This window comes from Enterococcus saigonensis (assembly GCF_011397115.1).
In the GTDB taxonomy this organism is placed as follows: Bacteria; Bacillota; Bacilli; order Lactobacillales; family Enterococcaceae; genus Enterococcus_C; species Enterococcus_C saigonensis.
In genome coordinates this window covers 1,953,166-2,010,836 of sequence record NZ_AP022822.1, presented here as the reverse complement: position 1 = coordinate 2,010,836, position 57,671 = coordinate 1,953,166, and the positions used below count along the sequence as shown (strand labels likewise).

Genomic DNA, 57,671 nt, shown 5'->3' with positions numbered 1-57,671 from the left:
TTTACAATGGGAACAATGGTCTTATGTACCTATTTATTGCAAATTCAAGCAGTTGCACCATATGTGAAATATTTATGGCTAGTTGCAATTTTAATTCACTATTACTTAGTTACTTATTTTACCTATCACTTTTTAATTAAACCTAGCGTGAAAATGGATCATTTGTATCCTAGTTGGTTTATAGTTTATGTTGGAATTGGGGTTATTTCCGTCACCAGTAGCAATTTCTTTCCTTTGATTGGACAGATAAACTTTTGGGTAGGCTTGTTGTTTTACTTGGTTTTATTGCCACTTATTATTCACCGCGTCTTTTTATTTAAGAACATGGCAGAAGCAACATTGCCGCTGATTACGATTATCGCCGCACCAGGTTCTTTGGAATTAACGGGCTATTTAAAAGCATTTTCAAAACCTAACATGATTTTAGTTATTGGTCTATTGATTTTATCACAGATTTTGTATTGGTTCATCATTTTCCACGTTTTAAAAATGATACGATTACCATTTTATCCTAGTTATGCGGCCTTTACCTTTCCTTTGGCAATCTCAGCTTTTGCTAGTCGTAGTGTCAGTATCTTTTTAGCGGCTAATGGTTATCCAGTAGTTGCAATTGAATATTTAGCAAAACTTGAAACTGCGATTGCTGTGGTCATGGTTTTATACGTTTTAGGTCATTACATGTGTTTTTTGGCTAAAGAAGCTCAGGACTTATATTTCAAACATCAAAGGCAAAAAATATAAAACTAAAAAATCAGAAATCTTATAAAGCCAAGGTGGTTTTAATAAGATTTCTGATTTTTTTAGCTTAGCTTACGTAGTAGATTAAGTGAACATTTTGGTTCTGATTTTATTTTTTTGCATTTAACAAAATGTGATAAATACGCTCCACATCTTTAGGGGTTCCCCGTAACTCATAATCCGCTAAAAAAGGACTGTTAAATTGCGTTGCGTATTGCTTAGCAGTTAAACAGTATTGACGATTGAAATTCTTATTACCACTACCCACAATTCCTAAACAATTTTGAGCATTATCCTCATAGGCAATGTATTCTCGCAGAGCTTCAGTTAAAATTTCCTGATCACCATTGTCAACGCCGTTACCGCCTTCTAGATATGTTGGGACAAAAACAAAAAAGTCTTCTTGAATCGTGTTTGGTAACGTATTGTCATCAATTGCATGAAGGCTGATAGTGGGATTAGTAGAATCTATTTCATTTTGCGCAGCTGCATATTTTTGTAAGTTGGTAACAAAAGCACGGGTATTGCCAGAAATGGACATATAGTAGATATTCATGGAAATCGCTCCTTTATAAAAACACTTCGTATAGAATTATAACATGCTTTTTTTAGAAAATTACACTACTACTCTTGGTAAAATAAATTTCACATGTTAAGCTTATTGTTGGAGGTTGATAACATGATACGTTATGCAAAGAAGTCTGATGCAGCTGCGATTGCACCATTAGTCTTAGTAATTTTAGAAGATATGGAGTTGCCTTTTGTCAAAAAATACGGAGTGAAAAAAACATTAGCCCTTTTAGAAGAAAGTGTGGCTATTCCTGATTATCGCTATGGCTATGAACGAGCGTTAGTAAAAGAGGTTGATGGGAAGGTTGCCGGTGTGGCCTATGGATATCCCGCTAGTGCGGAAAAAAATATTGACGACCCGTTAATTCCATTACTAGCTAAATTTGATATTCCAAATGAAACGCGTCTTTTTACCGATTCTGAAACAATTGATCCGGAATGGTACTTGGATTCTATTTCTGTTTCATCAGAATTTCGGGGACAGGGAATTGGCGGAGAATTACTGAATGCATTACCAATGATTGCCAAAAGAGATGGTGAAAATATTATTGGGTTAAGTGTAGATGTGAATAACCCAGGAGCCAAACGCTTATATGAACGTAATGGCTTTAAAACCATCACACAGACGATGATTGCTGGGCATCACTATGATCATATGCAAAAACTAATTGGTTAAAAAAGATTGTCTTTCAGGACAATCTTTTTTTATTGACGAATTCTTCAAATTTCGTTATTGTTTAGTAAACAATTGAGGTGATAAAGATGGTAGGAATACGTGATGTGGCCAGACGTGCAAATGTAAGTCCGGGAACAGTATCACGAGTCTTAAACAATGATCCCACGCTTTCTGTTGCACAAGCGACCAAAGAACGAATTTATTCAGCAATAAAAGAACTAAATTATGATGTTGAGAAAAGAAAATATGTCAAGCGTCGTCTACCTTCTATTGGTGTGATCTCCTCTACTAGTCGACAAAAAGAATTAGATGATCCATACTTTAATGCACTTAGAATGGGTTTGGAACAAGAGGCTAGACGGTTACACATTGGGATGAATCGTGTTTATAATTTAGAAGACAATCCAAAGACATGGCAAGATTTTGATAAATTAGGTGCTATTATTGTGGTGGGAACAGTCTCACAAGAGTCCGTAAAACGGTTATTAAAACAAAATCCTAACATTGTAATAATCGACAATCCAGACATTAATCAAGAAGTTGACTTAGTTTATGCTGATTTTGAACGGATGACCAAGCGCGTTCTCCAGCTTTTTTATGATAAAGGACATCGACGTATTGCTTATATCGGTGGTTTTAATATTACAATTGATGAGAAAGGTGAAAAAGTTTACAGTGAAAATGAAAAGCGTTTACGCGCCTATCAAGCGTTCATGTCTGAATATAATCTTTCTCAGCAAAGTAAGTTAGGCTTATGGGAACCATTAGAAGGAAAACGGATAATGGATGAGTGGTTGCAAACCCAACAGACCTTACCAACGGCTATCTTAGTGGGGAGTGACCCACTTGCTGTGGGGGTGTACCGCTCTTTACAGTCTGCTGGAATAATTGTGGGAAAAGAAATTGAAATTGCAAGTTTTGATGATATAGAGATTGCGGAATTTTTAACACCAAGTTTAACAACTGTGCATATTAGTGCTCAAGAGATTGCTAAATCTGCCGTGCGTCTAGCTAAAGAACGAATTGATGGTAATAGGCAAGAACCAGTTGTTATGACTTTTCCATCTAAACTTGTCATTCGTGAAAGTTTTATTCCAAATAAAGAGTAAGAGGAAAAATAAAAATTTTCCTCTTTTTTTATTTTTCTCTTGACATTTTTGTTTAGTAAACATTATAAGGTAAACAACGAGTTAAGAGGAGGAAAAACTATGAAACAGAAATATATTGAATTTAACGAAACGACACAAACTTTTCATTTACACAATAATGAAATCTCTTACATTATTAAAATTGAAGAGGACGGTATTTTGAATCACCTATACTTTGGTAAAAAGACTGATCACTATAGTGGGCATAAGACCTATCCTCGTCGTGATCGTGGTTTTTCAGGGAATGTACCGGGAAACATTGAAAGGGCTTACTCCAAAGATACATTACCACAAGAGTACTCAACCCATGGTAGTATGGACTTTCGCTTGCCAGCAACAATTATAAAACGAAACAACGGTTCTAACTTACACGATTTTCGTTATTTCGATTATCAAATTAAAAGTGGAAAACCTAAACTTAGTGGCTTACCTCAAACATATATTTTAACAAAAGAAGAAGCAAGTACATTGATAATTCGTCTAAAAGATAAAGAACAAGAAATTTATTTGGAACTTGCTTACACGCTTTTTCACACCCGGCCAGTGATAACACGTTCTGTCAAAGCCATAAATAAAACTAAGGAAAATATTTGTTTGGAAAAAATTGCATCCATGCAATTAGATTTACGAAATAGTGGTGTTTATGATGAAGTAATTTCTTTGCCAGGTGCACATTTACGGGAGCGTCAAATTCAACGAGAAAAAATCCATACCGGGATACAAAGCTTTGAAAGCCGTCGCGGGGCGTCTAGCCATCACATGAATAGTTTTATCGCTTTGGTTAACCAAAATACTACAGAATTTAGTGGTCCGGCGATGGGAGTACATTTTGTTTATTCTGGCAACCATGCTTTTCAACTAGAAAAAGATCAAATTAATCAAATACGTTTACTTGTTGGAATTAATGAATACAATTTTTCTTGGACACTAGCGAGTGATGAAGTTTTCCAGACTCCAGAAGTAATCTTGACATATTCAGATCAAGGGTTAAACAAGATGAGTAGTACCTTGCACCATTTATTGCGGGAACGTGTAGCTCGTGGTGAGCATCAATATAAAGAACGTCCAATTTTGGTAAATAATTGGGAAGCTACCTATTTTGATTTTGATAGTAAAAAAATTGAACAAATCGTCGATGAAGCAGCAAACTTAGGTATTGAAATGTTCGTATTAGATGATGGTTGGTTCGGTCACCGTGATTCTGATAATTCTTCTTTAGGAGATTGGTTTGAATATGAAGGTAAGTTAAAACATGGATTAAAAGGGATTGCAGATTATGTTCACAAGAAGGGACTACAGTTTGGCTTATGGTTTGAGCCTGAAATGATTTCCTTTGATTCTAACCTATATCAAAATCATCCAGATTATGTAATGCAAGAACCTAATCGCACACCGGCTGCATCTCGTGATCAACATTTATTAGATATGGGTCGCAAAGAGATTCGTCAAAATATTGAAGAACAAATTTGTAATATTTTAGATGAAGTGCCAATTGATTATATCAAATGGGATATGAATCGCAGTTTATCTGATGTTTATTCACTTGCATTACCGCCAGAAAAACAAGGTGAAACTGCCCATCGTCATATCCTTGGCGTATACGAGCTCATTGAAAATTTGATTTCTCGTTACCCTAATATTTTATGGGAAGGCTGCTCTGGTGGGGGTGGACGTTTTGATGCTGGCTTTTTGTATTATATGCCACAATCTTGGCCAACAGATAATACAGATGCAATAGAGCGATTAAAAATTCAATACGGTACCAGTTTAGCTTACCCTATTTCTTCTATGACAGCGCATGTTTCAGCTGTGCCCAATCATCAGACTGGGCGTATAACTTCCTTGAAGACCCGAGGAGATGTTGCGATGAGTGGCGTATTTGGCTATGAATTGGATTTAACTGAGATGTCAGAAGAAGAAAAAATAATCGTAAAAGAACAAGTAAAACAATATCAAAAAATTCGTCCGCTTGTTCAATATGGGGATTTCTATCGCCTTAAAAGTCCTTTTGAAGGTGATTTAACTGCATGGATGTTTGTTTCATCAACTAAAGACGAGGCTGTTGTTTTAATGGCTAGAACGTTAGCAGCAGCACAACCTGTCTTTCATGATATTGTGTTGGCCGGTTTAGATGAAGATGCTTGTTATGAAGAACAAACTTCTCAAAAGCAATATTTTGGGGATGAATTAATGAATATTGGCGTTAACGTTCCGGATTTTTATGGTGATTTTCAAACGGCCATTATGCATTTAAAAAAAATATAGCGGGAGCGAATAATGATGAATAAAAATAGTTTGTTGACACGGTTATCTATTTTATCAATTTCACTTTTATTAACGAGTGCACTATCTATTAATGGTGCACTACCTCAAATGCAAGCTTCTCTATCAATGACAACTACCCAAGTTGAGTTGGTGGCAACATTACCTGCGTTAGCTGTTGTAATTTTTGTTGTTTTATCTAGTTTAATTGTTGAAAAACTTGGCACAAAGCGCACAGTTCAATTGGGACTCCTTCTAGTAGGGATTGGTGGAGGAGTAGCGCCACTATTTTTGAATAGCTATGTTCCGATTTTGTTGAGTCGTTTTGTTTTAGGGGCTGGATTTGGTTTATTTAATTCACTTGCTGTTTCAATTATTAATCTGCTCTTTCAAGATGAACCTCAAAAGCGTGCTAGTCTTTTGGGGTATCGTGGAGCTGCTGAAAATATAGGAAATGCAGGTTTAACGTTGTTAGCAGGTGCATTACTTACTTTTGGCTGGAGAGCATCTTTTGGTATCTATTTGTTAGCGTTTCCTATTTTAATCTTATTTACAATTTTTGTCCCTGAAATTTCAGAAGAAAAAAAAGAAGTAGGTCCGCAAAAGGGAGAATTGAAGCTTGCTGTTTATTTACTTGCCCTTTTTGCTTTATTTTTGGTAATGACATTTGTAGCTATCGGTGTCCGCTTTCCAACAATGGTTACAAACATCAAAGGAGCCGATTATAATGCCTCTGCATTTTTAGCGGTAATGCCGATAATCGGAATTGTTACGGGTTCTTTGTTTGGTTTTTTCAATCGTTTTTTAGGTGATAAATGTTTATATCTAGGATTAGCTTTATTGGCGGTTGCAACATTTTTAATCGCGCTTTCTGAAAATAACTTTACATTACTATTAGTTGGCTATTTTATTAGTGGAATACCGGGTAGTTTAATTTTTCCATTTATTTATAACTCATTAAATTTATATGCTTCTCCAACTAAGATGACAGTAGCAACTTCGATTATTTTAATTGGTTGTAATCTAGGTAATTTTATGGCTCCTTTTGGTTTAAGCATATTACAGATTATTTCAGGAACTTCAGATCTATTTGTTCCCTTTAAATTATTAAGTATTTTATTACTTGTTATCTTAGTAGGAATTATTTTTCATAAAAAAAGTTCATTATCCCAGAAAACGTTAGTTCACGAAAAAGAAAAGATGTAACGTTCACAGCAAAAAAGGAATGAAGGCATACTATATGTCTTCATTCCTTTTTGTATTTTATCAGAGGGAAATTTCAGTAAAAAAGGCATAATAATTTTTTAGCAACTAGCAATTTGGCGTTAACCGATAATCAAATTTTTGTGCTTTATTGCGATTATAAAGCCAGTAATCCATAATAGCGGCAATGCAAATACAAACAGGTGCATCTTCATCTTGGGTGACATCAAGAACATAGTAATCACCAGAAAATAAAGTAGCTTTATTCATTTTCATAATAAGGTGATTAAAGTGACGAATACTGTATTGATGTTGATAAATATTGCCTTGTACTGTCCAGTGAAGTTGTTGGATATAATAAAAATCACCTGGCCAACGGAAAATTTTCTGTAAAGTACCGACTTTTTCAAAATTTTTATAAATTTCAAAACGCGTACCAAAAGTAAAACTGATTTGTTTGATGCTAGCAACTAGTTCACCATTCATTTTATAAAGAGAGAGCGCATCACCTTTTGTTCCCCAACGGCCCACAAGTAAAAACAAAGAGTTTCCTTTTTCGTCTTTAACAATGGTCCGGGTGATAGAACTCAATTGTTTGTCTTGAATGAAAAATTCAGACATTCTAGCGCCTCCTTAATAAAGTAGCTGAAACATATACCAATCATCTTAATTTTACGCCAAATTTTCGTCGATTGCTCGCATAATGGCTTTGCCGACACCAGAATCAATATTGGTTTCAGTCAAATATTTGGCGTATTCTTTTAACTCGATTTTAGCATTTCCCATGGCAAAACTTACACCTGCCAGTTGAATCATGCTCAAATCATTCATATTATCCCCGATAGTCATCACTTGTTCTAATGGAATATTTCGCTCTTTTGCCACGTGGGCTACGGCAATTCCTTTTTGGGCATCGCGATGATTAATTTCAATATTATTTTGACCAGAAGAGGTAACGTGAAGCTGCTCGTTTGTATCTAATTTTTTTGCGACTGGACCTAAAACGGCCGGACCATCTTTGTGAAAACAAATAATTTTTAAAACTTCAAAGTTTGGTTTTACTAACAAGTCTTTAATATCTGTAACATAGTGTACAGGTAAAAATTCTAACTGAGCAGAGGTCATGGCAATTGCCATTTTGTGCGTTAAATGCGGCATCAGTTCTGACATATGTTCAGAAAAATTCTCAATTCGACGCGCCTGACTTTCAGAATATAAGCCTTCATTTGTCGCTACTTCATAATAAATATCCGCTGCTCGTAAAAGATTCAAAATTTCTTTTACTGTTTCCAATGCAATCGGTACAGTAAACAAAGAATTTCCTTCAGCATCAAATACTTGTGCACCATTTAAATTGATCATGGCGCATTTAATGCCTGCTTGTTCTAATGCAGGTAAGGCTTCTTCTCGGTTTCGACCTGTTGCCACCATGAATTCAATTCCATGCTCTTTTGCATATTGAATAGCTGCTATATTTTCTACTGAAATCTGCATACGGGAATCTAACAAAGTTCCGTCCATGTCAGAAGCAATTAGTTTAATCATAAAAAAATGGGCACCATCCTTTAAAATCTGACGCAAATCTTGCGTTAGTGGTTTTCTTGCTTTTAGTTTAACACAGAATTAAGGGGAAATGTGGCGGTTTCAAAGACAATTCGTGACATTTACGCTACAATAACTAGGAGCTGTTTTGTGTTGTAGCATAAAAACAATACACTCATTTATCAGAAAAATATTGCATCTATCAAATAAATAGGAGGCAGTAATGAAAACAATTATTCATAATAGTTGGCAAGATCTTTTAGCTTCTGAGTTCAACAAACCTTATTATCAACAACTGCGGAAATTTTTAAAGCAAGAATATCAAACCCAAAAAATTTATCCAGATATGTACCACATTTTTGAAGCATTGGAATTAACCCCTTATGAAGATGTTAAAGTAGTAATTCTAGGGCAAGATCCATATCATGGCGCAAATCAAGCACATGGACTATCTTTTTCTGTTCAACCAGGAGTCAAAATACCGCCCTCTTTACAAAATATTTATAAGGAATTACAAAGTGATTTAAATGTCACTCCGGTAAATCATGGTTATTTAACCAGTTGGGCCCAACAAGGGGTGTTACTTTTAAACACAGTTTTAACTGTGCGAGAAGGCCAGGCATACTCACATCGTGGTATGGGATGGGAGCGGTTAACGGATGAAATTATTGCAAAATTAAACGAACGGCAAAAACCAGTTGTCTTTATTTTGTGGGGAAAAGGTGCACAAGAGAAAATAAAAATGATTGACCAAAATCACCACCTTGTCATTGCTTCACCGCATCCTAGTCCTTTATCGGCGCATCGTGGCTTTTTTGGTTCACGTCCTTTTTCAAAAGCCAACAGTGCTTTAGTTGAGTTTGGAGAAACACCAATTAATTGGCAATTACCACAAGATCCTACTGCTGTATGATACAGTGTCGTAATAAAGCGGTTGCTGTTGTATAATAATAATGTAACTATGTGAAAAAAAGAACAAAGAACAGTCTCTTTTTACTGTAACAGCAAAAAGAACTGTTCTTTTTTTTGTGAATAGTGTATGATGAGGAGGATAAAAAATACAGGAGGTAATTCCGGTGGAATTATTTGATAGTTTAAAATTTAAAATTGTACGTCGTGGCATTAAAATTGCTTTTCCAGAGGCAACTGATTCACGCATTTTAGGTGCAGCAGCTCGCTTGAAGGCAGAAGAATTAATTACGCCTGTCTTAATTGGCAACAAAGAAGAAGTAAAAAAAGCAGCAGCAGCCCGTGGTATCACAATTGATCAATTTGAAATTCTTGATCCTGATGCTTATCCTGATTGGGATAAAATGGTAGCAGCTTTTGTTGAACGCCGTAAAGGTAAAGCAACAAAAGAACAAGCAGAAGAAATTTTAAAAGATGTAAATTACTTTGGGACCATGTTAACGTACATGGGTGTAACGGACGGAATGGTCTCTGGCGCCATTCACTCTACGGGTGATACTGTGCGCCCAGCGTTACAAATCATTAAAACTAAACCAGGTGTTAGCCGAACGAGTGGCGCCTTTTTAATGGTACGTGGACGCGACCAAGAAAAATACTTATTCTCTGACTGTGCGATTAATGTAAATCCATCTTCACAAGAATTAGCTGAAATTGCAGTTGCATCAGCTGAGACAGCAGAATTATTTGATATTGATCCAAAAGTTGCACTACTAAGCTTTTCAACAAAAGGTTCAGCGAAAGCTCCAGAAGTAGATAAAGTGGTGGAAGCAACAAAAATTGCAAAAGAAATGGCACCAGATATTATTTTAGATGGTGAATTACAATTTGATGCTGCGTATGTTTCAGCAGTTGGACAATTAAAAGCACCAGATTCAGAAGTTGCCGGTAAAGCAACGGTCTTTGTTTTCCCTGAATTACAATCTGGTAATATTGGTTACAAAATTGCGCAACGTTTTGGTAACTTTGAAGCAATCGGACCAATCTTACAAGGTTTAAATAAACCTGTATCTGACTTATCTCGTGGCGCTAATGAAGAAGATGTTTACAAACTATCTATTATTACTGCGGCACAAACATTAAATACGGCGAAATAAAGCTAACCCTGATAAAAAATCCGTTCTTTTTAGAGCGGTTTTTTTGTTTCTATTCAAATAGACGAAGGTTTGTTATGAACCTACTTTTGCAATCTAACTTTTTGCCAGTTATACTAAGCACAGCTTATACTAAAAATTAGAAACATTTATTGGTAGGAGGGGTAGTTATGATTGCTTTACCGAATCTTTTAACAACAGAAAAATTAGGAAAAGTTATTGGTGAAAGTGCGACTGGTGGCGATGTTATTATTTTGACTGGAGAATTAGGGGCAGGTAAAACGACTATTACTAAAGGAATTGCACAAGGTTTGGGGATAAGTCGAATGGTAAAAAGTCCAACTTATACGATTATTCGAGAATACGAAGATGGGCGTCTGCCACTTTATCACATGGACGTTTATCGTATTGGACAAGATGCTGACGAGTTGGGGCTTGAAGAATATTTTGAAGGCAATGGGTTGTCTATTGTAGAGTGGGGAAAGCTATTGGGCGAAGCTTTACCTGTCGATTATTTAGAATTAAGATTATCGAAAATCACTGAAAACGAATTTGCTCGTCAGGCAGATTTTAAGGCGGTAGGAAGTCAAAGTGAAAAATTTTTAGATCGTATTTTGAAAAATTGGACAATATAGCAATGGAGAATGTGGAAGTAAAAATTCGCCCGACACAACCCAGTGACGCTGCGCAACTCTTACAGGTAATGAGACAAATTGGTAGTGAAACTGATTTTTTGATTATGGATGAGAATGGACTTTCTCTTACCGAAGAACAATTGTCTATGCAACTCGCAGCTTTTTTTAAAAGTCCTAATAATTTATCATTAGTTGCGCTGGTAGATGATGAAATTATTGGCATAGCTTCTGTTTTAGCTGAAGAAAATCCTCGTGTGGCCCATATTGGAGAAGTAGGAATTTCTATTCTAAAAGAATTTTGGGGAATGGGTTTAGGCGCTGCGCTAATGGAAGAAATTATTTTGTGGGCGGAAAGCTCTGGAATCATTCGACGTTTAGAATTAACTGTTCAAACGCGCAACCAAAGAGCGTTGCATCTTTATCAAAAATTTGGTTTTATTATTGAAGGTGAAATAAAAAGAAGTTTTTTAACACCGCAAAATGAGTTTATTCCTGCCTATCTAATGGCATTGTTAATTGATTGAAAACGTTAAAGGAAGCTGTTTGTAAAAGAGACTTCTCCAAGATTAAAGGAAAATCTTGGAGAAGTCTCTTTTTTGTTAATAGCTCATATCTGAATCAATTTCTTTATCTAGTTCATCCAAAGAATCGTATTTTTTTATGCTGGTTTGTTCATCCGTTTGGACCGTTATATCAAGTGTTGCAGTTGCATCTTGACCGATAAGGCGCAGTTTATTTTCACCTGCTTTTATTTTACCCGTAAAGGTGTCGTTTTTTGTTCCATCAAAAATCGTGGTAACGGTCTGTTTTGCATCGACTAAAACCAGTTTTAGTTTACCAGCGGTTGTTTTTACATTGTAAGAAATGGTGATAGTGTCATCTTTTGTAGCAGTTAAAAGCCATAATGTATTAATACCTTCAAATTTTGTTTGCGTTTTTAACGTATGATCATTAAATAGTTCTTCTTTAGTATCATAGAAGTATCATAGAATTTAAAAGAATCTTCTGTTGTAGCAATCTTTTTTTCGTCATTAAAAATATTCGTACTATTTTCTTTAGTATTTTGGCAACCAGCAATAAAAACAAGTGTGAATAAAAGAAACATGACCCCGATAATTTTTTTCATAAATACTCCTCCTAATCCTGGTAAGTATGCGCTACCATTTGTTAGCTGTATCATAGTCGATTTTGCCTAAATATGCTATTTAAAAGTCTTATTAGGATAGTAAAGTGGTATGGTAATAAAATTCGAATTAGTTGTCTTTGAATTTTGAATAAGAGATAATTGGAAAAAATGAGTGGAGGTAGGTTGAGGGGATGAAAAAAAAGAAAATTTTTATTGGATTGTTTGCAATAGTGATTTTTTTAGGACTTCTGTGGGGATTCTTTACAGACAAAGCTAAATATCAACAGATGGTACCAAATCAAAGTAGTATTAAAAAATGGGAAGCTAGTACAGATTCGCTCGTCCAAGAGAAAATGGTGCTCAACGATTTACAAAAACGAAATAAAAGTTTAAAGGGAATACCAATTAAAACTTTTGTTATTCCTGGGATACGGGGAGCTTGGTCATTAGATTACCAAACTAAAAAAGCTTCATTTGGTACAAATTGGGTACCACAAGGATTAACACAATCACAAACTCATTACTACATTAGTGCTTATGACGGTGATCATAAGCGAAATTCGCTAATATTTGTCGTTAATAAGCATTCAATGAAATACTTTAAGACATTAATTTTAAATTCAAAATCTCATGTTGGAGGAATTGTCTATGATGCGCAGTTTAAACGACTGTGGTTTTCTGATGACAAGAAGATTGGTGGCCTATCTTATATTCAAGAGAATGCTGTAAGAAATTATCATGCAAAAGATGTACAAAAACCGATTACATCCAAGCATATTAAACTACCTTGGGCCTCACGAACATCTGGTATTGCAATTCATGACAATCAATTAACAATTGTAAAATACGGACGTGAAGAGTCAGATCGTTCAGTGGTCAGTATAGATCTCAATGCCCAGACTGGTTTACCAGATAAATTTACAAAACAAATGGAAGTAGAGCTAAACGCAGCCAAAAGCTACAAGGAGTTTGTAAATAGAATGATTGAAGAAAAAATAATTAGTTCTATCGCTCCAGGGTGGGATAGAATGCAAGGTATTGCAATTGATAAGACGGGATTAACGGTCTTTTCTCAGTCAAATGGTAATCGTAGTTCAAAAGTAATGATTAAAATGCCAAATGATAAGACTGGAACAAAATTTAACTTCTATTCACCAGAAGAGGGGACAAAAAACTTTGATGCACCACCAGCCATTGAACAAGTATCGCTTAATATTCCACGCAGTGATGAATTTGGAATGATTTTTGAAAGTGGGGCAAAAAAATACCGCGAAAAAGGACTATTTCTTTATCGGCCGACTATCATTGATCGGGTTATCATTTTACCAATCAGTATTGAAGAAGACTAACAAAAAAGGAACTTTGCCAATTCTCTTGGCAAAGTTCCTTTTTTTATCGAATTTATTTTTATTTAATGGTGACTAATTTTTTTAAAGGATCAGTCCCAAAATCGGCTTCTTGGCGTAATAATATCTCCGCACAAGCACGGCTATCTTCAAGGGCATCGTGATGATTTTCTAAAGGAATATCTAGCATTTCACACATGGTGTTTAAACGATGATTGGTAAATTCGGGATATAGTTTTCGGCTTGAACGGGCCGTACATAAAGATAAATAAGGTTGTTTTTCTAAACCGTAGTAATCTAAGCAACCAGCTAAAACACCATTGTCAAAAGGGGCATTATGAGCCACAATCAGACTGTTTTGATTATAGTATTGCGAAATTTGTTCCCAGACAGCAGGAAATTTTGGGGCATCGGCAACGTCTTCAGGGTGAATTCCGTGAATTTGAATATTCCGCCAAAAAAAAGCTGTCTCTGGCTTAATTAACGAATAATACTCACCTACGATTTTACTGTTACGAACCATCACCAAAGCCAAAGAACAGGCACTGTGTTTTTCATGATTTGCTGTTTCAAAATCCATTGCAATAAAATTCATATTGACCGCCCTTTCTTTGTGTAATGTAGCACAAAAAAGACGACAATAGCAAACCTACCCCCGTCTTTTTAAAACAATTTAAAAATTTAAATCCAATTCAACTGGACAATGGTCACTACCAAAAATTTCGGTGTGAATTTTGGCATCGGCCATTTTATCTTTTAAATCAGTAGAGACTACAAAATAGTCAATACGCCAGCCAGCATTATTTTTGCGGGCGTTAAAACGATAACTCCACCAAGAATAAACACCTGTAAGATCAGGGTAGAAGTAACGGAAGCTATCAATAAATCCAGCGTTTAAAAGTTCCGTAAATTTACCGCGCTCTTCATTTGTAAAGCCGGCATTTTTATGATTGGTTTTCCAGTTTTTTAAATCAATATTTTCGTGCGCCACGTTTAAATCGCCGCATAAAATTACAGGTTTAGTTTTATTTAAATTTACTAAGTAGTTACGAAAATCATCTTCCCAGGTCATGCGATAATCTAACCGCTTTAATTCATTTTGAGAGTTAGGGGTATAACAATCTACCAAATAAAATTCGGGGTATTCTAAAGTAATTACGCGGCCTTCTAAATCATGATGATCAATGCCAATTCCATACCTAACATTCATAGCTTCTTTTTTAGCAAAAATAGCTGTACCGGAATAGCCTTTTTTTTCTGCATAATTCCAGTATTCATAATAATTAGGTAAGTCCATTTCAATTTGACCGGCTTGCAATTTGGTTTCTTGCAGACAGAAAAAATCAGCATCTAGTTCTGCGATAACATCCATAAAATTCTTCTTCATTACAGCGCGTAATCCGTTAACATTCCAAGAGACTAATTTCAACATTTGTCCTCCTTTATTAAACTAACATTCTTATTTATTTTAGCGAAAAATGGTGTAAGATGAAAGGAAAGGCAACTAAAGGAAGTGTTTTAATGAGAATTGGTGTAATTGGAATAGGTAATATTGCCCAGAAAGCTTATTTACCAACTTATTTACAAAAGCAAGATGAAGCGGACTTTTATTTTGCAACCCGTAACCAAGAAGTGCGGCGACTATTAAAAACACGTTATCGTTTTCAACATGTTTATCAAAATTTGGCGGAACTAATGACGGAAAAGATTGAGGCGTGTCTGATTCACAGTGCCACAAAAAGTCATTATGATTTGGTCAAAACTTGTTTAGAAAATGGCATTCATGTTTTTATTGACAAACCACTCACAGAAAGTTATCAACAAACCGAAGAATTATACCAGCTAGCAGCAGCTAAAAATTTAATTTTAATGCTCGGTTTCAATCGTCGTTATGCGCCACTTGTAAAACCGTTAAAAGAATTGTCTGATAAAAGGCAGCTGCATTTACAAAAAAATAGAATAGCTGGCAGTGGAACGCCAGAATTTTTAGTTTATGATTTGTTTTTACATTTAGTAGATACAGCAGTCTATTTAATGCCGGGAATACCAAAGCTGATTTATGGCAATTTACAGGTAAATCATAGTAATTTAGAATATGCTACCATGCTGTTAGCCACTGAAACAACTAGTGCCACCTTAACGATGGATTTAAGGAGTGGTGCAAACTACGAACGTTATGAAGTTACAAGCCCAAGTAAAACGTTGATTTTAGAAAATTTGACTGATTTAACAGAACGAAATCAACAAGGAATACACCAATTAAGTGGTAATGATTGGCAAACCACTTTGTCTAAGCGCGGGTTTGAGACGTTGGTAACACAATTTTTAAATGCTCTCACAAGCAAAAAAATCGTGCAGCAAGAAAAAACTTTATTGAGCCATCAATTATGTGCAGCACTTTTAGCAAACTACACCAATTCTGAAGCTTAGGTGGCAAGAATGATCTTGGCGTGCTAAAATAAGTGGGATGTTTTTAAAAGAGAGGAAAATTTTCATGAAAGACGCATTTAAACAGGCTTTTCCTGAAATTAGTATTTTGCTAGATGAACCTTTAATGAATTATACGTTTACCAAGACCGGTGGACCAGCAGATGTTTTAGCTTTTCCAAAAAGCACCGAAGAAACAAAAGCGTTAGTAGATTATTGCCGAGTAAATGACATTCCCTGGCTTGTATTAGGCAATGCGAGTAATTTAATTGTCAGAGATGGGGGAATTCGTGGGTTAGTCATCATGTTAAGTCAGATGACTACAGTTACCGTGTCAGGAACTGTAGTACAAGCACAAGCTGGTGCAAAATTGATTGATACAACCTATGCTGCTTTAAAGGAAAATCTAGCAGGTTTTGAATTTGCTAGTGGGATTCCCGGGAGTATTGGCGGAGCAGTATTTATGAATGCTGGAGCCTATGACGGAGAAATAAAAGACGTATTTGCTAGCTGTGATGTTTTATTTGGTGATGGGACAATCAAGACATTGCATCATGATGACATGAATTTCTCCTATCGTCACAGTGCCGTACAAGATTTGGGAGCAATTATTTTAACCGCGCGTTTTCAATTAGAAGAAGGAAACCATGACATTATTAAGGCTAGGATGGATGAATTGACTGCCTTACGACAAGCTAAGCAACCGTTGGAGTATCCCTCTTGTGGTAGTGTCTTCAAACGACCAGTGGGACATTTTACCGGTAAATTAATTCAAGATGCTGGTTTGCAGGGGATGAAATGGGGTGGTGCCCAAATTTCTGAAAAGCATGCGGGGTTTATCGTAAATATTAATAACGCCACAGCGACAGACTATGTTGAATTGATTGCACACATTCAAAAAACAATCAAAGAAAAATTTGATGTGACTTTGGAAACCGAAGTTCGCATTATTGGTGAAGAAAAATAACCAAAAAAACGTTTAGAATCAGAACAGATTGATTCTAGACGTTTTTTGTTTGGAGTTAGTTAGTTGAGGTTAAAAATTTTTAGTACATTTCAGTACGGTTCTTCTTTGTAAGACGCAATAAAATAGCACATACTGCTGCGGTTACTACACCAGCTACAATTGATTCGGGAATTCCTTGTGTAAAAATAACTGTTAAAATGGCTCCGTATAAAAATTCATGATTTTGACCACTTTGACTAACATAAGTCCCGTAACTTTCTTGGAATAGTAAATAGATAAAGTTCATTACCAATAAGGTATTGGTGAGTCCGCCACTGATACCTGCGATAAATAACGCTACACTGTCTGCTTTATTTTTTAACAATCGGCGCCCATATTTATAAACAAAGAAGGGAACGATACCAATTAAAATGCGAGGAATGATGGCGACAAGCAATGCTTTCCAATCGCCATGATTAGTGCCGATAACATTAATAAAAGGAGAGAAAACAAAGGACAATGGATTGGGTCTCGTAGTAGAGTTATAGACACTCATAAGCCCCATTGAAAAACCAAGAAAAGCTCCTAAACGTGGTCCTAAAATAATAGAACCAATAATAACTGGCACATGTAAAATCGTTGCGTTTAATGGGCCAATGGGAATAAATCCTAAAAAAGGCACGAGACTCATTAAAATCATGATGCCCAAAAAAAGTGCTGTTAAAACAAGATCGAAAGTTTTACTGTTTTTCATCATAGACTCCTTTGGCTTAGTGTAGCTTCTACCGCTTGAATAATGGTTGCATTGGTAGCCAATGCCCCACGACCAAAATCGCCGCAAGCTAGTAAAGCTTCACGAGGTTCTATTTCTTTATAGCCGAACTCTTTTAATCTAACAAGATTTTTTTGTGTTACAGGATTTTGATACATATACGTATTCATCGCCGGCGCAATTAATTTTGGTACGTCAGTTTTAAGGGCCATCGCAACGGTCGTCACCATGTCATCGGCGATACCACTAGCAAGTTTACCAATAATATTGGCTGTTGCCGGTGCAATTAACAATAAATCTGCCTGTTTAGCAAGTTCAATGTGATTGACTAAATCTGCTCGGTGCTCCACCATGACATCTATGTGAACCGGACGCTTTGATAAGGTTTGTAAAGTTAATGGGGTAATAAATTTAGTACTGTTTTGAGTCATTAAAACATCGACAGCATAACCACGTTTTGTTAATTCATTAGCTAAATCAGCAGCTTTATACGCGGATATGCTAGCTGAAACACCAAGTAAAATATGTTTTTGATGCATGATAGTGGCTCCTTTTTAAAATTTAGTTGCAGTTATAATAGTTGTTTTAATCAAGTCCGCAATTTCATTTTTAGTAGTGGCTTCTTTATAGCTACCATCTTTAGCAATTAAGTAGCCGTGATGCTTAGTCGTTCCAACTTCTATTAAATCGTTGGCGAGGATGAAATCGGCACTATTTTGCTTGATACTTTTCATTGCAACATCAAACAGTTCACTAAAGCTAACATCAACAAGTAATTTAAAACCAACTAGTAGTGTGGATGGCTGCAATTTTTTTATCAGGTGAATAATTTTTGGGTTTTTCTTTAGAACTAAAAATAAATGATCTGTATCAGAAGAAATCTTTTTGTCAGAGATTTCCTGTTTCTTAAGTTCTGATAACCAATTTTGCAATTCATCTAAAGAAAGTGTTTTAGCATCACTTTGTGTGATTAAATGATTGAAAGCTGTTTGTAATTGCGCTTCAGATAAGCTTGTAGCTGGAGTGAAATCACTAACTGCCATGCTATGAATAACAGCATCATAACGGTTTGTTGTTAGTAGGTGAGTTAAAGTTTCTGCCAAATCTTTTGTGTCAGAGATAAAATGCAGCGTAATATTTTCCCCTTCAGGTTTTTGGGCATTTTTGGTTGTAACATAGTCAATCGTTGCAAAGTTACTAGTAAAAGCATTGGCAATAGCAACTCCTAGACGACCACTTGAATGATTGGTAATAGAACGGACATCATCGATTTTTTCAGATGTTCCACCAGCAGTAATCAAAATGCGCATAATAAACTCCTTTACATCGAAATAATACTGCGACCTTCGTGGGTACCGGTCAACAATGATTGCGTAATAGTTTCTACATCTTTTAGCGGAGCTTCTTGAACTTTCAATTGGGAAGTGATTTTCCAGTCAGAAGCCAATAAGTTCCAAATTTTTTGTCGCATAGCCATTGGTTGATTGACTGAATCAATACCAAAAACTTGAATGCCTCGTAAGATAAAAGGTAAAACCGTTGTATTAAGTTTAATACCACTTGCATTACCACATAAAGCTGCGACACCCTCATAGTGAAGTTGTGGTAATAAAGCAGCCAGAAGTTCACCGCCAATGGTATCGATAATACCAGAAAATTGTTGTTTTGCTAAAGGACGTATTGTTTCAGGGATTAAAGTGTCAGGAGTGACAATTTCTGTGGCACCGAGCTCTTTTAACCATTTTGTTGCAGTGTTTTTTCTACTAACGGCAACAATTTTTTTGTAACCTAACTTGTGTAATAATGCAATTGCAATGCTACCGACACCACCAGATGCACCACTTACGAGTACTTGTTCATCTTTGGCGATATGTTCATGGATTTTGGCTACGGCTAATGCTGCTGTAAATCCCGCTGTACCATAAATCATGCTTTCTTTTAAAGTTAAACCAGCTGGCAGTGGAACTAACCAGTCTGCTGCGATGCTTTGATACTCGCTTAACCCACCAGGGCTAGATACACCTAAGCCATAACCAGTTGCAAGAACTTCATCCCCTTTTACAAAGCGAGGATCGTTACTTTTAACTACAGTTCCAGCTAAGTCAATACCTAAAGTGAGGGGATAACTACGGACAACACCAGTTTTGGCTTGGGTTGCAAGCGCATCTTTAAAATTTAAGGAAGAGTAAGCAACTTTAACGATAACCCCTTTTGTACTAAGGCTATCAAAATTCTGATCAACTAAAGTAGCGTGTACTTGCCCGTCTTTTTCACTAACGACAAATGCTTGAAATTTTTCTGTCATGATGACCTCCAATTTTATCTAATGTAAAAAGCAATTTGATTTAAAATTTGGAAAATAAATTAATCAAATTTGATTGTATAAAGAAGCGTTTGACTTCACCATTTTCATTATCATACCACAAATAAGTAAATTACTAGTTCAGTTTTTCTCGCTTTCTCTAATGAAACTATCTGTGCTTATTAAGGTGTAAAAAGCATTGCATTTTAAACAATAAAATAAACAAGAAGAGGATGATTGTGAATAGTTATTGTAATACATTTTGGCAAGTTTTTGCTATGATTTAATTAGGTCTTGTTTTTTGTCAATTTATCAGTATTCTTAATGAGTATGACCAAAAATTTTGCAGTGTAAAAGGGGGAGAAAAAGTGGCTAAATCCATCATCTCATTTAAAAATGTGACGAAACGTTACGACGATGAAGATACGGTATTGAAAAATGTCAGTTTTGAGATCGAGGAGGGCAAGTTTTATACCCTTTTAGGGCCTTCTGGTTGTGGTAAAACGACAATCTTACGGATTATTGCTGGCTTTTTAGATGCTACTGAAGGAGAGATATTTTTTGATGGGCAAAAAATTAATGATGTGCCAGCCAATCAACGGCAAGTAAATACAGTCTTTCAAGACTATGCTTTATTTCCGCATATGAATGTTTTTGATAATGTTGCCTTTGGACTAAAAATAAAAAAAGTATCAAAAAATCAAATTGAAAAACGGGTCATGGAAGCCTTGCGCCTTGTCCAATTAAAAGGATATGAAAAACGAGAAATTAGAGAAATGTCTGGCGGTCAAAGACAGCGGGTAGCTATTGCAAGAGCTATCGTTAACGAACCAAAAGTGCTATTGCTCGATGAACCACTATCAGCTTTGGATTTAAAGTTACGAACAGATATGCAGTATGAATTACGAGAATTACAGCAACGCTTAGGTATTACTTTTATTTTTGTTACGCACGACCAAGAAGAAGCTTTGGCGATGAGTGATGAAATCTTTGTTATGAATCGTGGTAAAATTGTCCAAAGTGGGACACCGGTAGATATTTATGATGAGCCTATTAATCATTTTGTCGCAGATTTCGTAGGTGAAAGTAATATTGTAGCAGGAACGATGATTGAAGATAATTTGGTAGAATTTGTAGGTAAAAAATTTGAATGTGTTGACAGTGGTATGCGACCAAATGAACCAGTAGAAGTCGTGCTGCGACCAGAAGATTTGTCTTTAACTTCAGTGGAAAAAGGGAAACTCATTGTTAAAGTTGACACGCAATTATTCCGCGGGGTGCACTATGAAATTATCTGCTATGACGAACAGGCAAATGAATGGATGGTTCACTCTACGAAAAAAGCTGTAGAGGGAAGCCAGATTGGACTGTATTTTGAACCTGAAGATATTCATGTCATGCGTTTTAATGAGTCTGAAGCTGACTTTGATGCCCGGTTGGAAAGTTATGATGAGTAGGGGGGAAGACAGTGACTAAATTAAGACGCTTTTATTCCGTACCTTATTACATCTGGTTGTTATTATTTGTTATTGCACCAGTCTTATTGATTATTTATCAATCTTTTTTTGATATGAACGGGAATTTTTCCTTTGTAAATTATGAAACCTATTTTGGTTCTGGTAAATATTTGACAATGACACTTAACTCCGTGTGGTATGCATTTTTGATTACAGGCTTTACCTTGTTGATTAGCTATCCTGCAGCATATTTTTTAACCAAATTGCAACACAAAGATCTCTGGTTGTTGTTAATTATTCTACCTACGTGGATCAATTTATTGTTAAAGGCTTATGCTTTTATTGGAATTTTTGGTGTCCATGGTGGTATCAATAATTTTTTAAGCTTGTTTGGTATTGGGCCTGCACAGATTCTATTTACAGATTTCAGTTTTTTAGTGGTTGCTACTTATATTGAGTTGCCATTTATGATTTTACCGATTTTTAATGCTTTAGAAGAAATTAACCCATCTCTGGTTTTTGCCAGTCGCGATTTGGGAGCTAATAATTTTGAGACGTTTCGTCGGGTTATCTTACCTCTTTCCATGAATGGCGTTAAAAGTGGTGTTCAAGCTGTCTTTATTCCTTCTTTATCTCTCTTCATGTTAACGCGTTTAATTGGCGGAAATCGCGTAATTACGCTAGGGACAGCTATTGAACAACATTTTCTTGTTACTCAAAACTGGGGTATGGGCTCAACAATTGGTGTAATTTTGATCATAGCAATGTTTATTGTGATGAGTTTAACGGGTGAAAAACGTAAAGGAGGGGTGAAGAAATGAAAAAATTCCGTTGGTCGAACCTTTACTTGATTTTTGTTTTTGTCATTTTGTACATCCCAATTTTTTATTTGATTTTTTACTCGTTTAATGCTGGTGAAACCATGAATAGTTTTACCGGGTTTAGCTTACAGCACTATCAGGCTGTTTTTGAAGACACTCGTCTAATTATTATTGTTTTAAATACATTTATGTTAGCTTTCTTATCTGCATTACTGGCAACTTTGATTGGCTCGTTTGGTGCATTAGGAATTTATTACACAAAAAAAAGACGTTGGCGCAATGCTTTTTTAAGCGCGAATAATATTTTGTTGGTTTCGCCAGATGTTATTATCGGGGCTAGTTTTTTGATTTTATTTACGTTATTAGGAAATATTTTTAAAAGCTTTAGTTTGGGATTTGTTAGCGTATTGCTTTCACATATCGCTTTTTCAATCCCAATTGTTGTGTTGATGGTATTGCCAAAATTAAAAGAAATGAATGATTCAATGGTGGATGCTGCACGAGATCTGGGGGCAAACAATATACAAGTAATGCAAAATATTATTTTACCCTATTTATCACCTGGCATTATCGCAGGGTATTTCATGGCGTTTACGTATTCACTAGATGACTTTGCCGTAACTTTTTTTGTGACAGGCAATGGTTTTACTACACTTTCAGTGGAAATTTATTCGCGGGCAAGACAAGGAATCAGCTTGGAAATCAACGCTTTAAGTACGTTGGTATTCATTTTTTCAATGATTTTGGTTATAGGTTATTATTTTATTAGTAAAGATAATCGTTCTAAAAAGGTGAAAAACCGCCGCAAGAAAGTGGAGGTGCCAGAATTACGATGAAAAAATTGCAGTCTTTGTTGATAGGTATTATTGCGGTTATTTTAGTTTTAGTATTTGCTGTTAATCGCTTAGAACATTCGAGTGGCGTGGCTGGAGCAAAAGTATTAAATATATACAATTGGGGCGATTATATTGATCCTGATTTGTTGAAAAAATTTGAAAAAGAAACTGGCTATAAAGTAAACTATGAGACTTTTGATTCAAATGAAGCCATGTTTACCAAAATTCAGCAAGGTGGAACACCATACGATATTACTATTCCCAGTGAATATATGATTCAAAAGATGATTCAAGAAAATTTGGTTTTACCATTGGATCATAGCAAAATTAAAGGATTAAATAATATTCATGAAGATTTTTTAAACCAAAGTTTTGATCCACACAATAAGTATTCAATTCCTTATTTTTGGGGAACATTGGGAATTGTTTACAATGATAAGTTTGCAAAAGCCGATGAATTGAAGTATTGGCAGGATTTATGGAATGATAAATTTCGTGATAATATTATGATGATTGATGGCGCCAGAGAAGTCATCGGTCTAGGTTTGAATAGTTTGGGGTATTCTTTAAACAGTAAAAATGATGAACAGCTTAACCAAGCAGTTGCGAAACTAAAAGAATTAACCCCTAATATCAAAGCCATTGTGGCCGATGAAATTAAAATTTATATGGCTAATGAAGAGAGCATGGTTGCTGTAACATTTTCCGGGGAAGCTGCGGACATGATGGCAGAAAATGAACATCTTCATTATGTAATTCCAGCAGAAGGATCGAACTTATGGTTTGATAATATCGTAATTCCAAAAACTGCTAAAAATAAAGCGGGCGCTTACGATTTTATCAACTTTATGTTGCGTCCAGAAAATGCAGCGAAGAATGCAGAATACATTGGTTATGCTACTCCTAATAAAGAAGCTATGAAACGTTTACCTAGATCGATTACCGGTGATAAGCAATTTTATCCCACTGATGAAATGCTGTCTCATTTAGAAGTCTACCAAGATTTAGGTAAAGAATATTTGGGGATTTATAATGATTTATTCTTGGAACTTAAGATGTACAGGAGATAATGGTAAAACTCAGTAAGAATGGGGATTTATCAACGTTCTAAAGAGCTAAAAATCGTCCTTTTTCTATCTGAGTTTTCCAATTTTCTACCAAAAGCGGCTGAAAAGCCGCTTTTTTTGTGTTATTTTATTTTTTCTACCACGTTTTTCTACCAGAGAAAAGTGGACAAAACCATTGTAAAATAGGGCCCGAGACGGGCTAGTAAATCTAAGATTAAAAAAGTTACAGAAGGATAAAGTAATTGGAAACTATGCAAATATACTTAACCCTTCTGTAATCTATTAATAAAACTAATATATGAATCCAGTTCAATATTGGGAGCGTCAATAATTTTGTGTAAATGATTCTTCCCTACTGCAGATTGTTTCTAATTCTCAATCAGTTGGCTTAGCATTTGTTCAAGTTCGCCTTCGGCCTGTTGAAAGCCTTTATGACTGCGACCTAGGAATTTTTGGTTGTAAGTATCAAAAGACGAGACTAAGAAACGTTCCATCGACTCTTCGTTTTGGAACTGTTCCTTGCGGTGGCTGTATTTCTTGATTTGCTTATTAAAGGATTCAATCAAGTTCGTAGAATAAATACTCTTGCGTATGGCCAAGGGGAAATCATAGAAAGTGAGCAAGTGATCGTTCGAAAGAATCGATTCAACCACTTTTGGATAGCTGGTTTTCCATTTTTCCGCAAAAGCACCACGTGCTTCCAACGCCACCTCTTTAGATGAGGCTTGATACACCATTTTAAAATCATCACAGACTTCCTTACGATCATCGACACGCACTTTGTGACTGATATTACGGGAAACGTGTACACAACAATGTTGAAAACGAGCTTTGGGATAGAACCGACTAATCGCTCCTACCATCCCCTTTAAGCCATCCGTGATGAACAGGAGGACATTTTTCAAACCGCGCTCTTGAAGGTCCAATAAAATTTCATCCCAAATCGTGATGGATTCAGTCGGTGCAATCGCATAGCTCAATACTTCCTTTGATCCGTCCGGGCGAATGCCAACTGCGATATGAATAGCTTCCTTGGCGACGGTTTTCCGCTTTAACGGAATATACGTTGCGTCCATATAAATAGCAGCATAACGGTCATGAAGCTCCCGCCCTTTAAACGCCGTTACCTCTTCTGTAAATGATTTTGTTATATTGGACATGGTTTGGGGCGTGTAGTAATGCCCATACATTTTCTCAATCAAGTCTGCGATTTCCGACATGGTAATACCTTTTCGGAAGAGGTGAATGACGGTCTCCTCTAACGTGTCATTCGTCCGTCTATAAGCAGGAACAGTCTGTTGCTTGAACTCACCATTGCGGTCGCGCGGAATCTGGAGATGAAGTTCCCCATACTCGGTCTTGACCGTACGGTCATAGGAGCCGTTACGAGAATTACCCGTGTTAAAACCAATGCGATCATACTTTTCGTAATCTAGGAAAGCCGTTAACTCCGTTTTGAGAAGCGTATTGACTGCTTTCTCCAAATGGACACGGAATAATTCATTCAAATCGCCTTTGTTCGCTAGAGTCTTTAGAATTTCTGTAGTAAAATCGTTCATAGGGAAGTCCTCTCTTCTGTGAATGTGTTGTGGTAACTCTATTCTACAGAAGGGACTTCCTTTTTTCTATTTACACAAAATATTTTACACTCTCTCAATATTTGTAGCTATGAAAAAACATAAAAATCATATTAGATAAAAACTAAATTGGTAGATAAATTATTTTGTCAGATATCTGAGGCAAATATTCGACTATTTGTGTTTCAAAGTAAAAATTGGAATACAAATATAGAATAGACATATTGCAGCCGACAGTTTATTATGCTTTTAGACACATTAAACTGGAGGAAAAAATGAAAAAGAGCGCTAAAGATCGAGTTTTTGATGAGCTGATACGACTAACAGGGAATATGTCTTCTGTCACTGCCGAGAAAATTTCGAAGAATCTAGGTATCTCTCGTCAGAATGCCAGCCATTATTTGACGAGATTAGTGGAAGATAAAAAGGTCGAGAAATTACCGGGAAAGCCTGTTTTGTGGAAGCCTTTAGATGAATATGCGGTTGTAGATAATACGGAGCAAATAAACGAAGCCTTTCATTCTGTAGTTGGTCATGACGGAAGTCTGAGAGAGGTCATTCAAAAATGTATAGCCGCTGTCAAATATCCGCCTAACGGACTCAGTGTATTAATAAATGGAGCCACGGGTGTTGGAAAAAGTTTTTTAGCCACAAAAATTTTTGAATACGCTATCCATGAGCAAATTATTGAAGAAGATGCACCATTTGCTATCTTAAACTGTGCCGATTATGCGGACAATCCCGAACTGCTTTCGGCAACACTGTTTGGATACAAGAAGGGGGCCTTTACGGGGGCTGAAAAGGATACCAATGGTTTATTGGCAACGGCCAACAACGGCTATCTTTTTCTCGATGAGGTCCATCGCTTATCGAAAGAAAATCAAGAAAAGCTCTTTCTATTTATTGATACTGGAAACTATCGTCCAGTCGGTGAAAATGTAAATTGGCATTCTGCTAAGGTTCGTTTTATTTTCGCCACGACGGAAAAAGGTGAAGATTATTTATTAGACACCTTTGATCGGCGTATTCAAATTAGTGTTATGTTGCCAACTTTTGAAGATCGCCCTATTCGAGAACGATTAGAGCTGATTCAATTATTTTTTCAAAATGAAGCGGATGTTTTACAAAAAGATATTATTGTTTCAAGAGAAGCCTTGTCTTTAATGTTATCTCATCCCTTTAGTGGGAATATTGGTAAGCTGAAGAATATCATTAAAATCAGTTGTGCGGATGTGTATAGTCGAACACAAGAAGAACCATTAACGATTGGGAAAAATGAGATCTTGATTCAGTTAAATATGCTGGAATCCGAGATAGAAAGCTTGCCGATTGCTAGTTTATTGATAAAGAAAAATCAAAAGATAAAAACGGATCGAATCAAACCGTTTGATTATGATTCGATTTTGGAAAAAATTACTCAGTTGATAAATGAAGGTAATTTCAATGAAAATTTTTCTTCGATAAAGAATGAAGTACAGCATTTGGTGCATCACATTGATAAGGATTCTTTTTTATCAATGAGTAGAAAATTGATGATTCAGATGTTTAGAAAGGTCTGGGTATCCGTTTTAGGAAAAACGTACGGATTGACGACGAGTGGACCTGTTGCAGAAATTATTAGCAGATCCTATGTCATTTCCCCAAGCTATAAGACAGACTTAACCGGGATAAATCGTACATTAGCTGCAAATCTACCTCGGACGACTTACTTATGTAATCAGTTCTTGGAGCATTTACCACCGCTCTCAGAAAAGGACGAGAACTTTCTAAGACTGCTTATTGTCGTGACTTTATCTGATTATGTAGATGAATCCATCGAGCTGAAGGGCCTGTTGCTTGCTCACGGAGATAGTACGGCTAGCAGCATTCAAGCAGTAGTGAATCAATTATGCGGCAATTATGTTTTTGAAGCGTTGGATATGCCAGTAGAGAGTAATGTGTCAGAGATTGTCGAATCGACAAGGAATTTTGTGAAAAGGCAAGTGAATACAGATAGTCTAGTGCTGATCGTAGATATGGGCTCTTTAAATCAAATTTACACACAGATCAAGAACGATTTAAAAGGGGAGTTACTTCTTCTGAATAATTTGACGACTTCCATTGCACTTGATATTGGCTTGAAGATGACGATGAATGCGCCATTTAAACAGATTGCGGAGGATGCAGCAGACAAGTATTCAATCAATGTTCAATACTTTGAAGGCTTTTCTCAAAGTAGCAACATTATCATTTCCTGTATGTCGGGTTTGGGGATTTCGGACAAATTGAAAGATGTTTTTCGTCATCATTTATCGGATGAATCCATCGAAGTTTTCACGAAGGACTACAGAGAACTACGTGAATTAATCGACCAAAATGATGAAACTTATTTTGACAAGACAAAATTGGTCATCACGACTTCGGATCTTCCACGTTCCTTTTCAATTCCTAATATTAATGTTTATGACATCTTAGACGGTGATGGAGCAGCCAATTTGAAGCATATTTTGAGTCCTGAAATGAAGCCGGCAGAATTTAACCGCTTGATTCAGGAGCTAGTAAAATTCTTTTCGTTGGAAGGAATTGCGGACCGTTTGAACTTTCTGAACCCAACGATCGTGATGAGTGAAGTGGAAACAGTCATTTCTAAATATGAAAATTACTATCATTTCACTTTAAATGGCCGTGTAAAACTAAATCTCTATATGCATACGGCATTGATGATGGAACGTTTATTCTTGGCTCGGACAGAAAAATCTGAAGAACCGAATTATGATTTGAAACCAGATGAAGATGAGTTTTATTATGTTTCTAGAAGTATTTTTCAATCAATGGAGATGAAATATAATTTTAAAGTCAATGCTTATGAGCTTTCGCTGCTCTATGAATTATTAGGACCGTATATTCAAAAATAAAGTGTCTAAAAAAGTGTCTAATCTGTTTTTTTTAGGTTAGACACTTTTTTTAATGTGAATTAACGTGATTAAACCAATGTTTTTAAAAGTTGGCACAGGAATTGCTTATATAAAAGTGAACAGAAAGAAAGGAATTAACCATATGAAGAAAATTCTAATAGCGACTCACGGTCACTTAGCTTCAGGCTTTCTTAGCAGTATTCAATTACTGACGGGGAAGGTTCAAGAGATTACGGTGATTAATGCTTATGTGGATGAGTGTGATTTTGAACAGGAGTTGAATGTATTTGTAAACCAGGTGAATGAGCAGGATCAGATTTTTGTTTTTACCGATTTATTTGGCGGAAGTGTCAATCAGAAGATTACCAAAACCTTTTTGGAGAAAGAGATTGCTGTAACTATTTTGTCTGGCTTTAATCTGCCAATTCTGCTCGAAATAGTATTGGCAACCAAGGAATTAACAAAGGAGGATATTCAGGAACTGGTAAATAAATGCCAACAGGAATTAAAGATGACCATTCTTGATGAGGTACATGTAGTAAATGAAGAGGAAGATTTTTTTTAGGAGGAAGAAAAATGATTAAAGCAGTGCGAATTGATGAACGATTAATTCATGGACAAGTAGCGATGACTTGGACAAAGAGTCTAAATTTAACCGGGTTAGTAGTAGCAAGCGATGAGGCGGCTACCAACGATATTCAAAAGATGACATTGAAGATGGCTGCACCATCGAATGTCAAAGTCATTATTAAAACAGTTGATGACGCGATTCATTTGTTAAAAGATCCGCGGGCGAAGGACATGCGCTTGATGGTTTTAGTCCCTAATGTCAAAGATGCGGTAAAAGTTGCGAAAGCTTTCCCAACGGAAATCGAATTAATGAACGTGGGGAATGCTGGGAAAATGACACCGCCATCGGAAGATAAGAAAACCTTATCAAAGGAAGTGATGTTAACGACGTCAGAAATTCAAGACTTAAAAGAATTAGTTGAACTTTATCCAGATACCGTTTTTCAGCCTACACCGGCGATGGAAAAACGTTCAGCTATCTCTATTTTGAGTGATTTTTAGAAAAAGGAAGGAGAAAAATTATGTATGATGCATTTGTAGTCGCTTTGGCCGTTTTTATTGGAGTTGCTGGACATGAAATGTTCGGGATGTCCATGCTGAGTCGTCCGATTGTTGTTGCTCCGTTAGTAGGAGCGTTGATGGGGGATTTGCAGACGGGGTTGATTGTCGGGGCGTCACTAGAAGCCATCTTTATGGGTGTCGTCAATATCGGAATCTCTAGTACGGCGGAGCCTTCTTTGGCTGCTGGGCTGGCTACAGCGTTCGCAATCAAAATGGGAGGAAACGTGGATGCGATTATTCCCATTGTCTTTCCACTAGCAGTATTAGGATTACAGTTAATGAATATGATTTTTTCTTTTGTATGTGGACCGATGGCTGCTAAATTTTTCAAATTTGCAAAATCTGGTGATCAAAAAGGAATCATCAATCTGCACTTCTTTATGTGGTTTGTCCACTATGCGCTTTATGCTCTTATTCCATTTTTTGCCGTTTTATTTGGAGCAGATGTTGTCAAAAGCGTCTTGGATAATATTCCAGAGGTCATCATGAACGGATTAACAGTCGCTGGAAATCTGCTGCCGGCAGTTGGGATGGCGATGCTGTTACGGATGCTTTGGAGTAAAAATATTGCTGTGTGGTTTTTCTTTGGGGCCGTTGTTATGGCGTATCTCGAGTTACCATTGATTGCAATTGCCGCAGTTGGAACGATTATTGCAATTGTTATAGCCCAAAGAGATCTACAACTAAAAAATATATCTGTTCATGCAGTTCAAAGCGATGCTGCTGTAAATGCAACGCTTGACCAAGAAGAGGAGGATTTCTTTCAATGAAATTAGCTGATGGAATTTCTAAAGATGAGAAAAAATTGGTTCAAAAGATGTTTTGGCGCTCGATGACCATGTATGCTTCGGTGAATCCGGTGACGATGGGCGGCGGTGGTTTCGCCTATTCTATGATGCCCTTCATTAATCATTTCTACAAAAGTGAAGAAGATCGAGCTGCGGCGCTGGAGCGTCATACACAGTATTTTTCGACGACCATTCCTTGCGCGTCCTTTGTCATGGGGATTGCGGCATCGATGGAGAAGGAAAATTCTGAAAAAGCTGGTTTTGACGTGGAAAGTATCAACGCGATCAAAACGAGTTTGATGGGACCATTGGCTGGAATTGGCGATTCATTGTTCTGGGGAGTTTGGCGTGTCGTTACCGCGGGACTAGCGATCAACTTAGCCAATGCCGGAAATATTTTGGCACCAATTATCTTTTTAGTTATGTTCAATATACCTAATTACTTGATGCGATACTATGGCGGCGTTTTAGGCTATTCATTAGGCTCTAAATATATTGAAAAGCTGTATGCGAACGGGTTAATTGAAATTCTGACAAAAGCTGCTAGTATCTTGGGTCTGATCATGGTAGGCGCAATGACGATCAGTATGGTCAAATTCAATACCGTTTTGAGCTTTTCAATGAAGGGCGAAGAGCTAATGAATGTCCAAGAAATCCTCGATAGTATTTTTAAAGGAATTGTACCTTTATTGGTAACATTGGGCTGTTTCAAATTACTAGATAAAAAAGTCGGCGTCATCAAAATTATTTTTGGAATGGTCGTGTTGGGAATTTTATTGTCATTACTTGGAATCGCATAGTAGAAAGCTGCAGCCTAGTAGCTGCAGTTTTTTAGCAAGGAGGGAAAAGATGACTATTAATGAAGTAATTCATTCTCCAAAGCATCCATTGTTTAATACCGAGTTAAACGACGGAATTGTGACTACCTCAAACGAATACAGCTACTATCGAAATATCCCTGATGTAAAGGGATTGACCTTTGATGTAAGTAATCAAAAGACATTAGCAAACCTTGATGTTTGCGGGACGATTCAAACGTTGACCTTTTATCGAGAAAATTTACTAACTGAGGAAAAACCAGGTGTTTGGGTCAATAAACAGCTCTCTCAAACCAATTCGTTATCCTTAAAGGTTGAAGTAAACGGGATTGTCTACCATTTGTCAGAATCGGATCATCGTATTGAAGTCGATGTGATTCAAGACTGTTTGCCTAGATATATTCATCATTATTCGACGTTTAAGGTCATTGTAGTATCCTTTGCTCCCATACTGGCTAATAAGCGTTTAAGTATGCTTGTTCAACAGGTTTACATTGTGAATGAAACACACGAAAGCCTTCAAGTTTCAGTGAAAGATGTGCCTTTGTATCAAGAGAAGTATTCGGATCAGCAAAATGTGTTGATTTCTCAAAAAGGAAATAAGGACACGATCGCACAACAGGAAGTGGCAAGCTTCGCCATTGCTTTTGTGGACCCAAATGCTTTTGAAGAAGTAATGACTTTTCAGGAATCTGATATCGAAAAATGGCTGAAGGAAACACTGAACTATTTTGCTCAGCTATTTGGGCAGCTGTCAATGCCAGACGATAGAGTTGTCCATCTCTATCGTCGTGCACTTTATCAAAGCTTTTCTAGTTTCGGTATGAATCGACAGGGACAGGTCGTCGGCAGCAATTGGGGCAGCTATCCTGCTACTAATCGAATTTGGAATAAGGATATGTATTACGCATCATTGCCATTCACCATGTTTGAACCGGAGTTATGTCAAAAAACGGTTCTATGGTTTGATCAATATGGCGTTAAGTTTCCTGGTTCAAAATTTACAGGAGGTATCAATCATTCTCTGAGTAATTCGTTATCCAGTGCGTTACTGGCTAGTCTTTATTTTGAACATACTGGGGATACAAAATTCTTTGAGCGGTATCCGCAGGTTCTACTGAATGCTTCAAGAATTATTGAGGACATATTAGCTCAACGTCGGTCAGGGGAACCAATGCTTTTTCCATCTGTTTGGTTATCAGACGCCTTTGCACTTGGAAAGTATCATACCGGCAGCAATCTTTGTCTTTGGAAGGCCTGTAGTGGACTTGCAGAAATTTTTGAAGTCCTAGAACAACTGAGTCTTAGCAAGCGATACAAAAACATCGCCTGTAAACTAAAGGAATCAATTTGTAAACAAATGACCATAGATGGTACTTTTGGGGAGCAATTTTTGGAGGGGATCGGTGATGAGGAGAAAACAACCTATTCAGTGAAGAACTATCAAAAACCGATTCTTGAGCAAGGGTTAATCTTTTTAAGTGATGTGATTGTGGATGGGAAAATCAATTTATTGATGCATGATGGAGAAGAATCAGACACTACGTTGATGCCTTTTTATCAATTTTTAGATAATAAAGATCCTTTATATCAGAACACCATGACCTTTTCTGCTAGTTCTTTCAATCCAACCTATAGCGAGGAAATCAAAGGCATCACTTGGGGATTAGAATCCGGCGCCACTTTTCCAGGCTTTATCACTGTTTTAATGAGTGATCTGCACAACCATCAAGCCTTCGCAACCCGATTAGAGGAGCTGATTTGTTTGGCAGATTTAGACGGTTCATGGTGGTGGTGGCCGTATCGCTTAGAGGCTAAACAAGGAGAAGTCGTGCGAGACTTTGGCTGCGGCAAATGCGGCTGGGCATCGGGCCTTTTTGTCAGTACAATGATCAGTCAATATTTCGGATTGAAATTCAAAAAAGGAGTATTGCAAATTGATCCTGTTGATAATTTAACGTTTTCTTGGAAAAATTTAAAGTTCGGTCAAGCCTTCATTTCGATTGAATGTACGCAATCCGAGTTGAGTATTTTAAATTTGTCAGAAAAGCCATTGAAAATAAGTGATACGAAAAAAATTCTTCACGTAGAAAAGGGAAAAACGATTCACATTCAAAGGAGAAAAAGATGAGTATACTAAAAAATATTACCCAATTTAAAAAAATCCAGAGTCGAGCAATCACTCCCGAAAATCCAACAGGCGAGAAAGGTAAAGCTGCGATGTTGCCAAGCGGGCTAGGACCAAGCCGCAAAGGTCGTGGCGCAATTCCGCTGACTTCTGGTGAAGAAACTGTGATTGCGGATATTACTGGAACGGGAATAATTCGTCATATGTGGATGACGATTCGTGATCGAACAGAATTTGGCAGTTTTGTTTTACGTGATTTAATCTTAAGAATTTATTGGGATGGGTCGGATAGCCCTGCTGTTGAAAGTCCTTTAGGGGATTTCTTTTGTAATGGGTTTGGAGAGCGTTGCGAGGTGAACTCGTTGCCGATAGTGGTTAATCCTACGGGGGGCTTTAATTCCTATTTCGAAATGCCTTTCCAAACATCCGCTAAAATTACGATCGAGAATTTACATCCGAAGGATATGTCCTCATTTTTTTATACGATAAATTACGCTTTGGTGGACGAATTGGAAGAAAATAGCCTATATTTTCACGCAAATTGGCATCGGGAACGCATTACCAAATTACAGGAGGATTATAAGTTAATTGATCGATTAAAGGGCCAAGGCTATTACGTGGGTACTTACCTTGCGCTTACCTGCCTAGAACGTTATTGGTGGGGCGAAGGCGAGTTTAAATTCTACATTGATGGGGATAGTGAGTATCCGACCGTAACCTCAACAGGTTCAGAAGATTATTTTGGCGGGGCGTGGGCCTTTCATGAGTACGATGAGTTCGGACGTCCACATGCGAAAAACTATTCAACAGCCTTTTTAGGGTATCCTTACCAATCAAATAGAGATGCCACAAGAGATCGTTTTGAAACGGGAAAATTGAATGCCGTTCATGCCTTTGGTGACGACGCAATGCCACGACATGGTCTTTATCGTTGGCATCTTCAAGACCCCATCTGTTTTACCGAAGATTTATCGGTCACTTTACAACAAATCGGCAACGATGATGTTCGCTTATTTGAGCGGCAAGACGATGTTGCTAGTGTCGCTTACTGGTATTCAACAGAAGCTTCAGGAAATACTAAACGTCATTTCACTGATCGAGAACGCTTGCCGCGTTAATGAAGTGTTTTTCACATATTCGAAGGGAGGAACCTATGATGATATATGGGGCAATTGAAGCTGGAGGGACTAAATTTGTCTGTGCAGTCGGTACTGAGGAATTAACGATTTTGGAAAGAGTCAGTTTTCCCACAACAACTCCAGTTGAAACAATGAAGCAGGTCATTGATTTTTTTAAACCTTTTAAGGAACAATTGGCAGGCATCGGGGTCGGCTGCTTTGGTCCAATTGATGTTCAATGCAAATCAACGAGTTTCGGTCATATCACATCAACACCAAAACTTGCTTGGCAAAATTTCAATTTTGTAGGAACGCTAAAGCAACATTTCAATATTCCGATTGAATGGACAACAGATGTTAATGCGGCTTGCTATGGTGAATATGTTGCTGGTTCTGGCAAAGGGTTAGCAAGTGTTGCATATTTCACTGTGGGAACAGGTATAGGAGGTGGTGCCTTGCTCAATGGGACTTTCGTGGAGGGATTCAGTCATCCGGAAATGGGTCATATGTTGATCAAGCGACATCCAAAGGACAATTTTTCAGGAAACTGTCCCTTCCATCAAGATTGTTTAGAGGGGATGGCAGCAGGACCAGCGATTGAAAAACGGTTGGGTGTAAAAGGCCAGAATTTATTGGCTGACGATTCGTTTTGGCAGATTGAAGCCTTTTACCTTGCCCAATGTGCATACAATACAACACTGATGTTTTCGCCAGATAGAATTATTTTTGGCGGTGGTGTAATGAAACAAGAACACATGAAGAAAAAAGTTCAGGATAAATTTGTTGAGCTTATAAATGGATATGTTGAAATACCACCAATTGATAGCTACATTATTACGCCCGAATTAGGTGATAATGCCGGAATAATCGGCGGATTAGCATTGGCCAGAAAAGCAGTAAGAAATAAGCAACCATAATTAATGAATGTTTCATTGATACTCATGTCAAAAGTATTTAACCGAGTAATCAAATGAAGTTGGATAAAGCGAAAATGAATTCAAATAAAAAGGCTCTAAGTCAAATCGTGTTGTTTTCATTAAATCACTGAAAGGAAATGCTTCTGCGTTTCCTTTTTTCTTTTTGTTGTGCGCTGTATACCTTGAGGATATTCACTGGTGGCGTACACTTAAATAGTAATATATTGTGTTACTTTATGTCTGTGGTAATAGTTATAGTTGCTTACCAATGTATGTTCATTTTTCGAAATGTTGACTTCATAATCCTTGGCTTAATGTTTGAATTTTTTTGGTGATAGATTTTTTCAGCCGTATAAAATAAATCGTAATTCTATTATCGAGAGTTGTGATTATAAAAAGATAGCAAGAAAAAAAAGAAAGTTTCTATACATTTTAAATATTTTATTCCTATTTCTATTGCTAAAAAAGTAGAAATTCTATATTTACCTTTAACTCTCGCTTCTCTTGCAAATGTAGTTAGCTTAGCATTTTAATCGATAATAAACTCAGGTAGTTATATTACCTTGAAATGATTGATAATTTTGTAGTTTCTATTTTTTGCAAGAAATTCTTTATTTTAGTGAAAAAAAAGAAATTATTTCCTTGAAGGGGATAAGTTAGAAAAATATTATTATGGTTTGTTCTTCATTGGGAATCATCACTGTTGTACCTTATTACTTTTCTGTTTTTCTTATTAGAGAAAAATAATTTGAGAAGTAGAAAGCTTTTATTGGATAAAGCAATTATTTATATTTTTGAAACGAAAACTTTTCATTGCAATAATTGCAACAAAGAAATTTCAACGGGGGAAGAGGTTTGGACAAAATGGAAATTTCCGCCAAAAGTAACTGCTCCTCAATTGAAATCAATTAAAGAACTAGAATTTGAGAACGCACCGGTAATTTGTATGACATGTGCTGATGAAATATTTCGAAAACATTTTTGAAGGTTGAAATGTACACAGATTTAGCCAATCATTTATCCCTTTCGGAAAAGGAATAAGAACTAACCAGAGGGATAGGTAGGAAAGCTGGACTGAATGGCTTATTTCGCACTGATTATGGGAATATCAGTCAGTTTGGTTAATTGTTAGGGTTCAAAATACAGAGACAAACTCCAGGTCGGGTTTCGCCACAAGCGAATTACCCGATCTGGAGTTTTGTCTATTGCAGGAAGGCGTAGCCGGACTGCAGGAATAAAGCCCCCGGTTCTAACAGGGGGCTAACAAAGAACAGGAAACTGTGACAACTACCCATTGGGGAGTGTCCTAGCAGTATTTTCTTTGTCACGTGCTTATCAATCTTGTCACCTTATTTTGATGATGGATACGCTGCGTTTAACAGACGTTCTTTCTCGACTTCCATCACGAATGGCAGATAAAGATATTGTTGTTCTAGTAGATATTGATTGTCCTCTGTGTACTGATAAGAAGCTGTTTCTTTTGAATAGACCAACGGGGCAATTCGCACATCTCCGGTTGATTGATTGATCGAGTATAAAAGAATGGCTTTTTCAACTAGTTTCTTTGGCAAATGTTTCCCAAAATAGGAATAGGATTCTTGATTTGCTAAATAAACGAGTAAGCGATCCACACTAAAGTTTGAGAAGGTAAAGGGCATCATGTGCAGAATATGATTTTGATTATCATGGTGTAAATAGAGTTGCGCTTCTTTACCAAAATTGGTTGAACCAAGGTAAAGCTGCTTTTTCTCATCGATACATTGAAAAGTAAATTGATCTTGTTCAGTTGGTGGAATGAGGTTTGTAATAAAAAATTCAATCATTCGATCCATTTCTTTTTCACTAACAAGACCAGCTCGGTTCAGTTCGTCTACTATCAGTCCTTCAATCTCAGGATCAAGCTTACCTGCCTTCTTTTGAAGCATTTCTAAAATGTATTGATTTTCTTGATCACCATACAAAAGATATTCGTTTGTGACATGACCCACCTCTGCAATTTGGTGAAGGGTTTCGGTTTTTGGAAGGTTAATTCCACGTTCCCAGTTATTGACTGTACTTCGTGGTAAATCACCAATTAGTTTGCCAAATTTCTCCATACTCAACTTTAACTCTTGGCGAATCTGCCGAATTCGATTGCCCACTGCTTGCTTGTCTATCTCCATGAAAACTCCTCCTCAGGATGAATTCTTAAATTTATTATACGTGTGTACTTAAAAAAAGTCAAAATGTATTGACTTAAAATAAATACAGGCGTACAATCGATTTGTACTTAAAATAAGTCTGTGGGTTCTTTGACAATTTAATAGCAGAAGGAGGTTTTTCTATGAATCAAGTGAATCAACATGATCTCGGGGAATCGATTCGAGTTTCTCGAGAAGAAAGGGGGTGGACCCAGCGATATTTAGCAGAAAAAGTAGGGATTTCGAGATCGTTATTATCAAAGGTAGAAAAAGGAACGAGACAATTAAGTGAAGAAAAATTGAATCTTATACTGGATAGTTTGCAAGAAGAGCTAGTTCCAGTTAATCGTGTTTTGATTGATTATCTAACCATTCACTTTTTCTCGAATCAATATTTAAAACTGATTGAGGCAATCATTGGCATGCCCATTGAACGCTTTGAGGAACTGGATTATGCGCCAAAGGGCTATATTGGCCAATACGTATGGAATCAAGTAATCACAATTCGGTATTCCATTGACGATACGGTAAAAGGAACCGTGATGGAGTTTTCAGGTCAAGGCTGTAAACATCTTGCCATGCGTTTGAAGACCGCAAAATCAAACTGGCAAGAGTTCTTCCGTAAGGTATTAGCTTATCAGGGAAACTTTACACGGATTGATTTTACTTTAGATGATTTTGTGGGGAGTCTCAGCATTCCAGAACTTAAGCGTAAGGTAACGCTAGGCCATGTGTGGACCACTTTTCAAGTGAGTGAATCCCATGGCGGGACGGATATCACAAATAATGAATCAAATGGCGAGACCTTGTATTTAGGCTCAAAGAAGAGTCAATGTCGCTTTTGTTTTTATCAGAAGGATTATGAACAACGAAAGCGACGAGGAATTCCTTTAGAAGAGGCAGAAGTGAAAAATCGCTTTGAACTACGGTATCGAAAAGAGAAAGCGCAAAGCTTAGCAAAGATTATTTCAAGAACCCATGATTTAACCAAACTGTTCTTTGAGTTACTTAATGGAGCAATTTGTTTTTATGACCGTGATCCAAATGATCCAGGGGCAAAAGTTGATAAAAAATGGGCAGCCTTTATTGGCAATCATGGCGCAATCACCATTTCTTTAGAGACAATTCCTCAAAGCTTTGAGAAAAGTATGAATTGGTTAATTCATGGTGTTTCGCCATCGCTAGCTTTTATTGCACAAGTGGATCAAACGTTTCATTCTTCCTTGTTGTCTTTGATTATTGAACAAGGAGAAATGAATCCAAGACAGATTAAACTTCTCCAAAATATGAAGGCAGACCCAGAATATTATCAGGAGGAGGTTGAGTATTATGAACGAAAACTACAAAGTATATCAAATGAGAAAACAAGCTACTAAAAAAGCAAAGTACTGCTTACACAACAAGTTGTGCAACGTACTCCGCCTCGACAAGACGAGTATAACACAACCATTGAATGAGAAACAATTGATTATAAAGAGGATTAATTTAAAAGGAGTAAAGTATCAGGGGGTGAGAGATTGGAAACAAAATGTGATTTCATGGTAAATCGTGCAATTTTGATAGAAATGGGCTTTAAACCTAGTCAAGCTGCACGAATGATTAAAGAGAGCAAAACGTATCTTGCACGGGTTGAAGGAATAGATTTTTATAATAATCGCCAAGTTGGTGTGGTGCCATCTCGAGTAATTGAACATCTTTTTCACATTCAAGTTGCGGAATAAACAGTACAAGCGCGGTACTATTAAAGTAGCTTTTCTCAAGCACAGGGAGGAATGGTACGATGCCAAAAATTAAAAATATTTACCAAGATAAAAAGACAAAAAAATGGTTCTTCCGAGCATATCTGGGCATAGATGAAGATGGAAGAAAGGTTCAGAAGACTAAACGAGGTTATGCTTCACAAAAAGATGCCAAAATTGCTTATGACAAGTATATGGAAACACATGATTTCAACAAGACAGTTCCTAATCAACTGTGTTCTACCAATCAAATGACTTTCGAAGAGTTTTACAAGGATAGGTTTGTAAAATGGTACGAGAGACAGGTGAAGAGTCAAACATATGAGAATGCGCAATTCATATTCGAAAAGCGAATGCAGTTTTTCTATCATTTTCGTGTTCGAGATATTACAAGTCACGATATTGAGGATTGGTTATTTGAACTAAGCCAGACAGAGTCACGCAATTCGCGGAAAAAAGTCAATGGCGAAACGTTATCAAAATCTTATATCAATCGGATTCGGGGACACTTAAAAATTGTATTGGATCGGGCTGTTAAAGAGGGGGTGATTGCTAAAAATCCCGTTGATGATGTTTCTTCACTTCCTTCTGATAATAAGAAAGTTGAGTTTTGGGAACACAGTGAGTTTCTAAAAGTGATGAATGAATTGAAGGACGATAAGATTCAAACCCACCATCGGAAGATTGTGTATGAAATGCTCTTTTATACTGGCATTCGGATTGGAGAACTTGAAGCTTTGTCTTGGTCGAATGTAGATTTCGAAAAAAACACGATAACGATTGAGAAGACACTAATTTATAATACAAAAGATGATTGGTACTTCTCGACTCCAAAAACGAAATGTGCTTATCGAACGATTGGGATGGGAAAGAAACTTTCATTAAAGCTCAGACAGTGGTATGACTTGCAAAAACGTATTGGAAATTTTGAATATGTTGCTCAGTTGGACGGAACATTTACGCCACCTTATTCTTTCGCAAACTGGTTAAAAGAGGCTGCCAAAAAAGCGGGTGTCAAACCGATTAAACTTCACGCGCTACGACATTCTCATGTTGCATTTCTAATTGAGCAGAATATTCAACCGCTATCTATTCAAGAACGATTGGGCCATGCGAATATTCAAATTACTTTAGGAACTTACGGTCACTTATATGCGAAGTCAGATCAACAAGTGGTAAATGCGATTGATAATGTTCAAGAGGGCGCTATTCTTTCGAAAAATGACGATTTATTGCCAGTCTGAGTTTTCCACTACGCTACCAGAAGACATATAAATACTTTCGTACCAGTGTTTTTGGTTGAGTTGCTCCTGTTCAAGATGTATCGAAAATAATGGCAAAAGGCTGTGAAAATGGGAATTTATCACTGTTCTAAAGAGAGCAAAATAACTTTTAGCTTGAATTTTCCAATCTTCTATCAAAAGCGACTGAAAAGTCGCTTTTTTTGTTCTATCACTTTTTTTATTAGAGAAAAGTGCCGGAAAGACTACGAGATAAGGGATATTTTCGTGTATCAAATAAGGCAGTTTAAAAAAGACTTAAAAGGAGTAGAATGAAGACAAGAATTATAGAAGAAAATATTTATTGAAGATAGATCACGTGATACGCAATAAGAAAAAAGGAATAATGATGTATTTTGCAGCATTCATTTGTTTCTTTGCTACTTAATGGCTATTGTTTAGTGACAACTAACACTAGTATAGATGGTGATGGGAATTTCACTATTTCCAAGTATTATTCTTATTTCGAGTTTGAAAAAATGGATAAAGATGGACAGGAAGTAGCTAAAGAAGCAATTATTTATTTAAAGGGAGGTCAGATGATGGCAGTAGAAGACAAGGATTTTATTCTTCGGCAAGTAAAGCAACTGGCGCAGGGATTGGGAATGATGCTTAGTAAGAACACACTAAAAGAGTTAATCAATTACGAGCAGTCTGAGACAGCTTCACTAAGGGATGAAGAGATAGAGGCAATCATTTTAATGACAGATGTTGAATCTAAAGCAAAACGAGAAAATTTATCAGAAAAAGAGTTAACTGGAAAAGTTGGCATGACTAAAAATGAATGGCAAGAGCTGATACAAGGTAGTCGTTTACCTACGACAGTTGAGAGTAAAATACTGAATGATTATTTATCAAACTAATTTTTAGGATAGCGTGGTGACAAGTTAAATTATTGAAGCTGAATTTTTAGACTGCTACCAAAAAATGTCGAAATGTTTTGTACTAGTATTCTAAGTGGGGGGAGAAAAAAGAAATTGAAATGAAGTGACCAGCTAAAAGCTAGATTATTAATCTAGCTTTTAGCTGGTCGTTTTTTGTGAATTTTAAATAACAAAATAGTAAGAAAAAAATAATCATATCAATGGTATATATCATTTTGAAATGTGAAAGAATTTGATTGGTAAAAGCTTTTTTCACTAAATATTCCATAAAATAATTTTTCTTATTATCATAAAATAAATTTTTGAAAGATAATATCCGTATTTGCATTATCTAAAAATAACGTTTTTTTGCTATTATCAGCCGACGTATATTTCAGATTAACTTACATAGGTTAAAACTTTTATACTTTGTTCGTGGTTACCCCATTTGTCGCCAAAGAGAGTTAAACCGCCTACATGCTCCATATTTTCTTCAGAAGCAATACGTAATGTAAAATAATCAGTTCCTTTTAACGCTAAGTCGTTAATATTTAAATCGCTTGTTGGCACGCCATCAATACTTGTATCGTATTGATTAATTCGGATGTGTTTTAATTCGCCGTATTGGCTGCAAGTATCGGGCCACCAAGTTGGCGTTAGTCGTCCTCGAACATCTGCGTAATTGCCTCGAACAGTATCGCTGCCTAGCTTCTTGCCATTAATATAATACGTGATGTCGCTGGGCCAGGTGTTATTGGAAATAGGAAATTCAGATGCAATCTCAAAACTAATATCTAACAACTCAAGATGGTCTTCTGTTTGTACTAAATTAGGAATTTTATATTCTAAAAAACCTTTTCCAGTCCAAACTAATTGTGCGTTGACTCTTTGACTATCAAGAAAAGAACGAGGCTGATCAGCCATGCCGATGTGCCCTTCTTCTGACGCTAGACCACAAGTTGGCTCCGCGTGGTAGTCAGTAAAATGTCCAACTTTTACATCAGCATGGTAGTGTCGATATTCTGGAAAAATTTTTTCGGGAAATTCAATTCCAATTTGATCAATGGCAAGAGCAACGATTTTTTGCAAGCCGAATTTTCCTGGACAACGCCGTGTTTTTACAATGCCTGCATCTTCTAATTGTTGGACATGACGTGTTGTAATGGCATTTGAAATAGCTAAGGCTTTCGCTATTTCGCCAATATTCATTTCACCAATTGCTAGTTGATTTACAATCTTTAACCGAGTTTCATTTGCTAAAGCTTGTAAAACTGGAAGAGATTTTATCGATGTGTCAATAATCATATTAGGCTCCTTTACATTTTTGTTAAGTTTGAGTTTTAATATCAGTGTAATTTTATGAGTATATTTACTAATTAGTTAAAATAGTTAAGGTTGATAGAACGGCATTGACGCTCTATGAAAACGCTGTTATTATTTTGTGTGTTGACTGATAAGTTAAATAGCAATGTTATTATAAGTCTTTGTTAACTGAAAGGTCAATAATGTTTTTTGAAAATAACCAAATAAATTTTGGAGGTAAGTATGTTAAACAGGAAAGAACATCCCCGACCACAGTTGATAAGAAAAAAATGGCAAAGTTTAGATGGAGAATGGGATTTTGCCTTTGATGACGACAATATTGGGCTATCAGAAAATTGGTTTAGAAAATTACCTGCAACACATAAAATTTTGGTTCCGTTTACATACGAGACGGAACGAAGTGGCATTCACGATACGTCTCACCACAAAATTGTTTGGTATCAACGTTCTTTTGAACAAGCGGAGGATAAAAACCGTGTCCTTTACTTTGAAGGCGTTGATTTTGAAACACAGGTATGGCTAAATGGGTCCTTACTTGGAACGCATAAAGGTGGTTACGAAAGATTTTCTTTCGATTTGCAACCTTACTTAACTAAAGGAACAAATACAATTACATTACGTGTAGAAGATTCACTTTCTTGTGAACAGCCACGAGGAAAGCAGCGTTGGCTAAAAGATAATTTCGGATGCTGGTACGTTCAAACAACTGGAATTTGGAAATCAGTTTGGTTAGAAGAAGCCGGTAACCAGCGGGTAAATTATTTAAAACTCACACCAGAGTTGGATTTAGATTTATTAAAAGTAGAAGTGGAATTAAAAGATGCCGCTGTTTTGCCAGAAAGTAAAAGTTACTACATTGAAGCCGAAGCAAGTTTTAAAGGTGAATTAATAAGTTATCATAAGGGGTTGTTTCATCACAACGGGAGCAACTTTACCTTAGATACACGTGTTAAAGAAAATGCAGATTCAGGCACACATCGTTGGAGTCCTCATACCCCTAACTTATATGATTTAACCGTTCGTTTGTACACGCAAACCGGGGAATTACTAGATGAAGTATATAGTTATTTTGGAATGAGAAAACTCAGTATCGAAAATGGTCAGATTTTATTAAATAATCGACAATTGTATCAACGCCTAATTTTAGATCAGGGTTACTGGCCAGAATCAGGGATTACCCCTCCTTCTCTTGTAGCTTTAGAAAAAGATTTAGAAAAAATAAGTGCTATGGGCTATAACGGTTTACGCAAACACCAAAAAATTGAAGACGAACGGTTTTTATATTTGTGTGACGAAAAGGGTATTCTAGTTTGGACAGAAATGCCATCAACGTATGTTTTTAACGATGTTGCATTGGAACAATTTACAAAAGAATGGCTAGAAATTGTGAAGCAACACTATAATCACCCAGCCGTAATTACATGGGTACCATTTAATGAAAGTTGGGGAATTAAAGGCGTGAATGAACAAGCACGTCCTCAACACTTCACCGAAGGAATTTACCATTTGACAAAAGCAATTGATCCCAATCGTCCTGTTATTACAAATGATGGATGGGAACATACAATTTCAGATATTTTGACCTTACACGATTACGAAGAAACTGGTTTAGCATTTGCTAAGCGCTATTCAGATCAACACGATTTTGCGACCCATGGTTATTCAAATAAAGAAAAGATACTTAATAATGAAATCCAATTTAATGACGGCTGGTTCGCCTTTGCTAAGGGCTTTTCTTATAGAGGTCAACCAATCATGATTAGTGAATTTGGGGGTATTGCCTTTACTGTTGATAACGAAGGCCAGTGGGGGTATGGAAGTCAAGTAAAAAATGAAACCGAATTCATGGAACGGTTTGAAAAAATTCATGCGGGAATTCAAAGCATTCCTTATATTACAGGTTTTTGTTACACCCAGTTAACAGATGTTGAACAGGAAGTGAATGGTTTGTTAACAGCAGATCGTAAAGACAAAGTAGATTTGACAAAAGTTAAAGAAATTAATGAGCGTCGTGTTAACTTTAGTGAAATGAAAATAGAGAACAATTTTTAAACAGGGCATTAATTCGCAGTTTCTTGTAAGAGAAGCTAGCAATTTAATTTATTTTTGGAGGAATAGATATGAAGAAATGGAAGACATCTTTATTGGGATTGACATTGTCAGCGGTTGTATTAGTAACACTTAGCGCTTGCGGTTCTGGAAATGCAAGTACAGATGAGAAATCAGGTGATAGCAAAGGTTTTACCTTATTAAGTCCAGATCACAGTGCCGACCACCCAAAAAATAAAGATCTTTGGATGTGGAAAGAGTATGAGAAAAAGACTGGTGTCCCAATTACATGGCAGGAAACAAAAGATATTAATGAAAAGAAAAATTTGCTTTTATCAGAATCACAATTACCTGATGCTTTTTACCAAGTTTATTGGACGTCAGATGAGCTAGTAAAATATGGTGGGCAAGGTATGTTCCAGCCAATTGAGGATTTAATTGAAAAACATGCACCAAACTTTAATAAGTTGATGGAAGAACATCCAGAAATTAGAAAGAGTATTACCGCACCCGATGGTCATATCTATTTCTTACCAGAATTATCCATTGATCCACAAATCATGGGCTTAACATTTAGATATTATATTAACCAAGAGTGGTTGGATAAATTAGGCCTTGAAAAGCCACGTACAACTGAAGAATTAAAAGAAGTGTTAACACAATTTGTTACAAAAGATCCAAATGGCAATGGCAAAGCAGACGAGCAAGGTTGGTACATGAACAGCGGAGAGCTACCCAATAGTTTTGAAAAGCTATTAATGGCAGCTTACGGTATGGGAACAGGGGGACGAACAGGGATTGAGTCTTCTGTTTATTATGAAAAAGATGGTTCGATGCAGCTAACATTAAATAGTGATCGAATGAAGGATGTTTGGAAATATGAAGCAGATCTTTACCAAAATGGCTTAATGTCTAAGAATACTTTTGCTGGTGCTGACGGAGATAAATGGCGTGCCGATGCAGCGAATAATACAGTAGGTCTTTGGACTTGGGTGAGCCCAGAGTTCATTGGCGGTTCCGTTCAAGAGAAATATACACCAATTAATATTATTGCCGGTCCTGAAGGAGATAAAAGTTTAGTTATTAACGGGCCAGTGGGAACCTCTGGATTAGTTATTACCAAAGACTGTAAAGATCCAGGGAAATTATTAGAATGGACAGATTATTGGTACAGTCAAGAAGGATCTGACTTTGGTTATTTAGGAGAAGAGGGCGTTACTTATCATAAAGTTGGAGACAAAAATGTTTACGTTGATAAAATTTTGAATTACGACAAAGGAGCACAATTAGGTGCGTACCAATATTTAGATAATGTTTATGGTGGAGGCTATCCATATTTAAATCCAAATCAAGCTAACCGTGATATTGCTCAAGGCTTAGAACCAATTAAATACGATGATTTTAACGAAGATGTCATGCCAGAAAAAATGTTATCACCAGTAATGCCAACACCTGAAGAATCTGGTCAGTTGTCGACAATTATGACAGATATGAACAATTATGTTGAACAATCTCGTGTGAAGTTTGTAACAGGTGAATGGAACTTTACAAGTGATTGGGATAAATATGTGAAACAGCTGAAAAAAATCGGTTCAGAGAAATTACTTGAAATTCGCCGTACGCAATACGAACGTTATGACAAAGAATAGCTAAAACTGTTTGTCCAGGCTTAAAGAAAAAGGGTAAAAACAGCTTTAAGCCTGGTTCTTTATGACAAAATGTTTTATTGAACCAATCAGCTTAGGATTAAGATGCTGCGCTGAACAGTGCAATAAAACAAGGAGAAAGGAAGAATAATAGATGGTAGAAAAAATATTATTCGATATGAAAAAGCACAAATGGCTGAATGCGTTATTCGTTAGTCCGATGGAGGCTTTAAGTAAGTTATTATTCGATATGAAAAAACATAAATGGCTGTATATCATGCTAGTCATCCCTGTTTTGTTTGTTTTGATTTGGAATTACTGGCCGATGTATGGTGTTGTGATTGCTTTTAAGGATTATTCACCAGCTTTTGGTATTTGGGGGAGCCCTTGGGTTGGGTTAAAACATTTCCAGCGATTCTTTGATTCTTATTTCTTCTTAGAAATTATTATTAACACAATTCGTGTTAGTTTTTATAGTCTGCTAGTTGGCATTCCTTTGCCCATAATTTTAGCGCTGATGTTTAACGAAATTAAGCGGAAATGGTTCAAATCGACGGTTCAAACTGTCTCTTATATTCCCAATTTTATTTCAGTTGTGGTTGTTATTGGAATGGTAACTTTTTTCTTTTCTGAACAAGGTTCAATCAACCAGATCTTAACTTCTTTACACATGAAACCAATAGACTTTTTAGGCGATGCTAAGTGGTTTCCGCATGTTTACGTTTGGTCTGGAATTTGGCAAGGTGTCGGCTGGGGAACGTTGATTTATACGGCTGCGATGTCTGGCGTGCCCCAAGATCAATACGAAGCAGCTTATCTTGAAGGCGCAACGCGGATGCAGTGTATTCTCAATATTACAATTCCAGCGATTATGCCAACGATTGTTATTTCAGCAATCTTAGCGACAGGCAGTGTGATGTCTGTTGGTTTTGAAAAAGCCTATTTATTACAAAATGCCTCAAATCTGGCAACTTCTGAAGTATTGTCGACTTATACATATAAAGTCGGTTTGATTAACGGGGAATACAGTTTTTCTGCTGCTGTTGGATTGTTTAATAATATCGTCAATTTCATCATGCTTTTTGTCGTCAATAAGATTGCACAAAAAACTGGCGAAAATAGTTTGTGGTAGGAAGGCGGAACAAGCAAAATGGAAAAAATGCGATACATCTCAACAAAATCAGATAAGGTTTTTGATATTGTCAATATTGTGATCATCACATTGCTGACTTTGGTTTTATTATATCCAATTGTGTTTGTGGTAAATGCTTCTTTTAGTAATCCTAATAAAATTTATGAGGTACCTTTGCTGCTTTGGCCTCGAGGATTTAATGTCAAAGGCTATACAGAAATTTTAAAAAATAAAGACATTTTGATCGGTTTTAAAAATGCTGTTATTTATACAGGGTTAGGTACGTTGGTAAGTGTAGTGGTGACCACGTTAGGCGCATATCCCCTTTCTCGTAAAGATTTACGTGGACGCTCAATGCTGACTTTATTTTTCACAATAACAATGTTCTTTGGCGGCGGCTTAATCCCAACGTATTTAGTCAACCAACGTTTAGGTATTATCAATACACTGTGGGTAATGATTTTACCGGGGGCTGTTGGTGTCTATAACATGATTTTAATGCGGACTTATTTCCAGCAAAATATTCCTTCTGAATTAGTGGAAAGTGCTTATATGGATGGGGCTAATGATTTACAACTTTTATATAAAATTGTATTGCCGCTTTCGACACCGATTATTGTGGTAATTGCCATGTTTAATGGAGTAGGACGCTGGAATTCTTACTTTGATGCCATGATTTATTTACGGGATCGGGCGCGCTTCCCACTACAATTAATTTTACGGGAAATTTTAATTCAAGGACAATTCGGTGACGACGTGAACCAAACTTTGGTAGGAAGCGCTCAAGCAGAATTAATGATGCTGAAACTAACGTTGAAATACAGCGTTGTGATTGTCTCTACGTTACCAGTTTTGTTATTTTATCCAATTGTTGCCAAGTATTTTGAAAAAGGCATTTTAGTCGGAGCTATAAAGGGGTAAGGAAAGTGGTTAATAAAATTTATGAAGTATTTAATCGAATTTACTATTTAATGAAATTAAATGGGTTGTGGCTTTTATTTACACTTTTAGGAGGCGTTATTTTTGGAGTCATCCCAGCAACAATTGCGCTCTATGCTTGTATGCGACAACAAATTCGCTATGAGTCAGAAAATCATCTGTTCCAAATGTTCAAGAAGTATTATGTAGAGAATTTCCGACGCAGTCTATTATTTAGTGCTGTGTTTATCGCAATTGGTTTATTCTTTTTTGGTGAAACGGTTGTTTTAGCGAATGTGGGAAATGGAAATTTGTTACTAGAAATTGCGATTAAAGTCACGCGCTTACTCATGCTGTTAGGTGTCGCAATGTTTTTCCCTATTTTTGCTCATTTTGATGTGACAGGGGTAAAGACTATTTTACAACCGGTGTTATTCCTACTTATTTGTCCCTTAGAGGTCATCTATATGGTATTGATTTTTATAGTTGTCAGTTTATTGTTTGCCATTAGTCCGCTTTTGATTATTTTCATCGGCGTATCATTGCCTGCCTACGGAATGAGCCACGTTATGTTGAAAAAATTTGAGCGGCTTGAAAAAAATATTAACTTAAGTACGTTTGCACAAGACAATCACTAAAAAACGCAATTTTAAAGGAGTTCCTAAATGGATATTAATCAAATTGACACGCGTCATGCGACCAGTAATTCTTTTGAGTTATCCCGTGGAAATTGTTTTCCCTTCACAGGGATGCCATTTGGCATGAATTATTTTGCCATTGAAACCCATGAAGACAACTGGTGGTTTCACCCTGAAGCAATGCATTATCGAGGGTTTCGTTTATCACATCAACCAACGATGTGGGCAGGAACAAAAGGGGACTTTTGTTCTTTACGAATTTTACCTTTTACTAAAAATACAAAAGGCTTGGTTGTAGTACCTTATGCACCACAGCAATCTGAGTTTCATCCTCATTATTTAAAAATTAAACAACCAAACAATCAATTAGATACAACTTTGATCCCATCTGATTATGGTGCTATTTTAACTATGGATTCACCGCAAACAGATAAAGGGATTATGGTTAGTTTTCCAACAGATGGAAAAATCACAAAAGCACAAGGAAATGTAATCGAAGGCTATTCCATGCAGTTGCATGTACATCGTACTACGCCGTTGAAATTTTATTTCCGTATTGAAGTGAGTGAAAAAATTAGCTATTTTAATGATGAAAACGGGATTTATGAAATTTCTTTTGCAGATGCAAACAAAATTGAATTACGATTAGGGACCTCCTTTATTTCTACGGAATTTGCTAAAAAAAATCTGCCTCAAACAGAAAAATCAGTGCAGTTGCAACAAGTGACAGCACTTTGGAACGAGAAATTGGCTAAAATTAAGGTATCTGATCAAGATAAAGAAAAGGTGAAAACCTTCTATCATAACTTGTATCGTACTTTTTTATACCCACAACGCTTATATGAGTTTGATGAAAATAACCAACCAATTCATCGTGATGCATATTCTGATGAAATAAAACCAGGTTATTTATACATGAATAATGGCTTTTGGGATACAGCTAGAAGTGTTTATCCCTTATTTTCTTTAATTGAAATAGAAGAATATGAAAAGATATTGGCTGGTTTCTTGAATAGTTATCGTGAAAGTGGCTATTTGCCAAAATGGTTGGCACCTGAAGATTCTGGCGGAATGCCAGGGAATTATATTGATGCTGTGATTGCAGATGCTGCTGTCAAAGATATTGCAACAGAATTAATGCCAGAATTTCTAACAGGAATGTTACATTCTGCTAATCAACAAGAAGCTAAACGAAGTGCAGGGCGTTCTTACGCCAATGAATACAATAAGTATGGTTATGTACCATCGGATTTACATGAATCTGTCAATCATACTTTGGATTACAGTTATAGTGATTATTGTATTGCAAAAGTTGCTGAAAAATTAGGAGAAAGTAAGATAGCCGAGATTTTTCAGGAGCGGTCCTATCGCTACCAAAATTTATTTTCAAATGAAGATAAATTCATGGTGGCAAAAGATCGCAAAGGACAATTCAAAGATAATTTTAGCCCTTTTTCATGGGGGGGTGATTATACAGAAGGGTCAGCGTGGCAAACCACCTTTGCTGTAAATCATGATATTGCCGGTTTAATCAAGTTATATGGTGGAGAATCTGCTTTTGAAGAAGCTTTAGTCGCGCTTGCGAATACAGCGCCAACGTATACGGTTGAAGGTTACGGACATGTGATTCATGAAATGGCTGAAATGGAAGTTAATGGCTTTGGCCAGATTAATGTTGGCAATCAACCAAGTTTTCATTTGCCATACTTATTTCACTTTATAAAAAAACCATATTTTGCACAACCAATTTTAAAGCAAGCGATCAATCGTCTCTTTTCTGCTGGTTTTAAAGGATATCCTGGTGATGAAGATAACGGCAGTATGGCAGCTTGGTATATTTTTAATGCATTAGGCTTTTATCCATTTTGTCCAGGTAGTGGTGAATATTTAATTGGGATGCCAAACTTTGATGTAGCCGTTATTCATTTAGCTAATGGTAACGAAATTAAAATTACTACAACATTAAATAATCCCCAACAGCAATTTATCCATCGTATTACTGAAAGTAAAGCTGATTTTAAAAAGTGCATGCTTTCTCATGCTGAACTGGTTAAAGGGAAAGATTTTATCTTTGAGTTAGGAATGGTGCCTAATTCAAAATGCTTTGATGAAACTTTACCAACTAGTGTTAGTGAACAACTAGCAAAAATAACCAACTAAACATGCGAAAAGAGAAATTAAAAGAATGATTTTGATGTAGAAATGGAGTTTGTGAGAATGACAAAAGTAAACCGAGGATCCTCAATTCCTCTGATTTTAAGTGATCCGTATTTTTCAATTTGGTCTCCAGCTGATCATTTAACTGATTGCGATACACAAAGTTGGACCGGTAAAGAACAGCCAGTGCGCGGATATATTCAAATAGGAGATACTACGTATCGTTTTATGGGATCTGATAATCTTATTCCTGCTATTGCGCAAAAGGATTTGGAAGTGACAGCAACTCAAACAAAATATAGTTTTGAAAATGAGGTTGTTCATTTAGAGTTGACGTTTTCAGTCGACTTGGACTTGCAAGATTTACAAAAAATTAGCGAACCGGTCACGATGATTACGGTTAATGCAAACGTGAAAAATGATGAAAAAGCTATAATTACTTTTGCATTTTCAGAAGAAATTTGCCGGGATCAAACACAAGATGAACTCCACTGGCGTCTAATTACAACTGACAATGAGAAGATGGTTTGGATGGGAAAAGGGCGTCAAACACCTTTAGATTCAACTGGTGATTTAATCGATATTAATTGGGGATATTTTTACCTTGCTGCCCCAAAAAGTCTTCCAATTACGTACCAAAAACAACGTGATATGTTATTAGCTAATTTTTCAATTGCATCAAATGAAGTAGTTACTATTTTAGCCGCCTATGATGATATTCATGCGATTAATTATTTTGGTACTGCTACTAACGCTTTGTGGAAAGAAAAATATCGAGGTATGTCTGATTTACTACAAGACTATTTGGCAAATATACCTGCACGTTTAGCCAATTGTCGAAAAATTGATGAAAAAATTCAACAAGCGGCGATTGATGCAGGTGGCCAGACATTAGATTTTATTACTGCTTTTAGTTATCGTCAGTCTATTTGTGCCCACAAGTTAATCCGCGATGAGCAAGGTGAGATTGTTTTTTTATCTAAAGAATGTAGTTCAAATGGCTGTATTGGGACAGTAGATATCAGTTATCCTTCAATACCACTTTATCTACTTTATCAAACAGAGTTAGCCAAGGGAATGTTACGCCCTGTTTATAGGTTTGCTGATTTACCAGTTTGGGAGTTTGAGTTTGCCCCCCATGATGTAGGACGTTATCCATATGCGACAGGACAAGTATATGGTGAAAAAACAAATCATGGTAGTAAAGATTGGTCAGATCGTGGGGCCTATGATACGGTTTATGATTATTATCAATTACCTATAGGACAAAATGTTTATCATTATGAGCAACAAATGCCAATTGAAGAAAGTGGTAATATGTTAGCGATGGCAGCAGCAATTTATTTGCGGGATGGGGATGATATTTTTTTCAATCAACATTTAGCAATGAATTTACGTTGGGCAGATTATTTAGCTGCGTTTGGTCAAGACCCTGAAAATCAGCTATGTACGGATGATTTTGCTGGTCATTTGGCACATAATTGTAACTTAGCATTAAAGGCGATTACAGCGCTTGGAATGTTTGGTAAAGCCTTACAGGCAGCAGGTTACAAAAAAGAAGGATTACTTTATTCAGATCAGGCAAAAAAAATGGCGAATAATTGGCAAAAGACTGCTGTATCAAATGGAGAACATACACCGTTAGCTTTTGACAGACCAGATAGTTGGAGCATGAAATACAATATTGTTTGGGACAATTTGTTTGAGCTTGGCCTATTTCCAGCTGAACTAATGGAAAAAGAAATTAAGAAATATTTAGCAGAGGCAAATGAATTTGGAATTCCATTGGATGAACGAGCTGATTATACTAAAGCAGATTGGATTATGTGGATTTCAATTTTTGCTAAAAATGAAGAAGAAATGGAACAAATCATTGGTCCAGTTTGTCATTATTTAGAAAATACGCCAAATCGGGTTCCATTTTCTGATTGGTATGATACTAAAAGTGCCCAAGTAATGAACTTTAAGAACAGAACAGTGGTGGGGGCTATGTTTATGCCCTTACTAAAAAATGCATTAGTTAAAAATTTTGTTAGGGCATAAAATTAAACTGAGATAAAAGTCATCATGACTTTTATCTCAGTTTTTTGTTTGGCTAATCTTACATAAATTTCACTATCCGAGTAAGACAAAAAGTTCTACCGTTTTATTTTGTTCTTTTAGTGTTCTTTTTGTTTTTACAAGATACAAATAAAAAAAGAAAAGGTAAAATTTAGAATAAAGCGTTTTATGCCTGACATAGGTAAAGTATGACTAGGTTTATTCACAATCTCCGTATACGTATATTTTAGAAAGCAGGTTGATAAATGATTGCAAAAATAATAGAAACGTTGATTGTTGGAATGATTGGTGGGTTAATAGCAAGAAAGATAAAACTACCAGCTCCTTTTATGACGGGAAGCATGTTAGCAGTAGCCTTCTTTTCTATTTTATCTAATGAAATGTATATGCCGAATAATTTAAAAACTTTTGCTCAAATAATTAGTGGTGCGTACATTGGACAGCAGGTAACAAAAAATGACTTTCTTAACTTTCCTAAATTAGCAAAATCAATTCTATTTTTGATGACACTATTTACAGTTAATATGTTTGTTATTGGTTTTTTGATTCATACATTTTTCTCAATTGATCTAATTACTGCCTTGCTTTCTTGTATGCCAGGTGGGATTATGGACGTATCTTTAATCAGTATCGATATGGGGGCACAATCAGAAATTGTTGCGACGATGCAACTGGTGCGATTAGTCGGAATGCTGCTTATTCTTCCGTATTGGATCAAGCTACTTCTTGAACGTTTTCAAAAAAAAGATGATGCTTTAAAATCACTCGAGGTAAAAAAAATGGTCAAACAGTTACCTGTTGGGACCAGCGACTTTATTGTAAATGATAGTCTCATTCTCATTATTGCAAGTATTGGAGGGTTGATTGGTTTATCACTTCATATTCCTGCAGGTGCATTAATGTTTTCGTTAATTTTTTCTAGTGTTTTGAAAATACTAAAAAATACAACGCAATTAAACACTAACATTCGCTATATCGCACAAATTTTTGCCGGAACAATTATTGGCAGTACCTTTACGCAAGAAAGCTTAAAACAAATGTCACATTTAATAATCCCAGCTCTATTATTACTGGGAAGCTATCTCGTTATAAATGTAGTGTTCGGTTATATCGTATCAAAACGTGGTGTTTTAGATTTAAAGTCAGCGTTATTTGCTTCTTCACCAGCTGGGGCGACAGATATTTCCTTAATCGCGGGAGAATTAGGTGGAGACATGCCTAAAATTGCTGGAATTCAAATTTGTCGTACTTTATATACCATCATAGTTTTACCTAATATTGTTCGTTGGTTGACATAATCATTTTCATTAAACAGCTGTTAAAAATGGATGATTACGTTTTTAGTATTATATACCAAAAAACTTGACCCATTTATTTTTATTTGTTAGTTTAAAGGCAACCGAATATGTGGGGAGCTATAATGGCTGAGAGGAAGTTCGACTTCGACCCGTTAACCTGATTCAGATAATGCTGACGTAGGTAAGGCGTTTATTTTGGTGCGCATAAGGCTGTTTTATTTAGAAGTGACTTTTTGCGCAGTTGAATAATAGAACTTGTGTCTCAGTATCGTCTTATGATACTGAGGTTTTTTGTTTTTAGTCTTAAAATTTAAATAAGACTCAAGTGTCTATTGTAGGATATTTTAGTTATTACATGTTTTTTTTTTAAAATTTCTTTTGGCTATCGCAATTCACGTATCGGTAAAAAATAATGGAGTGTGAAGAAAATGAACGCAAGTATCGCAATTCAAGTTTTACCAAAAGTAGAAAGTAAAAAGGAGTCATTACAATTGTCGATGAGGTTATCGCCTACATTAAAAGTACAGGATATACCTATCAAGTAGGAGCTTTTGAAACAAGCATTGAAGGAGATTATGAAGGGTTAATGGAAATTGTAAAACAATGTCAATTAATTGCTATTAATGCGGGTGCACCTAGTGTTTCTGCCTATGTAAAAATTGCATACACACCAAAAGGAGATGGGCTGACCATTGCCGAAAAAACGAATAAACATCAACATTAATTTTATTCCGTTACTAACACTTGGACTGATTTTAATAGCTTGGCAATTTGTAACGACAAAAGCTATTATCCCTGCTTTTATGCTACCTAGCCCCAAAGCTGTCTTACAAGCTTTATTGACAGATTGGCCCCAGTTAGCCGCAAATGCTAAGGTGACTTTGCTAGAAGCTATCGTCGGTCTTTTTGCTGGTGTTTTATTAGGTTTTGTTTTGGCTGTTATTATGGATCATATTCCTTGGTTGAAACAAGCCATTTATCCATTATTAGTTTTAAGCCAAACCATTCCAACAGTCGCATTAGCGCCATTACTCATTGTTTGGTTGGGTTTTGGAATATTACCAAAAGTTGTATTGATTATTTTGACAATCTTTTTTCCGGTGGCGTTAAGTTTATTAAACGGTTTTGCGGCTATTGATCCGGATGAAATTCTATTATTGCAGTCGATGGGAGCAAAAAAGTATCAGATTTTTTTGCACATTAAATTACCAGCTAGCTTAGGGTCATTTTTTGCGGCCTTAAAAATTGCGGTAACCTATGCGTTGATTGGGGCGGTGGTATCCGAGTGGCTTGGCGGTTTTGAAGGTCTAGGTGTTTATATGACGCGAGTTAGAAAATCTTATAGTTTTGACAAAATGTTTGCGGTAATTTTATTAATTTCAGCTTTAAGCATGCTACTTTTAGGTACAGTTTTCGTATTGGAAAAAATTGCGATGCCATGGAAGAAGGGAAAAAAATGAAAAAATTGGTCAGTGGTTTTTTATTAATTGCAACATTGATAACACTAGGTGCTTGTCATAAAGGACAAGCAAGTAAAAATGATAATAAATTAGAAAAAGTAACTTTTGTTTTGGATTGGACTCCCAATACGAATCATACCGGATTATATGTAGCAAAAGAAAAGGGGTATTTCAAACAAGCGGGTTTAGATGTTTCCATTGTTCAACCATCTGATGGAGATGCAAGCACGATTGTGGCTAGCAATAAAGCTCAATTCGGTATTTCTGCTCAAGATTCATTAGCGGCAAATTATGTTTCAGATAAGCCGTTACCAATTACAACAGTAGCGGCAATTTTGCAGCACAATACCTCAGGAATCATTTCAAGAAAAGGATCAGGAATAGATCACCCCAAAGGATTGGAGAAAAAAATATATGCAACATGGGATTCACCAATTGAACAAGCAATGATAAAAGATGTTATGGCAAAAGACAATGGCGGGGATTTTAATAAAGTAAAATTAATTCCCAATACAATTGTCGATGAACCGCTAGCTTTAAAGCAAAAGCAAGCAGATGCCATTTGGATTTTTTACGGTTGGGGTGGCATAAAAGCAGGTGTCGATAATGTAGCACTTGATTATTTTAACTTCAAAGATATTAATCCTGTATTTGATTACTATACGCCGGTCATTTTTGCTAACGATACGTTTTTAAAAGAAAAACCAAAAACAGCCCAAAAATTCTTAGCTGCGGCTAGAAAAGGGTATGAAGACGCCATTCAAGATCCTAAGGCTGCCGCGACTATTTTATGTCAAGAAGTACCAGAGTTAGATAAAAATTTAGTTGAAAAAAGCCAAGTTTGGATTAGTAAACAATATCAAGCTGAAGCAAAACAGTGGGGTTATATTGATTCCACACGGTGGAACGCATTTTATGATTGGTTATCAGAAAATAAACTAGTGGCAAAAAAAATACCGAAGAATACCGGATTTACTAATGACTATTTAAGTGAGTGATGATAGTGGAGTTAATAGTTGATAGTATCAATAAAAACTATGGTGATAAATCTATTCTTTCCCAAATTTCTTTAGCGGTTCCTACAGGAAAAATTATTAGTTTGTTAGGTCCCAGCGGCGTAGGAAAAACGACATTATTTAATCTAATCGCTGGGTTAGAGTTACCAGACAGTGGCAGTATTCAGTTGAATAATACTGAAATAACTGGGAAAACTGGGAAGGTATCTTATATGTTGCAAAAAGATCTATTACTTCCATATAAGACAATTGAGGACAACATTGCATTGCCGCTGATTTTAAAAGGCGTAAAGAAAAAAACGGCTTTAAAAAAAGTGGCAACATTATTACCTGAATTTGGATTGTTAGGTGTCGAAAAAGTTTATCCCAATGCTTTATCCGGTGGCATGCGCCAAAGAGCAGCACTGCTACGTACGTATTTATTTTCCGGTGAACTAATTTTACTGGATGAGCCTTTTAGTGCACTGGATGCTATCACAAAACGTGATTTGCATCAGTGGTTTTTAAAAATTCAAAAAGAGTTGTCATTGACAACGTTGTTGATTACACATGATATTGATGAGGCAATTTTTTTGTCTGATCAGATTTATCTGCTAGCTGGTTCGC

At 36.3% G+C, this 57,671-nt stretch carries 53 protein-coding genes, 2 pseudogenes and 1 riboswitch (2 of these 56 only partly in view); of the genes and pseudogenes, 42 read left to right on the top strand and 13 right to left on the bottom strand.

What is annotated here, in order from left to right; all coding sequences use genetic code 11:
• Positions 1-741, top strand: partial view of a TDT family transporter gene (locus EsVE80_RS09550; RefSeq protein ID WP_173103498.1) — the 3' portion only. Its footprint begins 225 nt before the window's first position; the window shows 741 of its 966 coding nt (coding positions 226-966); its start codon lies beyond the left edge, outside the window; its stop codon occupies positions 739-741.
• Between the two features lie 106 nt (positions 742-847).
• Here EsVE80_RS09550 and nrdI read toward each other — a convergent pair whose 3' ends face one another.
• Positions 848-1,294: a class Ib ribonucleoside-diphosphate reductase assembly flavoprotein NrdI gene (gene nrdI / locus EsVE80_RS09545; protein ID WP_173103497.1), complete on the bottom strand. Its 447-nt coding sequence runs from the start codon at positions 1,292-1,294 to the stop codon at positions 848-850.
• 123 nt (positions 1,295-1,417) lie between these two features.
• Between nrdI and EsVE80_RS09540 the strand changes: the two genes are divergently transcribed.
• From EsVE80_RS09540 to EsVE80_RS09525, 4 genes are all read left to right on the top strand, one after another.
• Positions 1,418-1,984 carry a GNAT family N-acetyltransferase gene (locus EsVE80_RS09540; RefSeq protein WP_173103496.1) on the top strand — a complete coding sequence of 189 codons (567 nt, stop codon included), beginning with the start codon at positions 1,418-1,420 and terminating at the stop codon, positions 1,982-1,984.
• A gap of 86 nt (positions 1,985-2,070) precedes the next feature.
• The gene (locus EsVE80_RS09535) at positions 2,071-3,093 is read left to right on the top strand and encodes a LacI family DNA-binding transcriptional regulator (RefSeq protein WP_173103495.1); all 1,023 of its coding nucleotides are present in this window, start codon (positions 2,071-2,073) and stop codon (positions 3,091-3,093) included.
• Between the two features lie 99 nt (positions 3,094-3,192).
• Complete coding sequence (locus EsVE80_RS09530) at positions 3,193-5,397, top strand: alpha-galactosidase (RefSeq protein ID WP_173103494.1); 2,205 nt, start codon at positions 3,193-3,195, stop codon at positions 5,395-5,397.
• A gap of 12 nt (positions 5,398-5,409) precedes the next feature.
• Positions 5,410-6,600 carry an MFS transporter gene (locus EsVE80_RS09525; protein WP_173103493.1) on the top strand — a complete coding sequence of 397 codons (1,191 nt, stop codon included), beginning with the start codon at positions 5,410-5,412 and terminating at the stop codon, positions 6,598-6,600.
• 105 nt (positions 6,601-6,705) lie between these two features.
• On the opposite strand, the gene EsVE80_RS09520 is transcribed toward EsVE80_RS09525, so the two are convergent.
• On the bottom strand, positions 6,706-7,218 hold the full coding sequence (locus EsVE80_RS09520; protein ID WP_173103492.1) for an LURP-one-related/scramblase family protein: 513 nt from the start codon (positions 7,216-7,218) through the stop codon (positions 6,706-6,708).
• Positions 7,219-7,269: 51 nt separating this feature from the next.
• The gene (locus EsVE80_RS09515) at positions 7,270-8,142 is read right to left on the bottom strand and encodes a Cof-type HAD-IIB family hydrolase (RefSeq protein WP_173103491.1); all 873 of its coding nucleotides are present in this window, start codon (positions 8,140-8,142) and stop codon (positions 7,270-7,272) included.
• A gap of 220 nt (positions 8,143-8,362) precedes the next feature.
• Here EsVE80_RS09515 and EsVE80_RS09510 point away from each other — a divergent pair, with 220 nt between their 5' ends.
• The 4 genes from EsVE80_RS09510 to EsVE80_RS09495 all read left to right on the top strand — a co-directional run bounded on the left by EsVE80_RS09510 (position 8,363) and on the right by EsVE80_RS09495 (position 11,358).
• The gene (locus EsVE80_RS09510; protein ID WP_173103490.1) at positions 8,363-9,052 is read left to right on the top strand and encodes a uracil-DNA glycosylase; all 690 of its coding nucleotides are present in this window, start codon (positions 8,363-8,365) and stop codon (positions 9,050-9,052) included.
• Positions 9,053-9,215: 163 nt separating this feature from the next.
• Complete coding sequence (gene pta / locus EsVE80_RS09505; RefSeq protein ID WP_173103489.1) at positions 9,216-10,202, top strand: phosphate acetyltransferase; 987 nt, start codon at positions 9,216-9,218, stop codon at positions 10,200-10,202.
• Positions 10,203-10,369: 167 nt separating this feature from the next.
• Positions 10,370-10,834 (top strand): tRNA (adenosine(37)-N6)-threonylcarbamoyltransferase complex ATPase subunit type 1 TsaE, encoded by a 465-nt coding sequence (gene tsaE / locus EsVE80_RS09500; RefSeq protein ID WP_173103488.1) that lies wholly within the window; start codon positions 10,370-10,372, stop codon positions 10,832-10,834.
• Positions 10,835-10,836: 2 nt separating this feature from the next.
• A complete protein-coding gene (locus EsVE80_RS09495) occupies positions 10,837-11,358 on the top strand; it encodes a GNAT family N-acetyltransferase (protein WP_173103487.1) in 522 nt (173 codons plus the stop codon).
• A 413-nt stretch (positions 11,359-11,771) separates the two neighbouring features.
• Here EsVE80_RS09495 and EsVE80_RS09490 read toward each other — a convergent pair whose 3' ends face one another.
• On the bottom strand, positions 11,772-11,960 hold the full coding sequence (locus EsVE80_RS09490; protein ID WP_173103486.1) for a lipoprotein: 189 nt from the start codon (positions 11,958-11,960) through the stop codon (positions 11,772-11,774).
• Positions 11,961-12,151: 191 nt separating this feature from the next.
• On the opposite strand from EsVE80_RS09490, the gene EsVE80_RS09485 reads away from it, so the two are divergent.
• Positions 12,152-13,309: a hypothetical protein gene (locus EsVE80_RS09485; RefSeq protein WP_173103485.1), complete on the top strand. Its 1,158-nt coding sequence runs from the start codon at positions 12,152-12,154 to the stop codon at positions 13,307-13,309.
• 58 nt (positions 13,310-13,367) lie between these two features.
• Here the strand turns inward: EsVE80_RS09485 and EsVE80_RS09480 are convergent, their stop codons facing one another.
• Together EsVE80_RS09480 and EsVE80_RS09475 are read right to left on the bottom strand one after the other, a co-directional pair.
• Complete coding sequence (locus EsVE80_RS09480; protein WP_173103484.1) at positions 13,368-13,901, bottom strand: 3'-5' exonuclease; 534 nt, start codon at positions 13,899-13,901, stop codon at positions 13,368-13,370.
• Between the two features lie 78 nt (positions 13,902-13,979).
• The gene (locus EsVE80_RS09475) at positions 13,980-14,735 is read right to left on the bottom strand and encodes an exodeoxyribonuclease III (protein ID WP_173104182.1); all 756 of its coding nucleotides are present in this window, start codon (positions 14,733-14,735) and stop codon (positions 13,980-13,982) included.
• Between the two features lie 92 nt (positions 14,736-14,827).
• On the opposite strand from EsVE80_RS09475, the gene EsVE80_RS09470 reads away from it, so the two are divergent.
• Together EsVE80_RS09470 and murB are read left to right on the top strand one after the other, a co-directional pair.
• On the top strand, positions 14,828-15,736 hold the full coding sequence (locus EsVE80_RS09470) for a Gfo/Idh/MocA family protein (RefSeq protein ID WP_173103483.1): 909 nt from the start codon (positions 14,828-14,830) through the stop codon (positions 15,734-15,736).
• A 64-nt stretch (positions 15,737-15,800) separates the two neighbouring features.
• Positions 15,801-16,700, top strand: coding sequence for a UDP-N-acetylmuramate dehydrogenase (gene murB / locus EsVE80_RS09465; protein ID WP_173103482.1), 900 nt, complete (start codon positions 15,801-15,803; stop codon positions 16,698-16,700).
• A gap of 79 nt (positions 16,701-16,779) precedes the next feature.
• On the opposite strand, the gene EsVE80_RS09460 is transcribed toward murB, so the two are convergent.
• From EsVE80_RS09460 to EsVE80_RS09445, 4 genes are read right to left on the bottom strand one after another with little or no spacing between them, the layout of a single operon-like run.
• Positions 16,780-17,433 carry an ECF transporter S component gene (locus tag EsVE80_RS09460; protein ID WP_173103481.1) on the bottom strand — a complete coding sequence of 218 codons (654 nt, stop codon included), beginning with the start codon at positions 17,431-17,433 and terminating at the stop codon, positions 16,780-16,782.
• Complete coding sequence (gene coaC / locus EsVE80_RS09455) at positions 17,433-17,990, bottom strand: phosphopantothenoylcysteine decarboxylase (protein WP_173103480.1); 558 nt, start codon at positions 17,988-17,990, stop codon at positions 17,433-17,435. Before coaC ends, EsVE80_RS09460 begins: the two co-directional genes overlap by 1 nt.
• Positions 17,991-18,005: 15 nt before the next feature.
• Positions 18,006-18,761 (bottom strand): phosphopantothenate--cysteine ligase, encoded by a 756-nt coding sequence (gene coaB / locus EsVE80_RS09450; RefSeq protein ID WP_173103479.1) that lies wholly within the window; start codon positions 18,759-18,761, stop codon positions 18,006-18,008.
• An 11-nt stretch (positions 18,762-18,772) separates the two neighbouring features.
• Positions 18,773-19,756 (bottom strand): YhdH/YhfP family quinone oxidoreductase, encoded by a 984-nt coding sequence (locus tag EsVE80_RS09445; protein ID WP_173103478.1) that lies wholly within the window; start codon positions 19,754-19,756, stop codon positions 18,773-18,775.
• A gap of 365 nt (positions 19,757-20,121) precedes the next feature.
• Here EsVE80_RS09445 and EsVE80_RS09440 point away from each other — a divergent pair, with 365 nt between their 5' ends.
• From EsVE80_RS09440 to EsVE80_RS09425, 4 genes are read left to right on the top strand one after another with little or no spacing between them, the layout of a single operon-like run.
• Positions 20,122-21,210 (top strand): ABC transporter ATP-binding protein, encoded by a 1,089-nt coding sequence (locus EsVE80_RS09440; protein ID WP_173103477.1) that lies wholly within the window; start codon positions 20,122-20,124, stop codon positions 21,208-21,210.
• An 11-nt stretch (positions 21,211-21,221) separates the two neighbouring features.
• The gene (locus EsVE80_RS09435; protein WP_173103476.1) at positions 21,222-22,031 is read left to right on the top strand and encodes an ABC transporter permease; all 810 of its coding nucleotides are present in this window, start codon (positions 21,222-21,224) and stop codon (positions 22,029-22,031) included.
• Positions 22,028-22,867 carry an ABC transporter permease gene (locus tag EsVE80_RS09430; RefSeq protein ID WP_173103475.1) on the top strand — a complete coding sequence of 280 codons (840 nt, stop codon included), beginning with the start codon at positions 22,028-22,030 and terminating at the stop codon, positions 22,865-22,867. Before EsVE80_RS09435 ends, EsVE80_RS09430 begins: the two co-directional genes overlap by 4 nt.
• Positions 22,864-23,937: an ABC transporter substrate-binding protein gene (locus tag EsVE80_RS09425; protein WP_173103474.1), complete on the top strand. Its 1,074-nt coding sequence runs from the start codon at positions 22,864-22,866 to the stop codon at positions 23,935-23,937. The genes EsVE80_RS09430 and EsVE80_RS09425 overlap by 4 nt, the downstream gene beginning before the upstream one ends.
• 365 nt (positions 23,938-24,302) lie before the next feature.
• Here EsVE80_RS09425 and EsVE80_RS09420 read toward each other — a convergent pair whose 3' ends face one another.
• Positions 24,303-25,493 carry an IS256-like element ISLgar5 family transposase gene (locus tag EsVE80_RS09420; RefSeq protein ID WP_173103267.1) on the bottom strand — a complete coding sequence of 397 codons (1,191 nt, stop codon included), beginning with the start codon at positions 25,491-25,493 and terminating at the stop codon, positions 24,303-24,305.
• Between the two features lie 215 nt (positions 25,494-25,708).
• Between EsVE80_RS09420 and EsVE80_RS09415 the strand changes: the two genes are divergently transcribed.
• The 10 genes and pseudogenes from EsVE80_RS09415 to EsVE80_RS14025 all read left to right on the top strand — a co-directional run bounded on the left by EsVE80_RS09415 (position 25,709) and on the right by EsVE80_RS14025 (position 35,858).
• Entirely contained in the window at positions 25,709-28,405 is a 2,697-nt protein-coding gene (locus tag EsVE80_RS09415) for a sigma 54-interacting transcriptional regulator (protein WP_173103473.1), read from the top strand.
• 64 nt (positions 28,406-28,469) lie between these two features.
• Positions 28,470-28,970, top strand: coding sequence for a PTS sugar transporter subunit IIA (locus tag EsVE80_RS09410; protein ID WP_256664972.1), 501 nt, complete (start codon positions 28,470-28,472; stop codon positions 28,968-28,970).
• Between the two features lie 11 nt (positions 28,971-28,981).
• Complete coding sequence (locus EsVE80_RS09405; RefSeq protein ID WP_002287026.1) at positions 28,982-29,476, top strand: PTS sugar transporter subunit IIB; 495 nt, start codon at positions 28,982-28,984, stop codon at positions 29,474-29,476.
• Positions 29,477-29,496: 20 nt separating this feature from the next.
• Positions 29,497-30,306 (top strand): PTS sugar transporter subunit IIC, encoded by an 810-nt coding sequence (locus EsVE80_RS09400; RefSeq protein WP_002295012.1) that lies wholly within the window; start codon positions 29,497-29,499, stop codon positions 30,304-30,306.
• A complete protein-coding gene (locus EsVE80_RS09395) occupies positions 30,303-31,124 on the top strand; it encodes a PTS system mannose/fructose/sorbose family transporter subunit IID (protein ID WP_173103472.1) in 822 nt (273 codons plus the stop codon). Before EsVE80_RS09400 ends, EsVE80_RS09395 begins: the two co-directional genes overlap by 4 nt.
• 49 nt (positions 31,125-31,173) lie before the next feature.
• Positions 31,174-33,273 (top strand): hypothetical protein, encoded by a 2,100-nt coding sequence (locus EsVE80_RS09390; RefSeq protein WP_002295016.1) that lies wholly within the window; start codon positions 31,174-31,176, stop codon positions 33,271-33,273.
• Positions 33,270-34,388: a glycoside hydrolase family 172 protein gene (locus tag EsVE80_RS09385; RefSeq protein WP_002295018.1), complete on the top strand. Its 1,119-nt coding sequence runs from the start codon at positions 33,270-33,272 to the stop codon at positions 34,386-34,388. The genes EsVE80_RS09390 and EsVE80_RS09385 overlap by 4 nt, the downstream gene beginning before the upstream one ends.
• Positions 34,389-34,426: 38 nt before the next feature.
• A complete protein-coding gene (locus EsVE80_RS09380) occupies positions 34,427-35,305 on the top strand; it encodes an ROK family protein (protein WP_025477583.1) in 879 nt (292 codons plus the stop codon).
• Between the two features lie 137 nt (positions 35,306-35,442).
• A complete protein-coding gene (locus tag EsVE80_RS14085; RefSeq protein ID WP_071868827.1) occupies positions 35,443-35,640 on the top strand; it encodes an accessory gene regulator B family protein in 198 nt (65 codons plus the stop codon).
• Positions 35,624-35,858 (top strand): annotated as a pseudogene (locus EsVE80_RS14025) (hypothetical protein). Before EsVE80_RS14085 ends, EsVE80_RS14025 begins: the two are co-directional and overlap by 17 nt.
• Before the next feature lie 796 nt (positions 35,859-36,654).
• Here EsVE80_RS14025 and EsVE80_RS09370 read toward each other — a convergent pair.
• Entirely contained in the window at positions 36,655-37,467 is an 813-nt protein-coding gene (locus EsVE80_RS09370; RefSeq protein WP_002295024.1) for a helix-turn-helix domain-containing protein, read from the bottom strand.
• 161 nt (positions 37,468-37,628) lie between these two features.
• Between EsVE80_RS09370 and EsVE80_RS09365 the strand changes: the two genes are divergently transcribed.
• The 4 genes from EsVE80_RS09365 to EsVE80_RS09350 all read left to right on the top strand — a co-directional run bounded on the left by EsVE80_RS09365 (position 37,629) and on the right by EsVE80_RS09350 (position 41,367).
• Positions 37,629-38,861 (top strand): replication initiation factor domain-containing protein, encoded by a 1,233-nt coding sequence (locus EsVE80_RS09365; protein ID WP_002295025.1) that lies wholly within the window; start codon positions 37,629-37,631, stop codon positions 38,859-38,861.
• Between the two features lie 141 nt (positions 38,862-39,002).
• Positions 39,003-39,206, top strand: coding sequence for a DUF3173 domain-containing protein (locus tag EsVE80_RS09360; protein WP_002295027.1), 204 nt, complete (start codon positions 39,003-39,005; stop codon positions 39,204-39,206).
• Positions 39,207-39,265: 59 nt separating this feature from the next.
• Complete coding sequence (locus tag EsVE80_RS09355) at positions 39,266-40,468, top strand: site-specific integrase (RefSeq protein ID WP_002295028.1); 1,203 nt, start codon at positions 39,266-39,268, stop codon at positions 40,466-40,468.
• 515 nt (positions 40,469-40,983) lie between these two features.
• Positions 40,984-41,367: a hypothetical protein gene (locus EsVE80_RS09350; protein ID WP_173103471.1), complete on the top strand. Its 384-nt coding sequence runs from the start codon at positions 40,984-40,986 to the stop codon at positions 41,365-41,367.
• 399 nt (positions 41,368-41,766) lie between these two features.
• On the opposite strand, the gene EsVE80_RS09345 is transcribed toward EsVE80_RS09350, so the two are convergent.
• A complete protein-coding gene (locus tag EsVE80_RS09345; protein ID WP_173103470.1) occupies positions 41,767-42,672 on the bottom strand; it encodes an ArsR/SmtB family transcription factor in 906 nt (301 codons plus the stop codon).
• 240 nt (positions 42,673-42,912) lie between these two features.
• On the opposite strand from EsVE80_RS09345, the gene EsVE80_RS09340 reads away from it, so the two are divergent.
• The 12 genes and pseudogenes from EsVE80_RS09340 to EsVE80_RS09285 form a co-directional block, all read left to right on the top strand.
• Positions 42,913-44,742 (top strand): sugar-binding domain-containing protein, encoded by a 1,830-nt coding sequence (locus EsVE80_RS09340; protein WP_173103469.1) that lies wholly within the window; start codon positions 42,913-42,915, stop codon positions 44,740-44,742.
• A 68-nt stretch (positions 44,743-44,810) separates the two neighbouring features.
• Positions 44,811-46,388 (top strand): type 2 periplasmic-binding domain-containing protein, encoded by a 1,578-nt coding sequence (locus EsVE80_RS09335; RefSeq protein ID WP_173103468.1) that lies wholly within the window; start codon positions 44,811-44,813, stop codon positions 46,386-46,388.
• Between the two features lie 151 nt (positions 46,389-46,539).
• Positions 46,540-47,517 (top strand): ABC transporter permease, encoded by a 978-nt coding sequence (locus EsVE80_RS09330; protein ID WP_173103467.1) that lies wholly within the window; start codon positions 46,540-46,542, stop codon positions 47,515-47,517.
• Positions 47,518-47,535: 18 nt separating this feature from the next.
• The gene (locus EsVE80_RS09325; protein WP_197745892.1) at positions 47,536-48,438 is read left to right on the top strand and encodes a carbohydrate ABC transporter permease; all 903 of its coding nucleotides are present in this window, start codon (positions 47,536-47,538) and stop codon (positions 48,436-48,438) included.
• Between the two features lie 5 nt (positions 48,439-48,443).
• Complete coding sequence (locus tag EsVE80_RS09320; protein ID WP_173103466.1) at positions 48,444-49,073, top strand: YesL family protein; 630 nt, start codon at positions 48,444-48,446, stop codon at positions 49,071-49,073.
• A gap of 27 nt (positions 49,074-49,100) precedes the next feature.
• Entirely contained in the window at positions 49,101-51,233 is a 2,133-nt protein-coding gene (locus EsVE80_RS09315) for a GH92 family glycosyl hydrolase (RefSeq protein ID WP_173103465.1), read from the top strand.
• Between the two features lie 57 nt (positions 51,234-51,290).
• The gene (locus EsVE80_RS09310) at positions 51,291-53,273 is read left to right on the top strand and encodes a glutaminase domain-containing protein (RefSeq protein ID WP_173103464.1); all 1,983 of its coding nucleotides are present in this window, start codon (positions 51,291-51,293) and stop codon (positions 53,271-53,273) included.
• Between the two features lie 263 nt (positions 53,274-53,536).
• Positions 53,537-54,589, top strand: coding sequence for an AbrB family transcriptional regulator (locus EsVE80_RS09305; protein WP_173103463.1), 1,053 nt, complete (start codon positions 53,537-53,539; stop codon positions 54,587-54,589).
• A 100-nt stretch (positions 54,590-54,689) separates the two neighbouring features.
• Positions 54,690-54,791: riboswitch (TPP riboswitch) on the top strand.
• Positions 54,792-55,017: 226 nt separating this feature from the next.
• Positions 55,018-55,313, top strand: a pseudogene (locus EsVE80_RS09300) (thiamine-binding protein).
• The gene (locus tag EsVE80_RS09295; protein ID WP_197745890.1) at positions 55,282-56,049 is read left to right on the top strand and encodes an ABC transporter permease; all 768 of its coding nucleotides are present in this window, start codon (positions 55,282-55,284) and stop codon (positions 56,047-56,049) included. The pseudogene EsVE80_RS09300 and the gene EsVE80_RS09295 overlap by 32 nt, the downstream one beginning before the upstream one ends.
• Positions 56,046-57,047 (top strand): ABC transporter substrate-binding protein, encoded by a 1,002-nt coding sequence (locus EsVE80_RS09290; RefSeq protein WP_173103462.1) that lies wholly within the window; start codon positions 56,046-56,048, stop codon positions 57,045-57,047. The genes EsVE80_RS09295 and EsVE80_RS09290 overlap by 4 nt, the downstream gene beginning before the upstream one ends.
• 2 nt (positions 57,048-57,049) lie before the next feature.
• On the top strand, positions 57,050-57,671 hold the 5' portion of the coding sequence (locus EsVE80_RS09285; protein WP_173104179.1) for an ABC transporter ATP-binding protein. It continues 122 nt past the right edge of the window; 622 of the gene's 744 nt are visible here — the first part of the coding sequence; the start codon lies at positions 57,050-57,052; its stop codon lies beyond the right edge, outside the window.

What these genes read in the sequence shown, in the direction of transcription:
- EsVE80_RS09445 (WP_173103478.1), bottom strand. Translation starts at nt 19,756, where the DNA reads ATGACAGAAAAATTTCAAGCATTTGTCGTTAGTGAAAAAGACGGGCAA.
- EsVE80_RS09385 (WP_002295018.1), top strand. Translation starts at nt 33,270, where the DNA reads ATGAGTATACTAAAAAATATTACCCAATTTAAAAAAATCCAGAGTCGA.
- EsVE80_RS09400 (WP_002295012.1), top strand. Translation starts at nt 29,497, where the DNA reads ATGTATGATGCATTTGTAGTCGCTTTGGCCGTTTTTATTGGAGTTGCT.
- EsVE80_RS09345 (WP_173103470.1), bottom strand. Translation starts at nt 42,672, where the DNA reads ATGATTATTGACACATCGATAAAATCTCTTCCAGTTTTACAAGCTTTA.
- EsVE80_RS09530 (WP_173103494.1), top strand. Translation starts at nt 3,193, where the DNA reads ATGAAACAGAAATATATTGAATTTAACGAAACGACACAAACTTTTCAT.
- EsVE80_RS09525 (WP_173103493.1), top strand. Translation starts at nt 5,410, where the DNA reads ATGATGAATAAAAATAGTTTGTTGACACGGTTATCTATTTTATCAATT.
- tsaE (WP_173103488.1), top strand. Translation starts at nt 10,370, where the DNA reads ATGATTGCTTTACCGAATCTTTTAACAACAGAAAAATTAGGAAAAGTT.
- EsVE80_RS09390 (WP_002295016.1), top strand. Translation starts at nt 31,174, where the DNA reads ATGACTATTAATGAAGTAATTCATTCTCCAAAGCATCCATTGTTTAAT.
- EsVE80_RS09315 (WP_173103465.1), top strand. Translation starts at nt 49,101, where the DNA reads ATGGATATTAATCAAATTGACACGCGTCATGCGACCAGTAATTCTTTT.
- EsVE80_RS09480 (WP_173103484.1), bottom strand. Translation starts at nt 13,901, where the DNA reads ATGAATTTTATTGCAATGGATTTTGAAACAGCAAATCATGAAAAACAC.
- EsVE80_RS09460 (WP_173103481.1), bottom strand. Translation starts at nt 17,433, where the DNA reads ATGAAAAACAGTAAAACTTTCGATCTTGTTTTAACAGCACTTTTTTTG.
- EsVE80_RS09340 (WP_173103469.1), top strand. Translation starts at nt 42,913, where the DNA reads ATGTTAAACAGGAAAGAACATCCCCGACCACAGTTGATAAGAAAAAAA.
- EsVE80_RS09470 (WP_173103483.1), top strand. Translation starts at nt 14,828, where the DNA reads ATGAGAATTGGTGTAATTGGAATAGGTAATATTGCCCAGAAAGCTTAT.
- EsVE80_RS09370 (WP_002295024.1), bottom strand. Translation starts at nt 37,467, where the DNA reads ATGGAGATAGACAAGCAAGCAGTGGGCAATCGAATTCGGCAGATTCGC.
- EsVE80_RS09485 (WP_173103485.1), top strand. Translation starts at nt 12,152, where the DNA reads ATGAAAAAAAAGAAAATTTTTATTGGATTGTTTGCAATAGTGATTTTT.
- EsVE80_RS09405 (WP_002287026.1), top strand. Translation starts at nt 28,982, where the DNA reads ATGATTAAAGCAGTGCGAATTGATGAACGATTAATTCATGGACAAGTA.
- murB (WP_173103482.1), top strand. Translation starts at nt 15,801, where the DNA reads ATGAAAGACGCATTTAAACAGGCTTTTCCTGAAATTAGTATTTTGCTA.
- EsVE80_RS14085 (WP_071868827.1), top strand. Translation starts at nt 35,443, where the DNA reads ATGCTTCTGCGTTTCCTTTTTTCTTTTTGTTGTGCGCTGTATACCTTG.
- EsVE80_RS09365 (WP_002295025.1), top strand. Translation starts at nt 37,629, where the DNA reads ATGAATCAAGTGAATCAACATGATCTCGGGGAATCGATTCGAGTTTCT.
- coaB (WP_173103479.1), bottom strand. Translation starts at nt 18,761, where the DNA reads ATGCGCATTTTGATTACTGCTGGTGGAACATCTGAAAAAATCGATGAT.
- EsVE80_RS09395 (WP_173103472.1), top strand. Translation starts at nt 30,303, where the DNA reads ATGAAATTAGCTGATGGAATTTCTAAAGATGAGAAAAAATTGGTTCAA.
- EsVE80_RS09310 (WP_173103464.1), top strand. Translation starts at nt 51,291, where the DNA reads ATGACAAAAGTAAACCGAGGATCCTCAATTCCTCTGATTTTAAGTGAT.
- EsVE80_RS09510 (WP_173103490.1), top strand. Translation starts at nt 8,363, where the DNA reads ATGAAAACAATTATTCATAATAGTTGGCAAGATCTTTTAGCTTCTGAG.
- EsVE80_RS09490 (WP_173103486.1), bottom strand. Translation starts at nt 11,960, where the DNA reads ATGAAAAAAATTATCGGGGTCATGTTTCTTTTATTCACACTTGTTTTT.
- nrdI (WP_173103497.1), bottom strand. Translation starts at nt 1,294, where the DNA reads ATGAATATCTACTATATGTCCATTTCTGGCAATACCCGTGCTTTTGTT.
- EsVE80_RS09420 (WP_173103267.1), bottom strand. Translation starts at nt 25,493, where the DNA reads ATGAACGATTTTACTACAGAAATTCTAAAGACTCTAGCGAACAAAGGC.
- EsVE80_RS09380 (WP_025477583.1), top strand. Translation starts at nt 34,427, where the DNA reads ATGATATATGGGGCAATTGAAGCTGGAGGGACTAAATTTGTCTGTGCA.
- EsVE80_RS09520 (WP_173103492.1), bottom strand. Translation starts at nt 7,218, where the DNA reads ATGTCTGAATTTTTCATTCAAGACAAACAATTGAGTTCTATCACCCGG.
- EsVE80_RS09335 (WP_173103468.1), top strand. Translation starts at nt 44,811, where the DNA reads ATGAAGAAATGGAAGACATCTTTATTGGGATTGACATTGTCAGCGGTT.
- EsVE80_RS09425 (WP_173103474.1), top strand. Translation starts at nt 22,864, where the DNA reads ATGAAAAAATTGCAGTCTTTGTTGATAGGTATTATTGCGGTTATTTTA.
- EsVE80_RS09495 (WP_173103487.1), top strand. Translation starts at nt 10,837, where the DNA reads ATGGAGAATGTGGAAGTAAAAATTCGCCCGACACAACCCAGTGACGCT.
- EsVE80_RS09290 (WP_173103462.1), top strand. Translation starts at nt 56,046, where the DNA reads ATGAAAAAATTGGTCAGTGGTTTTTTATTAATTGCAACATTGATAACA.
- EsVE80_RS09355 (WP_002295028.1), top strand. Translation starts at nt 39,266, where the DNA reads ATGCCAAAAATTAAAAATATTTACCAAGATAAAAAGACAAAAAAATGG.
- EsVE80_RS09540 (WP_173103496.1), top strand. Translation starts at nt 1,418, where the DNA reads ATGATACGTTATGCAAAGAAGTCTGATGCAGCTGCGATTGCACCATTA.
- EsVE80_RS09325 (WP_197745892.1), top strand. Translation starts at nt 47,536, where the DNA reads ATGGAAAAAATGCGATACATCTCAACAAAATCAGATAAGGTTTTTGAT.
- EsVE80_RS09330 (WP_173103467.1), top strand. Translation starts at nt 46,540, where the DNA reads ATGGTAGAAAAAATATTATTCGATATGAAAAAGCACAAATGGCTGAAT.
- EsVE80_RS09430 (WP_173103475.1), top strand. Translation starts at nt 22,028, where the DNA reads ATGAAAAAATTCCGTTGGTCGAACCTTTACTTGATTTTTGTTTTTGTC.
- coaC (WP_173103480.1), bottom strand. Translation starts at nt 17,990, where the DNA reads ATGCATCAAAAACATATTTTACTTGGTGTTTCAGCTAGCATATCCGCG.
- EsVE80_RS09535 (WP_173103495.1), top strand. Translation starts at nt 2,071, where the DNA reads ATGGTAGGAATACGTGATGTGGCCAGACGTGCAAATGTAAGTCCGGGA.
- EsVE80_RS09305 (WP_173103463.1), top strand. Translation starts at nt 53,537, where the DNA reads ATGATTGCAAAAATAATAGAAACGTTGATTGTTGGAATGATTGGTGGG.
- EsVE80_RS09350 (WP_173103471.1), top strand. Translation starts at nt 40,984, where the DNA reads ATGGATAAAGATGGACAGGAAGTAGCTAAAGAAGCAATTATTTATTTA.
- EsVE80_RS09515 (WP_173103491.1), bottom strand. Translation starts at nt 8,142, where the DNA reads ATGATTAAACTAATTGCTTCTGACATGGACGGAACTTTGTTAGATTCC.